The 56,899-nt window shown below is 61.7% G+C and carries 51 protein-coding genes and 1 pseudogene (2 of these 52 only partly in view); 20 read left to right on the top strand and 32 right to left on the bottom strand.

What is annotated here, in order from left to right; genetic code table 11:
• On the bottom strand, positions 1-525 hold the beginning of the coding sequence (locus tag AC07V9_RS08300) for an RHS repeat domain-containing protein (protein WP_495015245.1). 2,277 nt of this gene lie to the left of the window's left edge; only the first 525 of its 2,802 coding nucleotides appear in the window; its start codon is at positions 523-525; its stop codon lies off the left edge, out of view.
• A gap of 163 nt (positions 526-688) precedes the next feature.
• Complete coding sequence (locus tag AC07V9_RS08295) at positions 689-913, bottom strand: hypothetical protein (protein ID WP_495015244.1); 225 nt, start codon at positions 911-913, stop codon at positions 689-691.
• A gap of 216 nt (positions 914-1,129) precedes the next feature.
• Between AC07V9_RS08295 and AC07V9_RS08290 the strand changes: the two genes are divergently transcribed.
• A complete protein-coding gene (locus tag AC07V9_RS08290) occupies positions 1,130-1,738 on the top strand; it encodes a TetR/AcrR family transcriptional regulator (RefSeq protein ID WP_495015243.1) in 609 nt (202 codons plus the stop codon).
• Positions 1,739-1,747: 9 nt separating this feature from the next.
• Here AC07V9_RS08290 and AC07V9_RS08285 read toward each other — a convergent pair whose 3' ends face one another.
• On the bottom strand, positions 1,748-2,137 hold the full coding sequence (locus tag AC07V9_RS08285) for a response regulator (RefSeq protein WP_495015242.1): 390 nt from the start codon (positions 2,135-2,137) through the stop codon (positions 1,748-1,750).
• Between the two features lie 622 nt (positions 2,138-2,759).
• Here AC07V9_RS08285 and AC07V9_RS08280 point away from each other — a divergent pair.
• The gene (locus tag AC07V9_RS08280) at positions 2,760-4,391 is read left to right on the top strand and encodes a methyl-accepting chemotaxis protein (RefSeq protein WP_495015241.1); all 1,632 of its coding nucleotides are present in this window, start codon (positions 2,760-2,762) and stop codon (positions 4,389-4,391) included.
• 24 nt (positions 4,392-4,415) lie between these two features.
• Here AC07V9_RS08280 and AC07V9_RS08275 read toward each other — a convergent pair whose 3' ends face one another.
• The 3 genes from AC07V9_RS08275 to AC07V9_RS08265 form a co-directional block, all read right to left on the bottom strand.
• A complete protein-coding gene (locus tag AC07V9_RS08275; protein WP_495015240.1) occupies positions 4,416-4,802 on the bottom strand; it encodes a lysozyme inhibitor LprI family protein in 387 nt (128 codons plus the stop codon).
• A gap of 89 nt (positions 4,803-4,891) precedes the next feature.
• Positions 4,892-5,494 (bottom strand): glutathione S-transferase family protein, encoded by a 603-nt coding sequence (locus AC07V9_RS08270; protein ID WP_495015239.1) that lies wholly within the window; start codon positions 5,492-5,494, stop codon positions 4,892-4,894.
• A 47-nt stretch (positions 5,495-5,541) separates the two neighbouring features.
• Positions 5,542-6,708: an aminotransferase-like domain-containing protein gene (locus AC07V9_RS08265; RefSeq protein ID WP_495015238.1), complete on the bottom strand. Its 1,167-nt coding sequence runs from the start codon at positions 6,706-6,708 to the stop codon at positions 5,542-5,544.
• A gap of 81 nt (positions 6,709-6,789) precedes the next feature.
• On the opposite strand from AC07V9_RS08265, the gene AC07V9_RS08260 reads away from it, so the two are divergent.
• Entirely contained in the window at positions 6,790-7,233 is a 444-nt protein-coding gene (locus tag AC07V9_RS08260; protein WP_495015237.1) for a MarR family transcriptional regulator, read from the top strand.
• Positions 7,234-7,637: 404 nt separating this feature from the next.
• On the top strand, positions 7,638-8,825 hold the full coding sequence (locus AC07V9_RS08255) for a benzoate/H(+) symporter BenE family transporter (protein WP_495015236.1): 1,188 nt from the start codon (positions 7,638-7,640) through the stop codon (positions 8,823-8,825).
• Between the two features lie 40 nt (positions 8,826-8,865).
• On the opposite strand, the gene AC07V9_RS08250 is transcribed toward AC07V9_RS08255, so the two are convergent.
• From AC07V9_RS08250 to AC07V9_RS08235, 4 genes and pseudogenes are all read right to left on the bottom strand, one after another.
• Positions 8,866-9,729 (bottom strand): methyl-accepting chemotaxis protein, encoded by an 864-nt coding sequence (locus AC07V9_RS08250; protein ID WP_495015442.1) that lies wholly within the window; start codon positions 9,727-9,729, stop codon positions 8,866-8,868.
• Positions 9,727-10,161: pseudogene (locus AC07V9_RS08245) on the bottom strand (HAMP domain-containing protein); the annotation flags it as partial. The gene AC07V9_RS08250 and the pseudogene AC07V9_RS08245, both read right to left, overlap by 3 nt.
• A 986-nt stretch (positions 10,162-11,147) precedes the next feature.
• A complete protein-coding gene (locus AC07V9_RS08240; protein WP_495015235.1) occupies positions 11,148-12,077 on the bottom strand; it encodes a S66 peptidase family protein in 930 nt (309 codons plus the stop codon).
• 139 nt (positions 12,078-12,216) lie between these two features.
• Complete coding sequence (locus AC07V9_RS08235) at positions 12,217-13,689, bottom strand: mechanosensitive ion channel family protein (protein ID WP_495015234.1); 1,473 nt, start codon at positions 13,687-13,689, stop codon at positions 12,217-12,219.
• Between the two features lie 177 nt (positions 13,690-13,866).
• On the opposite strand from AC07V9_RS08235, the gene AC07V9_RS08230 reads away from it, so the two are divergent.
• Complete coding sequence (locus tag AC07V9_RS08230; RefSeq protein WP_495015233.1) at positions 13,867-14,442, top strand: TetR/AcrR family transcriptional regulator; 576 nt, start codon at positions 13,867-13,869, stop codon at positions 14,440-14,442.
• 384 nt (positions 14,443-14,826) lie between these two features.
• Here AC07V9_RS08230 and AC07V9_RS08225 read toward each other — a convergent pair whose 3' ends face one another.
• Positions 14,827-15,588 carry an SDR family oxidoreductase gene (locus AC07V9_RS08225; protein ID WP_495015232.1) on the bottom strand — a complete coding sequence of 254 codons (762 nt, stop codon included), beginning with the start codon at positions 15,586-15,588 and terminating at the stop codon, positions 14,827-14,829.
• A 241-nt stretch (positions 15,589-15,829) separates the two neighbouring features.
• Here AC07V9_RS08225 and AC07V9_RS08220 point away from each other — a divergent pair, with 241 nt between their 5' ends.
• From AC07V9_RS08220 to AC07V9_RS08210, 3 genes are all read left to right on the top strand, one after another.
• Positions 15,830-16,834: an NADP-dependent oxidoreductase gene (locus AC07V9_RS08220; protein WP_495015231.1), complete on the top strand. Its 1,005-nt coding sequence runs from the start codon at positions 15,830-15,832 to the stop codon at positions 16,832-16,834.
• Positions 16,835-17,033: 199 nt separating this feature from the next.
• Complete coding sequence (gene pssA / locus AC07V9_RS08215; RefSeq protein ID WP_495015230.1) at positions 17,034-18,377, top strand: CDP-diacylglycerol--serine O-phosphatidyltransferase; 1,344 nt, start codon at positions 17,034-17,036, stop codon at positions 18,375-18,377.
• Positions 18,374-19,027 carry a TetR family transcriptional regulator gene (locus AC07V9_RS08210; RefSeq protein WP_495015441.1) on the top strand — a complete coding sequence of 218 codons (654 nt, stop codon included), beginning with the start codon at positions 18,374-18,376 and terminating at the stop codon, positions 19,025-19,027. The genes pssA and AC07V9_RS08210 overlap by 4 nt, the downstream gene beginning before the upstream one ends.
• Before the next feature lie 133 nt (positions 19,028-19,160).
• Here AC07V9_RS08210 and AC07V9_RS08205 read toward each other — a convergent pair whose 3' ends face one another.
• From AC07V9_RS08205 to AC07V9_RS08190, 4 genes are all read right to left on the bottom strand, one after another.
• Positions 19,161-22,742 (bottom strand): molybdopterin cofactor-binding domain-containing protein, encoded by a 3,582-nt coding sequence (locus AC07V9_RS08205; protein WP_495015229.1) that lies wholly within the window; start codon positions 22,740-22,742, stop codon positions 19,161-19,163.
• Between the two features lie 13 nt (positions 22,743-22,755).
• Entirely contained in the window at positions 22,756-23,244 is a 489-nt protein-coding gene (locus tag AC07V9_RS08200; RefSeq protein ID WP_495015228.1) for a (2Fe-2S)-binding protein, read from the bottom strand.
• A gap of 262 nt (positions 23,245-23,506) precedes the next feature.
• Positions 23,507-23,965 carry a MarR family winged helix-turn-helix transcriptional regulator gene (locus AC07V9_RS08195; protein ID WP_495015227.1) on the bottom strand — a complete coding sequence of 153 codons (459 nt, stop codon included), beginning with the start codon at positions 23,963-23,965 and terminating at the stop codon, positions 23,507-23,509.
• A 212-nt stretch (positions 23,966-24,177) separates the two neighbouring features.
• Positions 24,178-25,227, bottom strand: coding sequence for a 2,5-dihydroxypyridine 5,6-dioxygenase (locus AC07V9_RS08190; protein ID WP_495015226.1), 1,050 nt, complete (start codon positions 25,225-25,227; stop codon positions 24,178-24,180).
• A gap of 355 nt (positions 25,228-25,582) precedes the next feature.
• Here AC07V9_RS08190 and AC07V9_RS08185 point away from each other — a divergent pair, with 355 nt between their 5' ends.
• The 4 genes from AC07V9_RS08185 (at position 25,583) to AC07V9_RS08170 (ending at position 30,064) form a co-directional block, all read left to right on the top strand.
• Entirely contained in the window at positions 25,583-26,731 is a 1,149-nt protein-coding gene (locus AC07V9_RS08185; RefSeq protein WP_495015225.1) for an FAD-dependent monooxygenase, read from the top strand.
• Positions 26,728-27,546 carry an alpha/beta fold hydrolase gene (locus AC07V9_RS08180; RefSeq protein ID WP_495015224.1) on the top strand — a complete coding sequence of 273 codons (819 nt, stop codon included), beginning with the start codon at positions 26,728-26,730 and terminating at the stop codon, positions 27,544-27,546. The genes AC07V9_RS08185 and AC07V9_RS08180 overlap by 4 nt, the downstream gene beginning before the upstream one ends.
• A gap of 169 nt (positions 27,547-27,715) precedes the next feature.
• Positions 27,716-28,348, top strand: a complete 633-nt coding sequence (locus tag AC07V9_RS08175) for an N-carbamoylsarcosine amidohydrolase (RefSeq protein ID WP_495015223.1) — start codon at positions 27,716-27,718, stop codon at positions 28,346-28,348.
• A 402-nt stretch (positions 28,349-28,750) separates the two neighbouring features.
• Positions 28,751-30,064: an MFS transporter gene (locus AC07V9_RS08170; RefSeq protein ID WP_495015222.1), complete on the top strand. Its 1,314-nt coding sequence runs from the start codon at positions 28,751-28,753 to the stop codon at positions 30,062-30,064.
• Positions 30,065-30,107: 43 nt separating this feature from the next.
• Here the strand turns inward: AC07V9_RS08170 and AC07V9_RS08165 are convergent, their stop codons facing one another.
• On the bottom strand, positions 30,108-30,242 hold the full coding sequence (locus AC07V9_RS08165; protein WP_495015221.1) for a hypothetical protein: 135 nt from the start codon (positions 30,240-30,242) through the stop codon (positions 30,108-30,110).
• Here AC07V9_RS08165 and AC07V9_RS08160 point away from each other — a divergent pair.
• Entirely contained in the window at positions 30,241-31,317 is a 1,077-nt protein-coding gene (locus AC07V9_RS08160; protein WP_495015220.1) for a nucleoside hydrolase, read from the top strand. The genes AC07V9_RS08165 and AC07V9_RS08160 overlap by 2 nt on opposite strands.
• 119 nt (positions 31,318-31,436) lie before the next feature.
• Here the strand turns inward: AC07V9_RS08160 and AC07V9_RS08155 are convergent, their stop codons facing one another.
• A complete protein-coding gene (locus tag AC07V9_RS08155; protein WP_495015219.1) occupies positions 31,437-32,399 on the bottom strand; it encodes an aldo/keto reductase in 963 nt (320 codons plus the stop codon).
• A 147-nt stretch (positions 32,400-32,546) separates the two neighbouring features.
• On the opposite strand from AC07V9_RS08155, the gene AC07V9_RS08150 reads away from it, so the two are divergent.
• The 3 genes from AC07V9_RS08150 (at position 32,547) to AC07V9_RS08140 (ending at position 34,630) form a co-directional block, all read left to right on the top strand.
• Entirely contained in the window at positions 32,547-32,882 is a 336-nt protein-coding gene (locus tag AC07V9_RS08150) for a hypothetical protein (RefSeq protein ID WP_495015218.1), read from the top strand.
• A 248-nt stretch (positions 32,883-33,130) separates the two neighbouring features.
• Positions 33,131-33,703, top strand: a complete 573-nt coding sequence (locus tag AC07V9_RS08145; RefSeq protein ID WP_495015217.1) for a TetR/AcrR family transcriptional regulator — start codon at positions 33,131-33,133, stop codon at positions 33,701-33,703.
• A gap of 63 nt (positions 33,704-33,766) precedes the next feature.
• Complete coding sequence (locus tag AC07V9_RS08140; protein ID WP_495015216.1) at positions 33,767-34,630, top strand: SDR family NAD(P)-dependent oxidoreductase; 864 nt, start codon at positions 33,767-33,769, stop codon at positions 34,628-34,630.
• 102 nt (positions 34,631-34,732) lie between these two features.
• Here AC07V9_RS08140 and AC07V9_RS08135 read toward each other — a convergent pair whose 3' ends face one another.
• Positions 34,733-35,074, bottom strand: a complete 342-nt coding sequence (locus tag AC07V9_RS08135; RefSeq protein WP_495015215.1) for a carboxymuconolactone decarboxylase family protein — start codon at positions 35,072-35,074, stop codon at positions 34,733-34,735.
• 113 nt (positions 35,075-35,187) lie between these two features.
• Between AC07V9_RS08135 and AC07V9_RS08130 the strand changes: the two genes are divergently transcribed.
• Positions 35,188-36,165: an AraC family transcriptional regulator gene (locus AC07V9_RS08130; RefSeq protein ID WP_495015214.1), complete on the top strand. Its 978-nt coding sequence runs from the start codon at positions 35,188-35,190 to the stop codon at positions 36,163-36,165.
• Here AC07V9_RS08130 and ligD read toward each other — a convergent pair.
• Both ligD and ku read right to left on the bottom strand, forming a co-directional pair.
• Positions 36,119-38,752: a DNA ligase D gene (gene ligD, locus AC07V9_RS08125; RefSeq protein WP_495015213.1), complete on the bottom strand. Its 2,634-nt coding sequence runs from the start codon at positions 38,750-38,752 to the stop codon at positions 36,119-36,121. The two genes, AC07V9_RS08130 and ligD, sit on opposite strands and share 47 nt — an antisense overlap.
• A 59-nt stretch (positions 38,753-38,811) precedes the next feature.
• The gene (gene ku / locus AC07V9_RS08120; RefSeq protein ID WP_495015212.1) at positions 38,812-39,732 is read right to left on the bottom strand and encodes a non-homologous end joining protein Ku; all 921 of its coding nucleotides are present in this window, start codon (positions 39,730-39,732) and stop codon (positions 38,812-38,814) included.
• A gap of 231 nt (positions 39,733-39,963) precedes the next feature.
• Here ku and AC07V9_RS08115 point away from each other — a divergent pair, with 231 nt between their 5' ends.
• Together AC07V9_RS08115 and AC07V9_RS08110 are read left to right on the top strand one after the other, a co-directional pair.
• Positions 39,964-41,160, top strand: coding sequence for an MFS transporter (locus AC07V9_RS08115; protein WP_495015211.1), 1,197 nt, complete (start codon positions 39,964-39,966; stop codon positions 41,158-41,160).
• A 172-nt stretch (positions 41,161-41,332) separates the two neighbouring features.
• On the top strand, positions 41,333-42,055 hold the full coding sequence (locus AC07V9_RS08110) for an SDR family oxidoreductase (protein ID WP_495015210.1): 723 nt from the start codon (positions 41,333-41,335) through the stop codon (positions 42,053-42,055).
• 142 nt (positions 42,056-42,197) lie between these two features.
• Here the strand turns inward: AC07V9_RS08110 and metC are convergent, their stop codons facing one another.
• From metC to AC07V9_RS08060, 10 genes are all read right to left on the bottom strand, one after another.
• Positions 42,198-44,939: a cystathionine beta-lyase gene (gene metC / locus AC07V9_RS08105; RefSeq protein WP_495015209.1), complete on the bottom strand. Its 2,742-nt coding sequence runs from the start codon at positions 44,937-44,939 to the stop codon at positions 42,198-42,200.
• 148 nt (positions 44,940-45,087) lie between these two features.
• On the bottom strand, positions 45,088-45,756 hold the full coding sequence (locus AC07V9_RS08100; RefSeq protein ID WP_495015208.1) for a glutathione S-transferase family protein: 669 nt from the start codon (positions 45,754-45,756) through the stop codon (positions 45,088-45,090).
• Entirely contained in the window at positions 45,753-46,349 is a 597-nt protein-coding gene (locus tag AC07V9_RS08095; protein ID WP_495015207.1) for a cysteine dioxygenase family protein, read from the bottom strand. Before AC07V9_RS08095 ends, AC07V9_RS08100 begins: the two co-directional genes overlap by 4 nt.
• A 179-nt stretch (positions 46,350-46,528) precedes the next feature.
• A complete protein-coding gene (locus AC07V9_RS08090) occupies positions 46,529-47,368 on the bottom strand; it encodes an amino acid ABC transporter ATP-binding protein (protein ID WP_495015206.1) in 840 nt (279 codons plus the stop codon).
• Entirely contained in the window at positions 47,355-48,143 is a 789-nt protein-coding gene (locus tag AC07V9_RS08085; protein WP_495015205.1) for an amino acid ABC transporter permease, read from the bottom strand. The genes AC07V9_RS08090 and AC07V9_RS08085 overlap by 14 nt, the downstream gene beginning before the upstream one ends.
• The gene (locus tag AC07V9_RS08080; protein WP_495015204.1) at positions 48,133-48,867 is read right to left on the bottom strand and encodes an amino acid ABC transporter permease; all 735 of its coding nucleotides are present in this window, start codon (positions 48,865-48,867) and stop codon (positions 48,133-48,135) included. Before AC07V9_RS08080 ends, AC07V9_RS08085 begins: the two co-directional genes overlap by 11 nt.
• Positions 48,864-50,081: an aminotransferase class I/II-fold pyridoxal phosphate-dependent enzyme gene (locus tag AC07V9_RS08075; RefSeq protein WP_495015203.1), complete on the bottom strand. Its 1,218-nt coding sequence runs from the start codon at positions 50,079-50,081 to the stop codon at positions 48,864-48,866. The genes AC07V9_RS08080 and AC07V9_RS08075 overlap by 4 nt, the downstream gene beginning before the upstream one ends.
• On the bottom strand, positions 50,078-51,514 hold the full coding sequence (locus AC07V9_RS08070; RefSeq protein WP_495015202.1) for an FAD-binding oxidoreductase: 1,437 nt from the start codon (positions 51,512-51,514) through the stop codon (positions 50,078-50,080). Before AC07V9_RS08070 ends, AC07V9_RS08075 begins: the two co-directional genes overlap by 4 nt.
• Positions 51,515-51,526: 12 nt before the next feature.
• A complete protein-coding gene (locus AC07V9_RS08065) occupies positions 51,527-52,321 on the bottom strand; it encodes a transporter substrate-binding domain-containing protein (RefSeq protein WP_495015440.1) in 795 nt (264 codons plus the stop codon).
• Positions 52,322-52,401: 80 nt separating this feature from the next.
• A complete protein-coding gene (locus AC07V9_RS08060; RefSeq protein ID WP_495015201.1) occupies positions 52,402-53,244 on the bottom strand; it encodes a transporter substrate-binding domain-containing protein in 843 nt (280 codons plus the stop codon).
• Between the two features lie 385 nt (positions 53,245-53,629).
• Here AC07V9_RS08060 and AC07V9_RS08055 point away from each other — a divergent pair, with 385 nt between their 5' ends.
• Positions 53,630-54,490 (top strand): LysR substrate-binding domain-containing protein, encoded by an 861-nt coding sequence (locus AC07V9_RS08055; protein WP_495015200.1) that lies wholly within the window; start codon positions 53,630-53,632, stop codon positions 54,488-54,490.
• A 147-nt stretch (positions 54,491-54,637) separates the two neighbouring features.
• Here the strand turns inward: AC07V9_RS08055 and AC07V9_RS08050 are convergent, their stop codons facing one another.
• The gene (locus AC07V9_RS08050; protein WP_495015199.1) at positions 54,638-55,360 is read right to left on the bottom strand and encodes an alpha/beta hydrolase; all 723 of its coding nucleotides are present in this window, start codon (positions 55,358-55,360) and stop codon (positions 54,638-54,640) included.
• 253 nt (positions 55,361-55,613) lie between these two features.
• Positions 55,614-56,899, bottom strand: the 3' portion of a protein-coding gene (locus tag AC07V9_RS08045) for an LLM class flavin-dependent oxidoreductase (protein ID WP_495015198.1). It continues 40 nt past the right edge of the window; 1,286 of the gene's 1,326 nt are visible here — the last part of the coding sequence; its start codon lies beyond the right edge, outside the window — the gene reads right to left on this strand; it ends in the stop codon at positions 55,614-55,616.

Raw genomic sequence — 56,899 nt, 5'->3', positions numbered from 1 at the left:
CGCTTGATGCAACACAGCGCCCGTCAGAGCGTACGCCGAAAACCACACAGAGCCCGCCGAATCGTCACGTCGCAGCAACGTGCCGCACTGGTTCTGCGCTGCCCATTGGGTGCTGGCGTCGCCATAGATGAACCGGTCAGACACCCGAGCGGGTTCGCCATCGAGCGTTTCGGCGATCGCCACAGGCCGCATCAATCCGTCGTATTCAACCGTCGTCAGCGTGCCCCGGCTGTCGCGGCTTTCCAGCGGTTGCCCCGCTTCGCCCAACAGCGTCAGCCGCCATCGCGCATCGACGTTGTCGGTCAACAACGGCTGGCCAGAGAGGCTGAAAACCGTACACGTCGAGGGTCGATCGAGGCGAGGGTCGGTGGTGGCGAAGAGGCGCCCCGCCGGGTCAAACCCTTGCCGGGTGATCCGCGGTTCGAGGATCGATTGCGCAGCTGCCCGGTAAAATTCGATGTGGCGAACGGGCAAACCGCGCGGGTCAGCCACGACGAGAATGGGGGTATGGGAGCAGAGATTCATGTACCGACGTCCGTGTCCAAGCCTTGATCAAAGGCTAGACACAAACGCGGCGTCACAGGCGTGCAGGTGACGTGCGGTCAGGCTGCGTGGTGTCGAACCGGCATTACGCGACGCTGAGCGGCACGTATGACTGACACCGCCTACACCCCCTATGGGAGCGAATTCATTCGCGATGTTCCCACGGCAACGGCTTGCCTGCCCTCACCTTGGCATTGAGGGTGCGCAGCAGGTCAAGGGGATCGGTGTCTTTCATCGCATGACTCTGTTCATCGACCCAATTCATGACCTGCTGACGATCAAGACCGGGCCTTGTGTGCAGGATTTCCACCAGCTGACGTTCGCAGTGCTGGGCATAGGCGACCACGCTGGAAAACAAAGGGCTGTTCATAACCGACACCTCGCCACCGAATACCCTAAAGGCCTTGAACAGGCGCCAGAATGTGTGTGCCTCGATACCACCGGCACACAATACCACCGGCCTGCACCTGGCTACAGTGGCCTTGGCCGCGGGCGGGCGCAAGACAGGCAAGGCGGCAATCTTGAGCCTGTTGCGAGCCCGGTGCTAACATTCGCCACCGCCGAACAGGCAAGGACATCCCGCTTTATGAGCAGCATCCGCGAGCGCAACAAAGAACTGATCCTGCGCGCAGCCAGTGAAGAATTCGCCGACAAGGGCTTCGCCGCCAGCAAGACCAGCGACATCGCCGCCAAGGCCGGTGTGCCCAAGCCCAACGTCTACTACTACTTCAAATCCAAGGAAAACCTCTACCGCGAGGTGCTGGAAAGCATCATCGAGCCGATCATGCAGGCTTCGACGCCGTTCAATCGCGAAGGGGTTCCGGCTGAGGTGTTGAGCGGCTACATCCGCTCCAAGATCCGCATTTCCCGCGACCTGCCCGCCGCCTCCAAGGTGTTCGCCAGCGAAATCATGCACGGCGCGCCGCACCTGACGCCAGAGCAGGTCGAGCAGCTCAACGGCCAGGCGCGGCATAACATCGAGTGTATTCAGGGCTGGATCGACGACGGCCTGATCGCACCGCTCGACCCTCATCATCTGATGTTCAGCATCTGGGCCGCGACTCAGACCTACGCTGACTTCGACTGGCAGATATCCACCGTTACCGGCAAGCCGAAACTGGACGACGCCGATTACGAAGCTGCCGCCCAGACCATCATCCGCCTGGTACTCAAGGGGTGCGAACCCGACCGCTGAGGGTCGGGATCAGTTGCTCGCGGTCTGCAACGCCTTGTCCACGCCGTCAAGCAACTGACCGAAGCTCCAGGGTTTGCGGATGAACGTCACAGCGTGCTGAACGCCGGAGCTTTCCGGCGTTTCGTGGCCGGACATGATCAGGATCGGAATCTGCGGCCATTTGTTGCCCGAGAGGTTGGCCAGATCCGCCCCGTTCAGGGTTCCGGGCATCAGAATATCGGTGAGCAGCAACGACACGCGGTCGGCGTGATCGTCCAGAAACCTGGCAGCCTCGTCGGCGCTCTCCAGGGCATGGGTGGTAAAACCCTCGTCGGCCAGAATTTCACACACGAAATCCCGAATGATCGACTCGTCCTCGACCACCAGAATGAGTCGTTGTTGTTGCTCTTTCGCTGCCATTTGCGCTGCACCCACCATAATTCTTTTCCCATTGCCTTCCCGGCCGGCCCTGTCCTGGACTCGGGTTGTTGTCGGTACTGTGAACGGCGCCAGCGCTGGAAATTCCATCAATCAGGGAGTTTTGCTTCAAACGGGTGTTCCAGAGGTCGCGAACGGGTACGTGGGGGTGCGATACGGGGGCTTTGCGCGGGCATAAAAAAACCCGCCGAAGCGGGTTTGTGCAAGACCGTCCAACTTCCTGTCGGCCGCCAATACCTTGGCAACGGTCGATCGTCCCTGATCCTGCAGCTTTCCGTCGCTGCAGTTGATGGATCCAATGTACTGCGCAAATGGGATCCAACATAGAGCCAAGTTCTCCTTTTCGTGTAAGCCTTTGACTACAGCGTTAATAATGTGACGCCACTTTTTAGACGGTTAGTTAATGGTCTACGACAATTCGGCCGTGTACGACGACTGGCTGGAGAAATACCCGTACCACGCTCAGGTTTGCCCGCGCCGCGCCGAGATGCTTTATGACAAGGATTCTTTAGACCGAGGGCGTTTGCGGTGCGATCCGGTGTCAGGCGAGCCGATCATCGAAACGGTTCGCGCCATAACAAGATCAATGAACGGAGTGACGGTCATGAATATGCGCAATCTCTCGATCAGCCGGCGTCTGTGGCTGATCCTCATCGTCGCTGTGTTGATGTTGTTCACGCTGGCGGTGGCCATGCTCAAGCAGATCCACGACGACCTCTACGACGCCAAAGCGCAGAAGACCATGCACGTGGTGCAGACCGCCAGCGGCCTGCTCGACTACTACCATGGGCTGGAAACCGCAGGCACCCTGACCCGCGAACAGGCCCAGCAACAGGCCATGGATGCCATCCGTGGCCTGCGCTATAACCAGACCGACTATTTCTGGATCAACGACCTGCGCCCTGTGATGATCATGCACCCGGCCAACCCCAAACTCGTGGGCCAGGACCTGTCAGGGGTGAAAGACCCCGACGGCTTCCAGGTCTTCAACGAGATGGTCACCCTGGCCAAAGCCAAGGGCGCCGGGATGGTCAACTACCGCTGGCCGAAACCTGGGGCAAGCGATGCGGTGCAGAAGACTTCCTACATCTCCCTGTTCACCCCCTGGGGCTGGATCATTGGCTCGGGGGTCTACGTCGATGACGTGCAGGCCGAGTTCCGCCAGCAGGTGATCAAGGCGCTGTCGATCAGCGCCGGGATCATTCTGGTCATGGGCCTGCTGCTGACCCTCATCGGCCGCAGCATCGCCGGGCCGCTGAAGACCACCGTCGAGGCCATGGCCAATATCGCCAGCGGCGAAAGCGACCTGACCCGCAGCCTGGAAACCCAAGGCAAGGATGAGATCACCCAACTGGCCACGCATTTCAACGCCTTCACCGACAAGCTGCGCCGGGTCATCACCGAGCTGCAATTGTCGGCGGTGGGTCTGGGCCAGGCCTCCAGTGAAATGGGCAGCAACGCCGTGCAGGCTCAGGAGCGTAGCCAGCAGCAATCGCTGCAGATGGAACAAGTGGCCACGGCAGTCAACGAGGTGACCTATGGCGTGCAGGACGTAGCCAAGAATGCCGAGCACGCGGCCAGCGAGATGCGCAACGCCGAGTCCCAGGCCCAGCAGGGCCAAGCGAACATCGACAGCAGCCTGAAGCAGATCGGCCACCTGTCCGGCACCATCGATCAGGCCGTGGAAGTGATTCGCACGCTGTCCAGCGAAAGCACGCAGATTGGCGGGGTGCTGGAGGTCATCAGCTCTATCGCCGAGCAGACCAACCTGCTGGCCCTGAACGCGGCGATTGAGGCGGCGCGGGCCGGCGATCAAGGCCGTGGCTTTGCCGTGGTGGCCGACGAAGTGCGCCTGCTGGCGCAACGCACGCAGAAATCCACCGCCGAGATTCAGGCGATGATCGAACGTCTGCAATCACACTCGGACGCCGCCGTGAAGGTCATCGGCGACAGCAGCCGTTCTTCGCAACTGACCATCGAACAGGCCAATCTGGCGGGCCAGAGCCTGACCTCGATCAGCCAGGCGCTGCGCAACCTCAACGGCCTGAATGCCTCGATTGCCAGCGCCACCCTACAGCAATCCCATGTGGTCGAGGACATCAACCAGAACGTCACCCAGGCCGCTCAGTTGTCCCAGAGCACGGCCGTCGCCGCCGAGCAATCCAGTGCGGCGAGCGCGCAACTCAAGGGTTTGAGCGAGCAATTGAACGGGCTGCTGCGCCAGTTCAGGGTCTGACCCCTTGCCTCTCAGGAGCCCGCCTCAGCGCGGGCATCCTTCCTGACGACACGCTGTGAACGTCTTTAACTGCTCGGCCCGCACTTTGGTGTGCTCGGCCAGGCACTGGGTCTGGGACAAGGGCCACAGGCTGCCGCCATCCTCGCGCTTGCCAACCTGATACAGGCAATCGGCATCGCGATAGGCGATCCACTTCTTCTGAGCGTCCTGCAGTTGTTTTTTACGGGCGGGGGTTGTCAGGTACGCCATCTGCGCCTTGTACTGCTTGTTAAGCTCGGCATCCAGCGCCGCGTACTCCTTGCCCGCGCATTGATTCATTGAGGCCTGGGTGGCATCGCAATCCTCGGCCTGTGCCGAGCAGCCAATGCCCAAAGCCATGAACATGCCCACCGCGATCATTGCGTAACGCATCGAAATCTCCCTGCTTGATGATTGACGGTTCTCAGACAGTAAAAAACCGGCCACTGCTGCCAGAGCCGGTTCTTTTTAACAGGTGCCCATCAATCCAGCATGCCGACATAACCTGGCTGCTGACGCACGCGCTCAAGCCAGGCCTGAATGGCCGGGAATTGATCCAGATCGAAGCCGCCCTGATGGGCCACGTGGGTGTAGGCGTACAGCGTGATGTCGGCGATGGAGAACTGCTCGCCGACCATGAACGGCGTGCGTTGCAGCTGCTGCTCCATGACTTTCAACACCCGGTAACCGCGTTTGTGCAGCGCGCGGTACTCTTCCAGGCGTTCATCCGGCAGGTTCAGGTAGAACTGGATAAAGCGCGCCACCGCGATGACCGGCTCGTGGCTGTATTGCTCGAAGAACTGCCATTGCAGCATTTGCGTACGCAGGCGCGGCTCGCTGAGCAGGTAAGGCGTGCCTTCGGCAAGGAAGTTGAGAATCGCGTTGGATTCCCACAAGTAGGTGCCATCGTCGAGCTCGAGCACCGGAATCTTGCCGTTGGGGTTCTTCGCCAGAAACGCTTCGGTTTCGGTCTCGCCCTTGAGAATGTCCACCGGGACCCATTCGTACTCTGCGCCCAGCAGGTTGAGCATCAGTTTGATTTTGTAGCAGTTGCCCGAGTTGTAATCGCCGTAAACCTTGTACATCTGCTTGCTCTCCCCTGGATGGTACGGTGATGCGTATGCGTACTGTATCAGGCCGCGCGCGCGGCTTGCGCCTGTCTGATGACGGCGGCCAGTCGTTGCAGCCCGTCGTCCAGTCGCGCCGGATCGATATGACTGAAGTTGAGCCTCAAATAACCGGGGTTGGCGTCCGGATCCGTGAAGAACGGCTCACCGGGCATGAACGCGACGTTCTGTGCCAGTGCGGTGTCGAGCAGCGTACGTGTGTCGAGTTTCTCCTTGAGTGTCAGCCAGAAAAACAGACCGCCCTGAGGGCTGTTCCACTGGGCCAGATCACTGAAGTGACGCTGCAACGCGGCTTCGAAATGATCGCGGCGGGTGCTGTAGAAATCCCGCAGCTCGACCAGATGCTTTTCGTACGGCTCGCTGCCGATCCACTGCAGGGCTTGCCACTGCCCCACACGATTGGTGTGCAGGTCGGCGGCCTGCTTGAGTTTGAGCAGGTGCGGGAACAGGTCTTTGGAAGCGATCAGGTAACCCACGCGAAGGCCAGGCATCAGGGTTTTCGACACGGTGCCGGTGTAGATCCAGCTGGCCTTTTTAAGACGGCTGACGATGGGGCGAGCGCTGCCGCCGTCGAAGGTGAGGTCGCGATAGGGTTCGTCTTCAATCAGGGTCACGCCGAATTCGTCGAGCAACGCTGCCACCGCATCCCGCGCCGACTCGCTGTAGCGCACGGCGGACGGGTTCTGGAACGTTGGGATCAGGTAGGCGAACGACGGGCTGTGCTGCTCCAGACGCTGACGCAGCACGGCGAGATCTGGCCCCTCGGCGAGCAGCGGCACGGTCAGGCAATCGGCGCCAAACAGTTGAAAAATCTGCAGCGCCGCCAGGTAAGTCGGACCTTCCAGCAGGATCTCGGTGCCCTTGTCGATGTACAGCTTGGCTGCAAGATCCAGGGTCTGCTGCGAGCCGCTGACGATCATCACCTGACTCGCCTCGCACGCGATGCCCAGCGCACGGGCCTGGGCCGCGAGCGCTTCGCGCAACTGCGGCTCGCCTTCGCTCATGCCGTACTGGCCGATGCTGCGCGGCATGTCCGCCCACTGGCTGTGGGGCAGCATGGTTTCTGCAGGCAGGCCGCCGGCGAAGGACATCATTTCCGGGCGCTGGGCGGCGGCGAGGATTTCGCGAATCAGGGAACTCTTCAAACGGGTCACGCGTTCAGAAAAAGCCATGAGATCACCACTGGCGGATACAATTGGAAATACGTCAAACTGGTTGACCGAAATTAAGACGCCAGACCTGGATACGTCAATATGCTTGACCTTAAAAATTCATCGACCCAGCAAATTGCCATGGAAGCGTTTTTCTTTGGCTACCAGGCCTTCACCGCCAAAGCCGACGAAATGCTCGATCGACGAGGCTTGAGCCGCGTGCACCAACGCATCGTGTTTTTCATCGCCCGCTATCCGGGTCTGAGCGTGAAGCAGTTGCTCAATGTGCTTGGTGTGAGCAAACAGGCGCTGAACACGCCGCTGCGTCAGTTGATCGAGATGGAACTGGTCCTCAGCGTCGCCCCCGAGGACGACAAGCGCAAACGCTTGCTGCAGCTGACGGCCGAGGGTGCGAAGTTCGAGCAATCCCTGCGCCGCGAGCAGGTGAAGCTGCTGCAGCGGGTCTTTGCCGAGGCGGGACGCGAAGCAGTGGATGGGTGGCTTGCGGTGAATCAGGCGTTGGGCAATACCTTGAATCGCGGCTGAAAATGCTCCTTTGGCGTAAAGCACACACATCCCTGTGGAAACTCTGTGATGACGGTAATCTTCTGTGGGATCGAATTCATTCGCGAGACGTCGGTACATTCACTAGCAAGGCATCGTGTGAAATGACGCATCGCGAATGAATTCGCTCCCACAGAGGTTCCTTCCCGACCGACACATCGCGTTTGCAGATGCAGCGTCTAAACGTCAGCTTTCGTGAGCAAGCTCACTCCCACACTGGTATGTGACTGCTGCACATTCGAGCGACTGATTTCAGGTTTGCAGGAGAACAAGACCCCACCGGAAACTGTGCCGATTAATGTGCGAGTGGCTGTATCGCAACGAACTGTGACGACTGCGTATAGGCTTGTTGATCTGTTCACATTGCCGTTCCAAGGACCGACCGCATGACTGACGCGACCCACACGCCGCTGCGCCCGCTGACCGACTCTTCACCCTCGGCCGTCGTGGCGGGCTTCATTGCGATGATGACCGGCGTCACCAGTTCGCTGGTGCTGATTTTTCAGGCCGGACAAGCCGCCGGGCTGACCTCGGGGCAGATTTCCTCGTGGATCTGGGCGCTGTTCATGGGCATGGCGATATGCAGCATCGGCCTGTCGCTGCGTTACCGGTCGCCGATCACGGTGGCCTGGTCGACACCCGGTGCGGCGCTGCTGATCGCAAGCCTGGGCCATGTGGCCTACCCCGAAGCCATTGGCGCCTTCATCACCAGCGGCTTGCTGGTGTTCATCTGCGGTATCACCGGCAGTTTTGAGAAACTGGTCAAGCGCCTGCCCACTTCACTGGCGGCAGCGTTGCTGGCGGGGATTCTGTTCAAGATCGGCAGCGAGATTTTCGTCGCCGCGCAACACCGCACCGGGCTGGTGCTGGGAATGTTCTTCACCTACCTGATCGTCAAACGCTTCTCTCCGCGCTACGCCGTGCTGGTCACGCTGCTGGTGGGCGTGGCGCTGTCGGCGATGCTCGGCATGCTCAACTTCAGCGGCTTCAACCTTGAAGTGGCGGTGCCGGTCTGGACCACGCCTTCGTTCTCCCTGGGCGCGACCATCAGCATCGGCATCCCGTTGTTCGTCGTGGCCATGACGTCGCAAAACATGCCCGGCATTGCGGTGTTGCGTGCCGATGACTATCAGGTGCCTGCCTCGCCGCTGATCACCGCCACCGGCCTGATCTCGATGCTCACCGCCCCGTTCGGCGCCCACGGCATCACCATGGCCGCTATCAGCGCGGCCATCTGCACCGGCCCCCATGCCCACGAAGACCGCAACAAACGCTACACGGCGGCGATCTGGTGCGGGCTGTTCTACGCCATCGCTGGCGTGTTCGGTGCGACCCTGGCGGCGTTGTTTGCGGCATTTCCGAAAGAGTTGGTGCTGTCGATTGCGGCGCTGGCGCTGTTTGGCTCGATCATCAACGGCCTGACCGTGGCAATGAGCGAACCCAGGGAGCGCGAAGCGGCGCTGATCACCTTCATGGTCACGGCGTCGGGGCTGACGCTGTTTTCCATCGGCTCGGCCTTCTGGGGGATTGTCGCGGGGGTGTTGACGTTGGTGATTCTTAACTACCGCAAATAACGGGCCGCACCGACTGTATCAGCGTCTGTCGACGATCCTGTTATAGCCTGAAATGCCCCACCATCCCCTTCAATTCCATCCCCAGCGATGCCAGTTGAATGCTCGACGCGGCATTGCCCTGCATCGCCAGCGCTGACTGATCGGCACTGGCACGGATGCTGGTGACACTGCGGTTGATCTCTTCGGCCACCGAGCTTTGCTCTTCCGCCGCGGCAGCAATCTGCTGGTTCATCTGCTGAATGAGCGACACGGCGGCGGCAATGCTGCCCAGCGCGCTTTCGGTCTGCAAGGCATCGGCCACCGCCAGCTTCACCAGCTCGCCGCTGCTTTGGATCTGCGCCACCGAGGCTTGGGCGCCGCTTTGCAGGCTGCTCACCAGACGTTCGATTTCTTCTGTGGACTGCTGCGTGCGTTTGGCCAGTGCGCGTACCTCATCGGCCACCACCGCAAAGCCCCTGCCCTGCTCGCCCGCTCGCGCTGCTTCGATGGCCGCGTTGAGGGCCAACAGGTTGGTCTGCTCGGCGACGCTCTTGATCACGCCCAGCACCTTGCCGATGTTCTGGATTTCCGCGCTGAGGCTCTCAATGCTGTCGCTCGCCGAGTTGGCCGAGGTCGCCAGTTGCTCGATGCGCTGCATGCTCTGGCGCACCACCGCCTGGCCGCTGTCGACCTTGGTGTCAGCAGTCTGCGCGGCCAGCGCCGCTTCTTCGGCGTTGCGCGCCACGTCGTGCACGGTGGCGGTCATCTGATTCATGGCCGTGGCCACTTGCTCGGTTTCTTCCTTTTGGGTGCTGACTTCCAGATTGGTCTGCTCGGTGACCGCCGAGAGCGAGTGCGCCGAGGTCGCCAATTGTTCGATCCCCGCTTGTAAACCGCTGACGATACCACTCAAGCCGGCGCCCATTTGCTGCATCGCCTGCATCAACTGGCCAATTTCATCCTTGCGTGTCACCTGCACGTTGCCGCTCAGGTCACCTGCCGCGATGCGCTGGGCGATGGCGATCACACTGCGCAGCGGCGCGACGATGATGCGGGTAATGACGAACGACGCGATCAGGCCGACGAACAGGGCCAGAATCGACGAGCCGATGATCTTCAGCGAGTTCGCTTGCAGCTCCCCGAGCACCGACTGATCTTCGGCGTCATAGGCCTGATTGACCTGCTGCACGACCGTCCTGGCATTGTTGGCCAATTGCTGGGAGACCTTGGCTTCGTCGGCCAGCAGGCCGGTGTACTCATTGAGTTTGTCGTTGAAATTGGTGATGTGGCCGCCGACTTCGGTCAGCACCGTGAGGTAGCCTGGGTCCTTGATCACGCTTTTCAGCTGGTCGGCCATTTCCTGGGCCTGCACAGCCTGCTCGATCTTGCCGGTCTTGGCCTCTTCGCCGGAGCCAGACTTGCGGCTCTTGTCCAGACGCACCCGCGCCTCGTCCATGGCCTGCATCATCAATTTGGAAATCTGGCTGATCTGGCCCGACTGCTCGATGAATTCCGAGCCCTGCTGGCCTTGGGAATCCTTGAGGTTGTAGGCGCCGTCGTCCGCCAGCCCGGCCTGCAGCACGTCGAGGTTGTTGGCGACGCTGGACACCGACCAACTGGCCATCTCCAGCGCCAAGTCCTTGCTCTGGCTGATGCTGACGAATTCGTCGAAGGATTTGCGATAGGCCGCCAGCGCCTGCTGCACGTCGCCCATCACCCGCTGATTGACTGCGGAGCTGGCCTTGAGCTGTTCGGCCTGCGCGTTCAGGGCGTCGAGACCGGCGTGCAGTTCATCGACGACCTTGGGGTCGCTGTGCAGCGCGTAATCCTGCTCAAGCAGACGCACGCGGTTGAGGCCCGAATTGAGTGCGGTCATTTCCTTGAGGCTGTCGAAATGCACGCTGATCGAGCGCAGCGACCAGACGCCGATGGCGGCAACCAGGGCCGTCAGCAGCAGGACGAGGACGAATCCGATACCCAGTTTCTTTGCCATTCCGAGATTGGCAAAACGCGATTGCACGGCCGAAATCATACGATCTTCCCCAATCACAGCTAAAAAGGCGCACACAACGAGGCCATGTTGATCAAGGCCATTCAATTTTCGTGCAGATTCGCAACGGCTCAGCGGCAAAACAAGAGTTTGACGTCGGAATAATGGCAAATAGCTACGCCAAGGTCGCTTCCAGAATGGTTATCGGCATATCCCAAATGTTCAACAGGGCCGCCGGTGCCGCTCGGCCCCGAAAACAGCGGGAATGCGACAGAAGGTAACGCGCCATGACAGAGCGAAACCGGGCGTTTTGGTGACACCTGTGCGCCGGTAACGCTCGTGTTCAAGGCCAATCAGCGAGTAGCTGGGGCGACGGTCAGCGTACCAGCGTCGGCGTCCAGCGTCGCCTGGCTGCCCAAGGCAACGGCCAGATTGCGGTCGCCATGGCCAATGGAGAGCCCGCCCAGCACAGGAATGCCTAAAGAGCCCAAGCGCTCGCTCAACACATCGGGCGGTCGGATGGCATTGTTGCCATGACCCGGCTCGCTGAACTGGCCAACGGCGATGCCGGCCAGCGACTTCAGCAGGCCGCAGTTGCCCAGGTGAGTGAGCAGGCGATCAACGCGATAGGCGAGCTCGCCGACGTCTTCGATCAGCAGGATCGCGCCGTTGAGATCAGGCATGAAGGGCGTGCCGACACAGGTGCTGAGCATGCTGAGGTTGCCGCCCAGCAGCGTCCCACGTGCAACACCAGAGGTGCGCACGCTGAACGTTGGCTCGTCGCGGTCTGCCTGAACGACAGACGCTTCACTGCTCATCAGCGCCTGCTTGAGGGTACTGGCAAAAAGACCGCCGCGCTCCAGCTGCGCCGCGACAGGGCCATGCACGGTGACCAGCCCGGTGTGATGCCACAACGCAGCATGCAGAGCCGTGATGTCGGAAAAGCCCACGACCAGCTTCGGGTCCCGGCGTACCGCGTCGTAGTCCAGTTGCGGGATGATCCGCTGCACGCCATAACCACCACGATTGCACAGCACCGCACGAATCTGCGGGTCGGCCAGGGCGTCGTTGAGGTCGGCGGCGCGATGCTCGTCGCTGCCCGCCAGATAGTGATCGGCCTCCAGCGCATGGGGGTACACCTTGGGCCGCAGCCCCCAGGAGGTGAGTTCGCGTACCGCCGCCTGCACCCTCGACTCAGCCACGGGGCCGGCGGGTGACACCAGGGCGACAGCGTCACCGGCGCGAAGGACTGTGGGGTTGAGGATCGGGCGGGACACTGGCATTTCAACAACTCGGCTGGCGTTCGAATGAATCGGCAATGTAGAGCACTCCCTGCGTCGAATCCAGAGGCGACTGCCCTCGCCATGAGTGGGATGTCCCGGATAGCGGATCACGAATCAGCCGGGACGTTTGTGCGAAAAATCAGCTCATCTTGTCATTCGGCCCCGGCCCGCGATTCACCTGAAAGCGCGTGACGCTCTTACGCAGCCAGCCCATGAAGCCGCTGGGGTCGCTGATCACCGGCTTGGTTTCCAGCATTGCCGCGTGGGCCTTGCTGCGGAATTTCGCCAGCCCCGCCAAGGCGCCGATCAATTCACTGTGCTCTTGCAGCCAAAACTCAAGGTCGGCCTTGTCGATGCGATAGATCATGCAGTCGGTGTAGGCGCAAAAGCGTCCCACCGTGGCCGTCCCGTCGACGAAACCGGTTTCGCCGAACAACTCGCCAGGACCCATGCGCCCCACTTCCATCCAGCCGTCCGGGCGCTGGATCGACACCGACATGACCCCGGACTCAATGATATAGAGGGCATTGGGGACAATCCCTTCGGCCAGCACCACATCCTTGGCCCCGTAGGCCCCCAAATGCATGTGCTGCTCAAGCTGCGCGCGGTCCTCGTCGCTGAGCATGCGCAGCGCGCCAACGGTATTGAGTACCGCCGATTGCCGCGTGCTGGCGCGAGACTGATCAAGCCGCGTCTCAGTGGACGCCAGCTGACGATGAATGAGGTCGTACAGCTGATTGCGCACGGCGGAACGGCGGTCGCGGGACTTCACGTACCCGGTCACTTCATATTCAACGCTGCGCAGGCCGGACTTCACCACCACCGCCGAGGCCTTGGGCTGGCTGAGCAGTTCGCGGCAACCCAGCAGCGCCTTGTCCAGGGAGTCGAGCACCAGGCTGGGGCGCAATCGGGTGGGCAATTCGATGCTCAGGGTCACGGAATGAAAATGGTCGGGGCGGCTGAAATTGACGATTCGGGTCTTGGCCGCCATGGCGTTGGGGATCACCGCCATGCTGCCTTCGGAGGTCAGCAGATGGGTGGAGCGCCAGTCGATTTCGATGACCTTGCCTTCGATGTCGTCAACGCGAATCCAGTCATCGACCCGAAACGGCTTGGTGGCGTTGAGCACGATCCCGGAAAACACGTCGCCCAGGGTGCTCTGCACCGCCAGACCGAGAATGATCGCCACGGCACCGGAAGTCGCCAGCAGGCCTTTGACCGGTAAATCGAGCACATACCCCGCTGCTGCGACAGTTGCGACGAGAAAGATAATCGCGCCCATCACGTCCTGCAGCAGATGGCCCTTGCCACCGATGCGCGGTTCCATGACCACCACCGCCAGCACAGTGAGGGTGCGCGCGCCGAACAGCCACCAGGCAATGGTCAGGATCGTCGCCAATACGTGGCGCGGCCCGGAAAGCGTGTCGGGTACCGGATACAACGGGCTCATGCCGCCATCGAGCAGTGCCATGCTGAACAGCACGAACAGCACCAGCCGACAAGCCAGCCTGCGCCGCAGCAGCCGGGGGTGCAGCCACTGCCAGAGCACCAGATCGATGACCAGCAAGACCGACGCACTAACGAGTGGATACGCGAACCACAAATGATCCATCGAAGCTCCCTGAAGGTGGACAGCCCATGGAGCTTAGCTGATCCCCAATAAGGCGCACGGCAGCGGTTTTCACACCCGAGCCCAGTAGATGGCTAGCTTGCGGGAGGCGTTCTTGGCGGGAAATCTGGCGTATGATCACTCGCCAAATAGCGTTGAAAACGGTCACCGGAGAATCTCATGTCGCGCTCACAGGCGGAAAAAGCCGTTATCCATGAACACATCGTCAACCTGGCCGCCGAGCGTTTTCGCGAGGTCGGGCTGAACGGCATTGGCGTGTCCGACCTGATGAAGGAAGCCGGGCGGACCGGCGGCGGGTTCTACAAGCATTTCGAATCCAGGGAAAAACTGGTCGAAGAGGCGCTGCAATGTGCGTTCAACAAACGCGCACTGAAGCTGGAAAAGTATCTGGAACCGGACTCCACCCTGACCCTGACCGATCTGGTGGAAAGCTACCTTTCCGAGCGGCATCTGAACGATCCGGGTTCAGGCTGCGCGTTGGCTGCTGTGATGAACGACGTGGCCCGCAGCAGCGAGCCGGTTCGCGACCTATACACCCGCGAATTGCAGAACGAGCTGTCGGTCATCGCCGCACTGACCAGCAGCAAACAACCGGCCAAGAAACGCGCTCAGGCGTTACTGGCGATGTGTACGCTGGTCGGCGCGATCGGGTTGTCGCGGGCGGTGACCGATGAGGAGCTGGTGGCGGAGTTGCTCAATACCGGCAAAACCCTGCTCAAGGCTTTGGACGCTTAAAACGCTGGTACACCGATATTTAGCTGACACACCGCTTTCGCGGCCGTCGTGACCTCCGGCTGCTCCTACGGGAATAAAGCGTGAATCACGTGAACTGTGCCCCTGTGGGAGCTGCTGGAGCTGTGCGACAGTGGCGAAGAGGGAGTGTCAGGCAACTGATGTATAGCTGGCACACCGCTTTCGCGGCCGTCGTAACCTCCGACTGCTCCTACAGGGATAGGCGTGAATCACGTGAACTGTGCCTCTGTGGGAGCTGCTGGAGCTGTGCGACAGTGGCGAAGAGGGAGTGTCAGGCAACTGATGTATAGCTGGCACACCGCTTTTCGCGGCCGTCGTAACCTCCGACGTCTCCTACAGGGGTACGGCGTGAATCGGTGTGGTGTGTCAGAACGCTGTGACCCCGCCATCCACCGCCAGCGAATGCCCGGTGGTGAATGCGGCGCCATCGCTGCACAGGTACAGCACGGCGGCGGCGATTTCCTCGACCTTGCCGATGCGTCCCACCGGGTGCATGGTCGCGGCGAATTCGGCCTTGCGCGGATCGGCCTCGTGGGCGCGGCGAAACATATCGGTGTCGATCACCGCAGGGCACACGGCGTTGACCCGGATCTGCTTCTTCGCGTACTCGATGGCCGCTGATTTGGTCAGGCCGATCACCGCGTGTTTCGACGCCGCGTAGATGCTCATCTTCGGCGCTGCACCCAATCCTGCCACCGACGCGGTGTTGACGATGGCGCCGCCGCCCTGGGCCAGCATCACCGGCAGCTGATACTTCATGCACAGCCAGACGCCCTTGACGTTGACGCCCATGATCGCGTCGAACTCTGCCTCGCTGCCCTCGGCCAGTCGGCCTTTTTCGATCTCGATGCCAGCGTTGTTGAAGGCATAGTCGACCCGGCCGAACGCGTCGACGGCCCGGATCATCATCTGCTGGACTTCGGCTTCTTTGGTGACGTCGCAACGCAGAAACAGTGCCTCACCGCCTGCCTGACGAATCAACTCGGCGGTGCCTTCCCCGCCGTCGCTGTCCAGATCCACGGCCACCACCTTCAAACCCTGCTCGGCAAACGCCAGTGCGGTCGCGCGGCCGATGCCTGCTGCGGCGCCGGTGACCAGCGCCACCTGCCCGGAAAAAGTCATGCTCATGGATGTGCCCTGTTGTGATGAGAGAAGCAGGTGATCTGCATGAGGTCCAGTCTAGCGACGGGCGCTGCGCTTGCATCAGCACTATCAAAGCCCCGGTTACGGGCTTATGCATTGCAGTGATGGCGGCAGTCCCAAACCATTAATCGCATGGATCGCCGCGCATTCGCTGCACGGGCTTTACTTGCGATCAGGCCAGTGGCGGTCTATCACTGGCGTTTCCCCTTTCGATCAGGAAGCTGCCATGACCGCGCTGAACAACCGCCAATTTCTCCTGGCCCGCCGCCCTAAAGGCTCTGCGACCCGAGAGGACTTCACCTTTCAGACCGTGCCCGTAGCCGATGTGGCGCCAGGCCAGGTGCTGGTGAAAAGCGAATACCTGTCGCTGGACCCGGCAATGCGCGGCTGGATGAACGAGGGCAAGTCCTACATCGCGCCGGTCGGGCTGGGCGATGTGATGCGCGCATTGGGTGTAGGCAAGGTGATCGAATCGCAGAACCCGACATTCGCGGTCGGCGATTACGTGCAAGGCGTGCTCGGGGTTCAGGATTATTTCGTCGGCGAGCCCAAGGGCTTTCACAAGGTCGACCCCAAGTTGCTGCCTCTGCCCGTTTACCTCGCCGCGCTGGGCATGACCGGGATGTCGGCTTATTTCGCCTTGCTGGAAGTCGGTCAACCGAAAGCCGGTGACACCGTGGTGATCTCCGGCGCCGCCGGTGCAGTGGGCAGCGTCGCCGGGCAAATCGCCAAAATCAAGGGCTGCCGGGTAATCGGCATCGCCGGTGGCAAGGACAAATGCCAGACCCTGATCGACGAATTCGGCTTCGACGGCGCCATCGACTACAAGAGCGAAGACATTCACGCCGGCCTGAAACGCGAATGCCCCAATGGCGTGAACGTGTATTTTGACAATGTCGGCGGCGACATTCTCGACGCCGTGCTCACCCGTCTGGCGCTCAAGGCGCGGGTGGTGATCTGCGGCGCGATCAGCCAGTACAACAATAAGGAAGCGGTGAAGGGCCCGGCCAATTACCTGTCGCTGCTGGTCAACCGCGCGCGCATGGAAGGCTTTGTGGTCATGGACCACGCCGAGCACTTCGCCAAGGCCGGCATGGAAATGGCCGGCTGGCTTGCCCAAGGCAAGCTCAAGAGCAAGGAGCACGTGGTCGACGGGCTGGAGACGTTCCCGGAAACCTTGCAGATGCTGTTCAAGGGCGAGAACAACGGCAAGCTGGTGCTGAAGGTTTAGACGCTGCGCATGGCAGCACAATTGACCGGCGGCGGTGACCTTGAAATCGCTACCGCCGGTACGCCGGGCTGCTTCGCTGCCCTGCCTCCCATTCCCTGAAATTTCGCTGAACAAGTCATCGATCTCGCTGCCGAAAGCACCACAAGGCGCACTCTGGTGTAAGCTCGTGCGCTGTTGATTTCGACCCCTCGAGAGGCTTATGCGGGCTCCCTTCCGACGTTCTACCCTTGCGGCGCTGCGCGGTTTCGAATCGTCCAGCGCGGCGATCACCATTTTGCCGAGCGCTGCCGACTATCGGCGCACGTTGCTGGAGAAGATCGCCTCGGCGACCCGGCGCATCTATATCGTGGCGCTGTACCTGCAGCAGGATGAAGCCGGTCAGGAGATCCTCGATGCGCTGTATGCCGCCAAGGCCGCGAACCCGGCGCTGGACGTCGTCGTGCTGGTCGACTGGTTTCGCGCTCAGCGCGGGTTGATCGGCGCGGGCAAGCAGGCCGGAAACTCGGCGTGGTATCAGGCGCAAAACCTGGAGCACGATCAGGAAGTGCCGATTTACGGCGTGCCGGTGCAGACCCGCGAGCTGTTCGGTGTGCTTCACCTCAAGGGCAGCGTGATCGATGACTGGGTGATCTACACCGGCGCCAGCATCAACAACGTGTACCTGCACAAACTCGGCAAATACCGCCTCGATCGCTACCAATTGCTGCAAAACAAGGACCTGGCCGACTCGTTCCAGCGCCTGGTGCAAAAGGACATCCTGCCGTCCGACGCCGTGCACCGCCTCGACCTGCCGTCACCGCCCTCCTCGCGCAGCATTCGCGGGGAAATCCGCCAGTTCCGCCAACGCCTCAAGCGCGCCAGCTATGACGTCAATGAAGGCATTCGCGAGAACGGTGAACTGCGCGTCATTCCGCTGCTGGGCATCGGCAACAAGAACCCGCTGAGCAAAGTGCTGTGCGACCTGATCGCTGAGACACGGCATCAGCTGACCCTGTGCACGCCGTATTTCAACATGCCGCTGGTGGTCAAACGCGAGATCAACCGTGCGCTCAAGCGTGGGGTCAAAGTCGACATCATCATCGGCGACAAGACCGCCAACGACTTTTTCATCCCGCCCCAGGAGCCGTTCAAGGTCATCTCCGCGCTGCCGTACCTGTACGAGATCAGCCTGCGCCGCTTCATGCAAAAGCATCAGACGGCGGTCGAGCGGCACAACCTGAACATTCACCTGTGGAAGGACGGCGACAACACCTTTCACCTCAAGGGCCTGTGGTCGGACGAGCGCTACACCCTGCTCACCGGCAACAACCTCAACCCCCGCGCCTTCCAGCTCGACCTGGAAAACGCCGTGCTCATCGACGATCCCAAGGGCGCCTGGCTCAAACCCCGTGCCGAAGAGCTCGACCTGCTGATGCGCAACACCCATCGCGTGGGCAAGTTCGACGAGCTGGACACCCTCAGCGAGTACCCAACCGGCGTGCGTACTTTTCTACGCCGGGTCAGCCGGGTGCGTGTCGAACGCCTGCTCTACCGGATTCTCTGATGAGCAAGAACACCGGCGTGCGCGCGCTACAGGCCGAAGAAACCCGCGCGCGCATTCTCAAGGCGGCGATCACGGTGTTCACCCGCGATGGCTACTCGGGCGGGCGGATCGAGAAGATTTCGGCAGAAGCCGAGTCCAACGACCGGATGATCTATTACTACTTCGGCAGCAAGGAAAAGCTGTTCGTCAAGGTGCTTGAACACACCTACGAACGCTTCAACCAGGCCGAAAGCACCCTTGAACTCGACCCGTCGACGCCGGTGCAAACCCTGCGTCAACTGGTGGCGTTCGTCTGGGATTACTACGTGCAGCACCCTGAATTCGTCGCCATCCTCAGCATCGAAAACCTGCACAAGGGCAAGCACGCCAAGCAGTCCAGCGAGCTGCGCAGGTTGTCGGGTGAAGCGGTGGGCGTGCTCAGGCCGATCATCGAATCAGGCCAGCAGCAGGGGCTGTTTCGAGAGGATGTCGACCTCAAGCATGTGTACCTGATGATCGCGTCGCTCTGTTACTTCTATAACTCCAACCTGCACACCCTGACCTCATTCCTGGGGCAGGACATGGCCGGTCAGGGGCAGCGGCAGGACTGGCTGGCGTTTATTCAGGATCTGGTGGTGCGTGGGGTGAGGGTGTTGCCGATTCAGCAGTAAACACAAATCCACTGTAGGAGCTTGCGGAGGTTACGACGGTGGCGAAGGCGATGTGTCAGACAGGACGCTTTCGCCACTGTCGTAACCTCCAGAAGCTTACAGGTACAGTGTTGGTTCTCTGGAATACCTGCGGTCAGTGAGTGCCGGGATTGGCCTTCAGATACGCGACCTTCTCCTGCAACCCCGCCCACTGCGGCTCATTCGGCGCGAACCGGTTGCGCAAGTACGCGGCCAGGTCGCTGATCTGCGTGTCGCTCAAACTGTCCTTGAACCCCGGCATGTAGCCCAGATCCCGCGTTGCCGGGTTGGAAATCCCCTGTTGAATCACCTTGATCAGGTTATCCGGCAGCGCGCTGTGCACGTTGGTATTGCTCGCCAGTGAAGGGCTGACACCAAACAGTTTCGGCCCAAGACCGTCGGCGTGACAGCCCTGACACGACCCCTCGAACACCCGCTGACCGTTGCTCAACGCCTGCGCCGTGACACTCGGTTGCGGGACAGCAACGGGTGTGGAGGGTGAAGCAGTCGATGGCGCCGCATCGGCCGAGCCGTTCAGCGAAGCCAGGTACACCGCCATTGCCCGCACGTCCGACTTCGGCAGTTTCGACAGCTCCGAGACCACCGGCCCCATCGGCCCCGCCGCCACGCCGTGGGCATCGGAATAGCCCGTGCTCAGGTAGTTGAACAGCTGGTCTTCGGTCCACGGCGTCGGCGACTTCGACAGGCTGTTGAGGGCTGGCGCCTCCCAGCCGTCGACCATGCCGCCCGCGAGAAACGACGCCCCGCCTTTCTCCGCGCCCATCACATTGCGCGGCGAATGACAGGCCGCGCAGTGCCCGAGCCCGTTGACCAGATACTGCCCGCGATTCCACTGGGCACTCTGCTCAGGCTTGGCCTGCACCTCGCCCTTGCGCAGAAACAACGCGTTCCAGCCCGCCATCAACGGCCGCATGTTGAACGGGAACTGCATGTCGTTGGCTGGCTGCACCTGTTTGACCGGGGTTTGCGACATCAGGTACGCATACAGCGCCTGCATGTCGGCATCGTCGATGTTGCGAAAGGCCGTGTAGGGAAACGCCGGGTACAGGTGTTTGCCATCGCGACGGATGCCGTCACGCATCGCCCGTTCGAACGCAGGATAGGACCAGTTACCGATGCCGGTCTCCGGGTCTGGCGTGATGTTGCTGCTGTATAAGGTGCCGAATGGGGTTTGCATGGCCAGGCCGCCCGCGTTCTGTACCCCGCCAGGCGCGGTGTGGCAGACCGCGCAATCCCCTGCCGATGCCAGCAGTCGCCCACGTTCAAGGGTTGCTGCCGACCAGGTGCCGGCACTGGGCGGCGCGATCGGCGCGATTTCGGCGCGCCAGGGCAACGCCGTTGCGGCCATGCCCAACACCGCACCAAAGGCGGCGAACAGCGTACCAAACAGCCATTTCGAGCGCTTGGCCTTGGGCGACTCGGGCGGGGTGCTGTTGGCATCGTCGCCTGCGGTTTTCAACGCCGCCAACACACGTTCGGCGGTGATCGGCAGCTCGCGGAAACGAATACCGGTGGCGTCATAAATCGCGTTGGCAATCGCCGCTGCGCTAGGCACCGAGGCTGATTCTCCCGCGCCCATGGGCGGTTCGGCCTGGCGCGGCATCATCATCACGTCGACCTTGGGCACCTCGGGAAAGGTCAGGATCGGATACCCGCCCCACTCCTTGCTGGCGATGGTCGACTCCTCGAACGTCACCCGCTCCTTGAGCACGCGGCTGGTGGACTGAATCACGTTGCCGTGGATCTGATGTTGCACGCCAGCCGGGTTGACCATCATCCCGGCGTCATGGCCGATCACCACCCGCGTCACCGAAACATCGCCGGTGTGCTTGTCCACCGCCACGTCCGCGACCCAGGCCGCCCACGCCGCGCCAAAGCCTGGGAATTTGCTGTGGATGTAACGGGCATAGGCAAACCCGCGCCCTCGCAGCACGCCGTCTTCTTCGGGGGTCTGCATCGGCCGGGTGCGTGGCGACCAGTCGGCGCGCGCAGCGGTGGCGCGCACCAGTTCCGAGGCGCGCTCGTCGTGCAGATAACGCAGGCGGTATTCCACTGGATCAACGCCCGCGGCGAAGGCCAGTTCGTCGATGTAGGACTCGTGGGCAAACGTGTTGGGCAAGGCCGACACACCGCGCATCCACGACGCGCGGACAATCGGCGCCATGTCGTTGATGGTCACGCGCATGTGCTCGAAATCGTAGGGCGGGATCGACGTGCGGTCGCCCATTTCGAACATCACTGCCACCGGATCGACCCGCCCGGTGAGCAGCAGCGCCAGGGTCGGCGAGTTGTTGGAGGGGTAGCTGGTGGTGAAGTCGTAACCGGCCACGCCGCCTTCGGCAGTCAGGCCGCCGTCGACTTCCATCAGTTGCGCGGTACCTTTTGGTTCCCACGCGTGCTCCTGCTCACGGGTCAGTTGCACGCGCACCGGCAGGCCGACCGCGCGGGACAGCAACACCGCGTCGGCGCACACGTCATCGGCGCAGTTGCGCCCATAGCACCCCGCCGCTTCCATGCGGATGATCTCGATTTGCTCTTCAGGGTACTCCAGCAACCAGGCGATATCGGCGCGCAGCATGTGGGGATTTTGCGTGCCGGACCAGATGCGAATGCCGTCGTCTCTGTAGTCTGCCAGCCCACAGGAAGGTCCGATGGAGCCGTGAATCTGGTAGGGCCACAGATAGGTGCGGGTCATCCGTTCGCTGGCGGTGTTCAGCGCTTCGTCGACGTTGCCCTTGTCCAGCACCACGCGCTGCACCTTGGGGTTGTCACGAATGGCTTGCTCGACATCGCTCATGTCCGGCAATTGATGCTGCCACGGCTTCCAGGTGACTTTCAGCGCGTTCGCCGCCTTGGCTGCCTGCTCCTCGCGCATCGCCACCACGCCGACGAAATCGCGAATCACCACCACGCGGACGATGCCGGGAATGTGGGCGATGGAGGATTCGTCCACTTCCAGCAGGCTGGTGCCGACGAACTCGCCTGTGTCATAGCCCGCATAGGGCGGGCGAACGACCCGCCCGTGGAGCATGTCGGGCAGGCGCATGTCGTGAACGTAGGTCAATTCCCCGGTGGCCTTGCCCGGAATGTCGACCCGTTGTGCGACCGTGCCCACCAGCTTGTAATCTTCGAGACGCTTGAGCGGTGCGTCGCCGGAAATACGCAGCTCGATGTGCTGGTCGACGATTAACTCGCCGAAGGTCGCAGTGCGCCCGTCCGGCGCCTTGATCACGCCGTTTTCGATGATCAGCGACTCTGCGTCGACCGCCCAGCGTTCAGCGGCTTCCTTTAATAGATAGCGTCGGGCTTCGGCCGCAGCGTTGCGCAGGGGAATCGCGGAAATCTGCAAGGTCGCGCTGGCGATGGTCGCGCCCTGATTCGGCGCCCGCTCCGTATCGCCCAGGACCATGGTCACCTGATCCATGCGCAGGTCGAGTTCTTCGGCGACGATCTGCGCAAGAGAGGTGCGAATGCCGGTGCCGAGATCGACATGACCGTTGAAGGCGTAGACGCGGTTGTCCTCATCGATGGCGATGAACAGCCCCAGTTCCTTGGGCTTGACCGTCGGCGTGCCGCCTTTGGCGACGGGACCGGACGGCGGCAGGATGTCATCGACGACGAGCAGGACGCCGTTTTTGGCCAGGAAGGAATCGCGGGTGGGCGTGGTCTGGGTCATGAGGGCATCCGGTTCAAAGCGGGTGACGGGCGGCCCGCATGACCGCGCGCAAGATTTCAATGTGAGTGCCGCAACGGCAGAGGTTGGCTGACAGCTCATTGCGGATTTCGGCCTCGCTGGGGTGCGGGTTGCGGTCGAGCAAGGCCTTGGCGGTCATGATCATGCCGTTCATGCAGTAGCCGCATTGCGCAGCCTGCTCGGCGATGAACGCCTGTTGCACCGGGTGCGGGCACTCGCGCGAGCCAATGCCCTCCAGCGTAGTGATCTCCCGCCCCTCGGCGCCGGCCAGCGGAAACACGCACGAACGCGCCGCCACCCCGTCGATGATCACCGTGCACGCGCCGCACTCCCCCAAGCCACAGCCGTATTTCGGGCCGTTGAGCTGCAGGTCGTTGCGCAGAATCAGTAACAGCGGGGTGTCCGCCATGGCCGTGACGGACGAGGCCTGACCGTTGACCTGAAGGGTCACGGTCTTCTCCCCCGCCACCTGCTGCTCGCTCATATCGCGTTCCCCATCTGTTACCCACCGTCTCGGACTTTTGGTGAAGTGGTTACTTCATGAAAAGAGAGCAGGAAGCGTGCCAGTGGGGAAATGGCTGTAAGACGGCGAAGTTTGTCGTGCAGGAATGGAGGTCAAACTGTGGGAGGGAATTCATTCGCGAGGGACCAGTACATCCGATAGAGATATACCGCCTGGCTAATTTTTCGCGAATGAATTCGCTCCCACAGGAGGGACACAGCGCAGGGACGTTTGAACGCGGAAATTATTCTTCCGGCTCATCAATCAGTTTGCGCAGCAAAAACAACACCGCTACGCGTTCGGCGGGGTTGAGCTTGCTCAGGGTGATCTCGCTGATCTGCGCCGCGCGAGGCACGGTTTCCTGCACCAATTGGAGGCCGCTGTCGGTGAGGCTGCAGATGACCTTGCGCCGGTCCTGCGGGTCCGGGTCCAGGCTGATCAGGTCGCGGGCCTTGAGCCGGTCGACGATGCCGCGAATGGTGGCCTGATCCACCGCAGTGGCCTTGACCAGTTCGGTCTGCGAGCTGGGGCCGTGATCGCGCAAGGCGCAGAGGGTGACGAACTGCACCGCGGTGAGCTGCGAATCGCCAACGTTCTGCTGAAAAATCGCCAGATGCCGCTGGTAGGCCTTGCGCAGCAAATGGCCGACCTGCTCGGAAAAGGTGTAAGACTGATCGTTGTTGTTGGGGTTGTCAGTGGACACGGATGACTCGTTCGGCGGGCTTGGGGAAGTGGTGGGTACATTAACGGTTGCAGCAGGTTAAGGGGAGTCTCAAGCCCCACCCGGATCAAAACTGTGGGAGCGAATTCATTCGCGAGAGGCCAGTACATTCAATAGAGATGTATTGCCTGGCAAATTTTTCGCGAATGAATTCGCTCCCACAGAATAAACGCTGGATCTTGAGCCGATATCCGTCAGGCCTTCGAGGCCTCCGGAGCCACCACATCCCCGCCCAGCACCACCGCCAGGTCATCCAGATAGATATCGCAATGGCGCAGCGGAATGTCCAGATGGCACGGCGTTTTGCGCTTGCCGCCCACTTCGGTATTCGGCCCGGTGGAGAACAGGAAATTGCCGTAGAACGCCCGGGCGTCCATGCACATGCCGTCGTTCTTGTCGTGCAGGCCCATCGCCGTCCACTGCGCACGCGGTTGCAGGCCCCAGCCGATGTGGGAGATGCCGTACACCTCAGGGTCGTTGAAATACTTCATGTAATCGCGCAGGTATTCGGCCTCGAAACCGCCGTGAATATGGGTGATGAAGCCCTTTTCGATCTCCAGAGTGATCTGCTCGCGGGAGTAGGTCTTGAACGGCAGCACGATGTCGCCGACGTCGATGACCAGCGTGCCCTCGGCGGTTTCTTCGTTGGGCCAGGAGAACAGAAAGCCGCTTGGCCAGTGGTCCCAACGCCCAGGCTCATCGGCGAAACCGTACTCGGTGACTGAAGGATACTGCCCCAGCTGCGCACGGAAATCGCTGCCTGCGCGGGACTTCACGTGGATTGAACGCGCGCCTTTGAGCACCTGTTCGGCCGCCAGCACACGTTCTTTGTCGGCCAGGGTCGGCAGCATCCGCGCCAGCACTTCCGGGGGCTCGACCGCCAGCAGAATGCGCGTGCCGGTCTTGAGGATCTGCTCCTGCTCCGGAGAGTGCAGCAGCATCATCGTATCGACGATCAGGTCCGCCGCTTCCAACGCTCTTTGCGCGGCAAGATTGCCGGTCAGCGCGGTATCGCCGCAGTAAGCGGTCATGTCATTGCCCATGGCCTTGGGGTGATTGAACGACGGCAATTCCACCGCATACACCTTGGCCCCCAGGCGCTGCGCGGCGTCCATCGCGGCGCGAACCGTGCGCGCATCGGAGTAATGGCTCTTGAGCACGGCAACGCTCTGGGTCGTGTCGACTTTCGACAGTTTCAGTACGTGTTCGAACATCTGGGTCAATTCGCAATCGCTAACCGGCATCTCTCGTCTCCTCGTCATCCGGGCGGGTTCATCAACCCAACCCACATGCACCACTGAAAGGCATCGCGCTTCAGACTAGTGCATTTTTTACAGCGTATACACTAATTAAAAGCGATAAGACATCAATTGAAGGTGGTCTGCAATAGGCACGCCAGTTTGTTACCCGTGGACACACACCACGTAAATTTGGGGTTACAAAGGGTGACATGCCTGTTTACGACGTCGGACGGTCTTTTTTGAAATACCTATTCACATTTCAAAAAATGAGCGTATACACTCTAAAAACGCAAAACGGCGTCGACTTGATTCGCCAGCCGTTCATCCAGAACTCTCGAAACACGAAGGAAAGCGCGCCATGTCCATTACGCAAAAAATCGCCATCGTCGGAGCCGGTCTGGGTGGCGCAGCCGCCGCCACGCTGCTGCAGAAAGCAGGCTTCCAGGTCGATGTCTACGAGCAAGCGCCGGAGTTTTCGCGCATCGGTGCCGGGATCCACATGGGTCCGAACATCATGAAAATCTTTCGCCGCATGGGCATCGAGCAGCCACTAAGCGACATGGGCTCGCACCCGGACTTCTGGTTCAGCCGCGACGGCGCCACCGGTGACTATCTGTCGCGCATCGCCCTGGGCGAGTTCTCCCGCAAGGAATATGGCGCGGCCTACATCACGGTGCATCGCGGCGACCTGCACGCGCTACAAATGTCGACCCTGGCGCCAGGCAGCGTGCACTTCAGCAAGTGCCTGACCACCCTGGAAGAACGCGACAACGGCGTGCGCCTGAACTTTGCCGACGGCACCCACGCCGATGCCGACATCGTGATCGGTGCCGACGGCATCAACTCCAAGATCCGCGAAGAGCTGCTGGGCTTCGAGAAACCGCTGTACAGCGGCTGGGTCGCTCACCGCGCACTGATTCGCAGCGACGTGCTGACCAAGTACAACCTGGATTTCGAAAACTGCGTCAAATGGTGGAGCGAGGATCGTCACATGATGGTCTACCACACCACCGGCAAGCGCGATGAGTACTACTACGTCACCGGCGTGCCGCACCCGGCGTGGGATTTTGACGGTAACTTCGTCGCAAGCAGCCAGGCCGAGATGTATGAAGCCTTCGCCGGTTACCACCCCACCGTGCAGGCGCTGATCGAATCCACCGAGAGCGTGACCAAGTGGCCGCTGCTCAACCGCAACCCGCTGCCGCTGTGGAGTCGTGGTCGTCTGGTGTTGCTGGGCGATGCCTGCCACCCGATGAAACCGCACATGGCTCAAGGCGCCGGCATGGCCATCGAAGACGCCGCGATGCTGACCCGCTGTCTGCAGGAAACCGGCATCAGCGACTACCGCACTGCCTTTGAACTCTACGAAGCCAACCGCAAGGAGCGCGCCTCTCGCGTGCAGGCCGTGTCCAACGCCAATACCTGGCTGCGCACCCAGGAAGATCCGGCCTGGGTTTATGGCTACGACCTCTACGCCCAACCGCTGAAATCGGGGGTGGCTGCGTGAGCACCTTCATTCAGGGCGGCAACGTGGCAGCCAACGGCATCCGTCAGCATTACCTGCGCTACGGCGGCACCCAACACGCCGGCAAACCGGCGCTGATCCTGATTCCAGGCATCACGAGCCCGGCGATCACCTGGGGGTTCGTCGCCGAGCGTTTGGGCCTGTCCTTCGACACCTACGTGCTGGATGCCCGTGGTCGCGGCCTGTCGTCTACCGGGCCCGATCTGGATTACAGCGTCGACACCTGCGCCGACGACATCAGCGCCTTTGCTGCGGCAATGGGTATCGAGAGTTATCACTTGGTGGGGCATTCCATGGGCGCGCGTTTCGCCGCGCGGACCTCGGTGCGCAACGCCCGCGGCCTGAAAAGCCTGGTGCTGATCGACCCGCCGGTGTCCGGCCCGGGTCGTCGCGAGTACCCGTCGAAACTGCCGTGGTATGTGGATTCGATTCGCCAGGCGCAGACCGGCATGAGCACCGACGACATGCGCGCGTTCTGCCCGACCTGGACCGAGGCGCAACTGCAGCTGCGCGCCGAATGGCTGCACACCTGCTTCGAGCCGGCCATCGTGCGCGCCCTCAACGATTTCCATGAGGTGGATTTCCATCAGGACCTGCCGAAACTTCCGGTCCCTGCCCTGCTCATCGTCGCAGGACGCGGTGGGGTGATTCAGACAGAAGACGAAGCCGAGATCCGACAGTTGCAGCCGAACATTCTGATAGCCCGGGTCGAGAATGCCGGGCACATGATTCCCTGGGACAACCTGCCGGGATTCTTTGCGGCGTTTGGGGATTTTCTGGGTGCGCCATTGAGCTAACGCCAGACGCAGATGACCTGTAGGAGCGCGCTTGCCCGCGATGGCGTCGTGTCAGTCGACATAGATGCGCCGCGCAGACCTCAATCGCGGGCAAGCGCGCTCCTACGGGTCGTTCGCCAGATTTCAGATCGAACGCCTGGTTCAAGCCGTGCCTTAAAAGGAGAACGCAATGACTGAACACCAAAGCGCCGACGCCAACTACCAGGGCGTGTGGGGCAACCGCATCGGTTTCGGGCAGAAACCGGCGCTGTTGATGATCGATTTCATGCAGGGCTACACCCAACCCGGCGCGCCGCTGTTCGCACCGGGGGTGGTCAGTGCCGTGGCCGAGAGCGTCGAGTTGCTGGCCTGTGCGCGGCAGCAGGGAATCCCGGTGGTGCACACCAACATCCGCTACCACCCGACGCATTTCGCCGACGGCGGTATCTGGGTGAAAAAGGCGCCGGTGATGAAGGACATGGTCGAGGGCAACCCCCTGGCGGCGTTCTGTGAACAAGTGCTGCCGCTGCCCGAGGAAGTGGTGATCAGCAAGCAGTACGCCAGTTCGTTCTTCGGCACCTCGCTGGCATCGATGCTGCACGCTCAAGGGATCGACACGGTGGTGCTGGCCGGTTGCTCGACCAGCGGCTGCATCCGGGCCACAGCCGTGGATGCGGTGCAGCACGGGTTTCGGACCATCGTGGTGCGCGAATGCGTCGGCGACCGCCACCCCGATCCCCATGAAGCGAACCTGTTCGACATCGACAGTAAATATGGCGATGTGGTGAGTAAGCAGGAGGCCATCAGCCACTTCAACAAATGACGTCAAGCTCGGCCCTAACCTGTGGGAGCGAATTTATTTGCGAAAAGGGTTCAGACGCAGGAGATGTGTCGGTCACGCCACCGTCTCGCGAATGAATTCGCTCCCGCAGGGGTCAGGCGATCAACAGACTGATCGCAGTACGCGTCACCGGCCGAAACGGATGTTCAGTCGGCAGAACCAGGCCAAAGAGCGCTGGTCGCGCAGCTTCGAATGCGCACACAACTGGACGGCGGACACCGCCCAGTCTTCTGACACTGCCTTTGGAAGTCGCCATCCGGTGCTTGCCAAAGTACTTGATGTGCGGCAAACAAAAACCACAACAGGCCGTATGAGAACGCAGCAAACGCAGGCAAGATCAGCCGCAGCCGCGCTCACCGGTCGAAGAACCGCCAGGAGACACCCATGCCCTCTGCGAATGTAGAAACCGCCGCGACAGACGCCGCGGACCCGATCAAAGCGCTGTACCACAAGATCACCTGCAAGCTCATTCCATTCCTGTGTTTCTGCTACCTGGCTGCCTATCTGGACCGCATCAACATCGGCTTCGCCAAGCTGCAGATGCTCGATCAGCTGCACTTCAGCGAAACCGCGTTCGGCCTGGGCGCCGGGCTGTTTTTCGTCGGTTACATCCTGTTCGAGGTGCCCAGCAACCTGGTGCTGGAAAAGGTCGGGGCGAAGATCTGGATCGCGCGGATCATGATCACCTGGGGCCTGCTCTCGATCTGCACCCTCTTCGTCAGCACGCCGATGCAGTTCTACGTGCTGCGCTTCTTCCTCGGGGCGGCCGAAGCAGGGTTCCTGCCTGGGGTGCTGTTTTACCTGACCACATGGTTCCCCACCTACCGTCGCGGGCGCATCATCGCGCTGTTCATGATCGGCCTGCCGCTGTCCAGCGTCATCGGCGGCCCGCTGTCGGGCTGGATCATGGGCCACTTCGATCTGGCGGCAGGCCTGCGCGGCTGGCAGTGGCTGTTCCTCATCGAGGGCATTCCCAGTGTCCTGCTCGGCGTGCTGACCTTCTGGGCCCTGCCGAACGCGCCGAAAGACGCCAAGTGGCTGAACAGCACCGAACAGACGTTGCTCGAAGGGGAGCTGCGTCTGGACGACGCCGAGGGCAAGGACAGCAAGCACAGCTTCCGCGACGGGTTCTTCAACCTGAAAGTGTGGATGCTCGGCGGTATCGACTTTTCGATCCTGCTCAGCGCCTACGCCATGGGCTTCTGGATGCCGACCTTCATCAAGAATGCCGGGGTCACCGACACCTTTCATATCGGCGTGCTGACTGCACTGCCCAGCGTCGCCGCGCTGATCGGCATGCTGATGATCGGCGCCAGTTCCGACCGCCGCCGCGAACGCCGCTGGCACATCATCGTGCCGTTCTGGATCGGCGCCGTGGCCATGGCCACCAGCCCGTTCTTCACCCATAACGTGGTCGTGACCGTGGTGCTGTTCGCCATCGCTTCGGCCGCGATCATCGGCGCCGTGCCAGTGTTCTTCAGCCTGCCCGCAACCTTTCTCAAGGGTCGCGCGGCGGCCACCGGGTTTGCGTTGGCGTGCTCGCTGGCCAACATCGCGGGGCTGGTGAGCAACTCGATGATGGGCATCGCCATTGACGTCACCGGCAGCAGCGCGGGGGCGCTGTGGTTCTTCGCCGGATGCCTGGTGTTAAGCAGTTTGTTGGTGGTGGCGTTGCCGGCGAAGTTGGTGAATCGGTAAACAAAGCCAAGACTCGACACGGTCTGGCTTCTGGCCGCAGGCCTTAGGCGTCAGGCTTGCCGACGATCTGCCGCTGCGTGGCAGATCGCTTGCAAGCAAAGCTCTTACGGCCTTCGGCCAGAATCGACTGCAGACTGCGACCTTCATCCAATAACAACCATGGAACGAACCCTCCCATGCAGGCATTCCTCAAACGCTGCGCCCTGGCCCTCACCCTGGGCCTGTCCGCCACCTCGCTGTCGGCAGCAGAAAAGGTCATCTTCGACACCGATTTCAACGTCCTCAACGACGACGGCCAGGCATTCATCATGCTGGCGCAACTGCACGCACAAAAACGCATCGACCTCTTGGGCATGACCCTGGTCAGCGGCAACGCCTGGGTCGATCAGGAACAGGTCGACGCGCTTAAGGCCGTCGAACGCATGGGCGTGGAAAAAGAGATTGGCGTGTATTCCGGCGCGGCGTATCCGTTGCTGCATGACTTCGCCACCTACGAGCAGGAAAAGGCCCTGTTCGGCGCGGGCTGGCCGGGGGCGTTCAAAAACCCGCGTCCGACCTCATCTTCGCAGTTGGTTGCTCCGCCCGACGGCCTTGCGACCCACACAAAGCTGCGCAGTGAATCCGCTGCGCAGTTCATCGTCGACAGCGTGAAAAAGAACCCCCATGAGGTGACGATTCTCGCCGTTGGTCCGCTGACCAACATCGCCCTGGCGATCCGCAGCGCACCGGAAATCGTGCCGCTGATCAAGCGCATCGTGTACATGGGCGGCGCCATCGAGATCCCTGGCAATACGACTCCCGCTGCGGAATTCAACTGGTGGTTCGACCCGGAAGCCGCAAAAATCGTCCTGCGTTCGTCCATCGAACACGTGATTTTCCCGAACGATGTGTGCGAAAAAGTCATCTTCGACGCCTCGGTGTACAAGCGCATCGTCGCGCAAAAGGGTGTGATTCCAGACTTGTACAAAGTGGTGCTCGGCCCCGAGTTCGACAAGGACCCCAATCATCACAGCTTCACCTGGGACAGCCTGCCCGCGCTGTATCTGGTGCACCCGGAGCTGGTGACCGAATCGAAGGATGTGTGGGTCGATGTCGACGCCCACTTCGGCCCGGATTACGGCCGCTCCATGGGCTACAAGAAAGGCGCGCCGGTGGGCACGCAAAAGGCCAAGGTGGTGTATGCGGTGGATCAGAAGAAGTTCTGGGATGAGTACGTGAATCTGGTGACGCTGCCTGCGCCGGTGAAGCGTTGATCTGATGCGTTGAAACACCTCTGCAGTCCGGCCGGGAGGCGCTCCGTTTGCCGGCGGTAGCGTCCTCGAAACCGCTACCGCCGGCAAGCCGTGCCGCTACACAGACGAACGGCGCAGGCTCACCCCACCAGCGCAATCAACTGCTGGCGCTGCGCGTCGGTCATCAAACGCCCTCGCGCGGCGGCGGCGTTTTCCTTCATGTATTTGGGATTTCCCGTCCCCGGAATGGCGCAGGTCACCGCTGGATGGGAAATGAGAAACTTCAGCGCCAGTTGCGCCCAACTGCTGGCCTGCACCTCCCCCGCCCAGCCCGGCAACGGTTTGTCGCGCAGACGCCCGAGCAAACCACCCCCGCCAAACGGCCGGTTACAGATCACCGCCACCCCACGCTCGCGACACAGCGGCAGCAGGCGTGACTCCACCGCGCGGTCATCCAGCGCATAGTTGATCTGCAGGAAGTCCAGCTTCTCGGCCTTGAGCACCGCCTCCACCTCGTCGTAGGCCGAGGGCGTGTAATGGGTGACGCCGATGTAGCGGATGCGCCCCTGCTCCTTCCACTGACGCAGCGTCGGCAAATGGGTTTTCCAGTCCAGCAGGTTGTGGATCTGCATCAGGTCGATGCGGTCGGTCTGCAGCAGGCGGAAGGACTCCTCCATCTGCGCGATGCCCTCCTTCGCGCCACGGGTCCAGACCTTGGTGGCCAGAAACGCGGGCGAACGCGGCTGGTGAATCGACAGCAACTCCCCGGTGGTCCGCTCGGCACGGCCGTACATGGGTGAGCTGTCGATCACCGTGCCGCCCGCTTGAAGCAGCTCGTCGAGCACGTGGGGCAGCCGCTTGTACTCATCGCTGCCGGGGGCCACATCGAAACCGCGATAGGTGCCCACGCCGATCATCGGCAAGGCCTCGCCACTGGAAGGAATGTTTCGCGTGAGCATCGTGCGGTCTCCTGAGGGGTCGAGCGTTGCCAGTATAAAAGGCGAGCCTGAGCCCGCCGCTGCGGAGTCGAACGCCAGTGCCGCTGAAACCCCGGCCGCCAGGGTCAGCAGGCGCCTGCGGGTGAAGAGTGTCGGATCACTCATCGCGGATCTCCCGAACGGACAATGATGGATCGACCGCCCATGATCGGTATCGGTTCAACGGCTATTTCGTCCGCCAAGGCAATATCACGGGAACACCTGTCCTCGCCCATGCGTCACACCCTATGCACTGACCATGGAGACAACGAAATGAAGACCGTGATCACCCTGCAAGAACTCGCCGAAGCGGACCTGCGGCCGTACAAGGAAATCTGGCTCACGTCAGCACAAGCGCTGGCCGAAACTGGCCATAACGAAGACGAGCTGTGCCTGTGGCGCTCGGATGAAGCCTTCACCCACGACATGCTGAGCGAAGGCACCCATGACCAGAATCTGGTGGGTGTCTGGTTGGTGGTGGACAACATTGACGATCCGGTTGAAGTGCTGGACGTGGAAAACGACGTGCGACAGCGGCTGCAGACGTTAGAGCTCGGAGGTGAGTTTTATCCGGCGGAGGTGGGTGACGGGCATGCGTTTACGCGTTGAGTGTTCGCCACCACGAGACGTTGCGCATGACTGCAATCCCTGTGGGAGCGAATTCATTCGCGATGCGTAGGTCTATCCGACACATCGCTGGCAACCGAACCTTTTTTCGCGAATGAATTCGCTCCCACAGAAGAATTGTGGGGTTCCTGCCACCGGCGCCATCCGTCAGAGTAACTGGAAGACTATTGCGGGAAGTTCTGCGCCGACGTATAAATGAGCACCTACTCACTCATTACCAGATGTTTCCCATGGCCCGTCCGAAAAGCGAAGACAAACGCAACGCCCTGGTCGATTCTGCCCTGCGCGTATTCGCCGAACAGGGCCTGGGGGCGCCGACCTCGAAGATCGCCAAGGGCGCGGGGGTGGCGGAGGGCACGCTGTTCAATTACTTCGAGACCAAGGACGACCTGCTCAACCAAGTTTATCTGGAACTCAAGGCTCAGTTGCGCGACGTGATGATCCCCGGGTATCCAAAAGATAAAGACGTCAAATCCCGCCTGCAACACGCCTGGCACACCTACGTCGGCTGGGGCGCGGCAAACGCTGACAAACGCAAGGCCATGGCGCTGCTGATGATGTCCGATCGCATCACCGATGCGACCCGCGTCGCTGGCAGCGAAGCCTTCAACGACATCAGCGCCCTGCTCCATGAAGGCTCGTCCTGCAACGCCTTTCGCGATCAACCCCCGGCTTTCGCCGCCGCGATCATGCGCTCGCTGGCCGACACCACCATGGACTTCATGAGTAATGAGCCCGAGCACGCCGAGCGTTACTGCGAAGCGGGCTTTGTGGCGTTCTGGAATGCAATTGCAAGGGACTGATTTTTTTGACAAATAAATGAGTGATTACTTACTCACAACTTTACTCGCTACAGGAGAAACACCATGTCCAAAGTCTGGTTGATTACCGGAAGCGCCGCCGGCCTGGGTCGCAACATAGCCGAAGCTGTCCTGGCCTCGGGCGACCGCTTGCTCGCCGCCGCGCGCAACATCCAGCGTCTTGATGATCTGGTGGAGCGTTACCCGTCGCAGATCCTGCCCTTCGAACTGGATGTCACTGACTCTGCTGCTGCGAAGGCCGCCGTGCAGGCTGCGGTGGATAAATTCGGGCGTCTGGATGTGCTGGTCAATAACGCCGGTTTCGGGCACATGCTGCCCTTCGAACAAACCGAAGAAGCCGCCTTTCGCCTCGAGTTCGAGACTAACTTCTTCGGCGTGGTGAACCTGTGCCGCGCCGCCGTGCCGGTCATGCGTGAGCAGGGTTCGGGGCACATCATTCAGATTTCTTCGGTCGGTGGTCGCCTCGCCACACCGGGCATGACGGCCTACCAGTCGGCGAAATGGGCCGTGGGCGGTTTCTCGGATGTGCTCGCCACGGAAGTCAAACCACTGGGCCTGCACGTGACCACGCTGGAGCCGGGCGGTATGCGCACCCACTGGGCCGTACGCGCGCGGGGCCACGACACGCCGGTGATGCCCGCTTACGAGGCCAGCGTCGGAATGATGTTGGGGGTGCTGCGCAAAATCGCGGGCAACGAAAACAGCGATCCGGAGCGGGTGGCGCAGGTCGTGCTCAAGGTCGCGGCCCATCCACAGCCGCCGCTTCGACTGTTGCTGGGCAGCGACGCGCTGAAATATTTGACGCCCGTCGAAGCCGACCGCGCCGACACCGCCGGACGCTGGAAAGCCGTCAGCACCTCGGTGGATTTCAGCGCCACGGGGCCCGTGCCTGCGTTGCCGAACACCTGAAAAAATCTTACCCCTGTCGCAACACGGCTTGCCGGCAGCGGCGTCGATAAGATCGCATCTGTAGGCAAGCCGTGCTGTTACGGGCGGTTGACGATCGCTTTGTTACTTCTTCAACGCGTCATACGCCTCAAGCGCGTGCAGCGAGTAGATATAAGCCGCGCCAGCATTCAACGAAATGGCGGTGGCCAGGGCGGCCGCCACTTCTTCGCGGGTCGCACCGGCAGCGATGGCCGCTTCCGAGTGCGCGCCGATACAGCCGTCACAGCGGGTGGTGATCGCCACGGCGATGGAAATCAACTCGCGGGTCTTGGCGTCGAGCACATTGTTTTCGGCGGCGGCTTCGCCAAGGGTCATGTAGGCCTTGACCATTTTCGGATTGGATTTGGACAGCGAACCAAAGGATTTCTTGATGGTGGTAACGAGGTCGGGCCAGTTGCTGAACATGGTGGTATCTCCTGTGGGCGGCGACTAGACTGCGCCGGGAACACAAACAGTTTCCGCCAAGGGCGCTCGGGCGACTTGCTCGTTTGGCTCATTTCTTTGTCTGAAAATCGCATATGAACGCCATCGACACGCTCATCACTCTAGCCGAGGTTCGCGGCAGCCTTGACCTGCGCTGCCAGTTTCAGGGCGACTGGGCGCTGAACCATGACCAGATGGCCGACGGCATTGCGCCTTACCACATCGTGCTGGCTGGCGAGTGTCACGTGGAGCTGCCTGATGGCCGCCGCTTGACGCTGCGGGCCGGGGATATCCTCGTGCTGCCCAGCGGCATCGCCCACTTGTTGCTCAGTCGGGGCGAACGCGTTCCTCCCTCAAGCCCGAAAACGCAGACCGGCGGGCTGCTGACTGTGCAACGTTTTGGTGAAGGCGCAGAGCTGGACCTGCTGTGCGGGCAGTTTGTCTATCAGCGTGGGGCGATGGTGTTCTCGGCGATGCCCGACGCTCTGGTGATATCCACCCAGTCCCTCAGCCCCGAAGATCCCCTTCCCGCGCTGGTGGGACTGCTGCGCAGCGAAGTGGACGCCAATCAGCCAGGCGGCCAGTTCATGGTCAATGCCTTGACGTCGGCACTGTTCACCCTGGTGCTGCGCGCGCACCTGCAACAGTCGCCACAACACGAAGGCAGCCTGGCACTGCTCGGCGACCGACGCTTGGGCCGCGCCTGGCAAGCCATGCTGCAAAACCCGGCTCACCCATGGACCATCGAAGCGCTGGCGGAGCTGGCGAGCATGTCCCGCGCCACCTTCATGCGCGCCTTCGGCAAACTCAGCGGCAGCTCGCCCTGGACCCTGCTGACCGAAGTGCGCATGCAAATGGCCCACGGTCTGCTGACCCGGTCGCAAAGCGGTCTCAGCGACATCGCGGCCGAGGTCGGTTATCAGTCCCAGGCAGCGTTCAGCAAGGTGTTCAAGGAAACCTACGGCATGGCGCCGGGGCTGATGCGGCGCCAGCTTGAGGCCGACGCAAAGGTCAGACGCACATCCTTCAACCCGGCGCCTTCACTCCCAAGCGTTTCCACATCGGCTGAGTAATGCGCTGAGTGTTCTTGTACCCCGCCCACGGGTCGGCCTTGAGTTTGCGCAGGCGTTTGAGCAGGTTGCCGATGTTCCACTGGTTGGACGCCTTCAGGCTGGTCAGCTCCTCGCGGGTGACCGGCACGGACACTGGTAAACCGGGCCGGGCGCGGGCTGAGTAGGCGGCGACGGTGCTGGCGCCGCGGGTGTTACGCAGGTAATCGATGAAGATCTTGCCGACGCGGTTTTTCGGGCCGGACGTGGCTGTGAAACGCTCTGGCAGTTGTTGTGAAACGAACTGCGCCAGTGCCTTGGCGAAGGCCTTTACGGTCTCCCAATCCGCCTTGCGTGCCAGTGGCACGATGATGTGCATGCCCTTGCCGCCGCTGGTCTTGAGGTACGCGTCCAGCCCCAGTTCATCGAGCACCGAAAGCGTCAGCTGCGTGGCTTCGATCATGCTGCGCCAGGGCAAGGCCGGGTCCGGGTCGAGGTCGAGCACGAAATGATCCGGCAGCTCGATCTTGTCGTAGGTCGAGCCCCAGGTGTGCAACTCGATGGTGCCCATCTGCGCCGCGCCGACCAGCGCTTGCACGCTGTCGATTTCCATCAGCCGCGCGTGGCCGGGGTCGAGCTTGGGGTCCAGCTGCTTGATGTTGGGGATCGCCAGCCGGTCGGAATGCTTCTGGAAAAACTGCTCGCCCTCGACCCCCTCCGGGCAGCGCAACAGCGCCACAGGGCGATGATCCAGATGCGGCAGAATCCAGTCGGAAATCGATTCGTAAAAATGCGCCAGATCGATCTTGTGCAACCCGCTCTGCTTGTCGATCACTCGCTCTGGGTGGCTGATCAACACGCCCGCCACCTCGACCTTGTCCTTGACTGCGCGCTTGCTTGCCGGTCTGGCCTTCTCGCTCGGCGCGTCGGCTGTGGGCGCCTTGGCTTTGCTCGCCTTGGGCTTGAAAGGGGCTTTGATGTCTTTCGGCGTCCTGGGGTATTCGTGGACGACCTCGCTGGCGGGTTTGTCGCTGCGCAGCGCAACGAAGGCCGAGTGGCGAATAATGCCCTCGCGAGTCCACTCGCCGAATTCCACTTCGCCCACCAGCGTCGGCTTGATCCAGTGCACACCGCGAGCCTGGGCGCTGGTGAGTTTCTTGGCCAGCGGCGAGGCACCCTGCTCCAATGCTTTCATCTGCTGGAACATTTCATCGAGCATTTTCTGCTTGAAGCCCGTGCCCACACGGCCTGCGTACACCAGCCCGGCGCCCTCCTCGTTCACCGCCAGCAGCAAGGCGCCGAAGCCGCTACGCGAGCCTTGAGGTTTGGTGAAGCCGACGATGACGAACTCCTGGCGCTGTTTGCATTTGAGCTTGATCCAGTCCGGGCTGCGGCGGGACTGATACGCACTGCCGGCGCGCTTGCCGATCACGCCTTCAAGTGACAACGAGCAGGCGCTTTCGATGATGTCGCGATGGCTGGCGGAAAAGGCGTCGGAGAAACGCAGCAAACCCTTCTTTTGCTTACCCAATAGCTTTTTCAGCGCTGCGCGACGCTCTTCAACGGGCTTTTCGCGGATGTCCTCGCCATTGAGAAACGGCACGTCGAACAGGTAGTAAACGATGTCCTTGCTGCGGCCGATGTCGAAGGCATTCTGCAGCGCCTGAAAATCCGGCAACCCGGCGTCATTGAGTACCACTACCTCACCGTCGAGCCAGCCGTCACCCAGGTTGAGCTCGCTGATGGCCTTGGCCTGCAGGGGCAGACGCTCGGTCCAGTCATGGCCGTTGCGGGTGATCATGCGCACTTCGCCATCAAGAATGCGGGTCATGATCCGGTAGCCGTCGAACTTGATCTCGTACAGCCAGTCACCTTCGGGCGGCGCGTCCATCAGAATCGCCAGTTGCGGCGAAAGCTTTTCCGGAACGCCGGATTTCTTCGCCGCAACCTTCTTCGCGGTCTTGCTCGCCGGCTTGCGCTCGGCCACAGGGGCGGAGGCAGCGGCCTTGCGTTTTGGCGCCTTGGCTTGCGCTCGCCCCTCGCCCACCGTCGCGCCGCTGACCACGCTTTGTGGCTGGTCGGCGGCGATGTCGTACTCATCCGCCGAGCGCACGGCCTCGTCTTTTTCCTTGATCAGCAGCCACTGCTCCTTGTCGCCGCTGCCCGGCAAATGGGTCCGGACCAAGGCCCAGTCGCCGGTGAGTTTTTCGCCGATCAGGGTGAATTTGAGCTTGCCCGCCTTGTAAGTGGCGCGCGGGTCGCCATGGGGCTGCCAGATACCTCGGTCCCAGACGATCACATCGCCCGCACCGTATTGCCCCTCAGGAATGCTGCCCTCGAAACTGCCGTAACTAAGCGGGTGATCTTCGACATGCACCGCCAGGCGTTTGTTTTTCGGGTCCAGGCTCGGGCCTTTGGGTACAGCCCAACTCTTCAGGGTCCCGTCCAGTTCCAGGCGAAAGTCGTAATGCAAATTGCGCGCATCGTGCTTATGAATGACGAACGTCAGCGCCTTGCCTTTGCTGCCACGAGCCCGACCGGCTGTTTCGGGGGGCTCGGAAGTGATGTCGAAGTTGCGCTTGCGGGTGTACTCACTCACAGGTTTTGCCATGATCGATTCAACCTCTGCGCCTTGTTTCCAAGGGTCGGCTCAAAACAAGACGCCGTTTCTCAGGACGCCTTGGTCGTCTTTTTCCTTGCAGGGGCTCGCCGTTTGGCCGGGGCTACATCATCAGCGGCTGCGGTTTTGCTCTTGCCGGCAGGTTTGTTTTTGGCTGGGGCTTTGGCTGAATCGCCTCGGCTCCCCAGACTGCGTTTGAGCAATTCAGTCAGATCGATGACATCAGCGGATTTGCGCTCGGTCTCTCCGGCGTCGGTTTCCACATCTTCGATTTTGCCTTCCCGGGCCTTGGTCTCGACCAGCGCCATGATCTGGTCCTGGAACGTATCGCGATACTCTTCGGCGTCAGGCGACCAGTCGGTGCTCATGTCCTTGACCAGGCGCTTGGCCATGTCCAGCTCGCTCTTGCTGAGCTTCACATCGGTGGCTTCCTTGGGCAGGTCCAGCGTGTCGAGCCCGCGCACTTCGGCGGGCCAGCGCAGCAACACGAGGATGATCGCCGACTCCAGCGGCATCACAGCGGCCAGATGCTGGCTGGTGCGGATGACCACATGGGCCAGCGCGACTTTGCCGGTGTCCACCAGCGTCTGTCGTAGAAGAGCGTAGACCTTCTCGCCGCGCTTGTCGGGTGCAAGGAAGTACGGCGTGTCGATGTTTTGCAGCGGAATCTGCGCGCTGTCGACAAAACCGAAGATATCAATGGTCTGGGTCGACCTAGGGTGCGCGGCGCGGATTTCGTCCTCGCTGATTACCACATAGCGGCCCTTCTCGTACTGCACGCCCTTGACGATGTTTTCCTTGGTCATCTCCTTGCCAGTGACCTTATTGATGCGTTTGTAACCGACCGGGTCCATGCTGCGTTTGTCCAGCCAGTCAAAATCGACGCCCTGCTGCGACGTCGCCGACACTAACGCCACCGGGATGTGTACCAGCCCGAAGCTGATCGCGCCTTTCCATATTGCCCGAGCCATCGTGTTTATTCTCAAGGGGTGTGTAGAGCAGTGACCGGGGCGGATGAGGAAAAGTTTCGGCCGGGCGATAGGTGTGCATAGGCAGTGCAGCCATTCTTTTCATGCATAAAACATATCGATCCGATAGGCCTTCTTAACGCAACGAAAAAGCGTTAGCCTCTCGCGGTTCCCTTTCGGCGCCCTGCCAGAGCCTTCAGTCGCAGGCGCCATGCCCAGCCGAGAATCCGCCCCATGACTTCCATGCCTCATTCGCCCCGCGGTGCAACCATGACCAAAGGGCTGGCGATGCTGTTTGCGTTCTGCTGCGGCGCGATCGTCGCCAACATTTACTACGCACAACCGATCATCGGTTTGATCGCTCCGGACATCGGGCTGTCGAGCACGCTGGCCAGTTTCATCGTCTCGCTCACGCAAATCGGCTATGCCGTGGGCCTGTTTTTCCTGGTGCCGCTGGGCGATCTGCTGGAAAACCGCAAGCTGATGATGGTCACTACGGCGGTGGCGATCCTGAGCCTGCTCAGCGCAGCCTTCGCCCAGACACCGAACCTGTTTCTGCTGGCCTCGCTGCTGGTGGGGTTCAGCTCGGTGGCGGTGCAGATTCTGATTCCCTTGGCCGCACACCTGGCGCCGGAAGAAACCCGTGGTCGGGTGGTGGGCAGCATCATGGGCGGCCTGCTGCTGGGGATTCTTCTGGCGCGGCCGGCTTCCAGCCTGATCGCCGACCACTTTGGCTGGCGCGCGGTGTTCGGCACCGCCGCAGTGATGATGCTGCTGATCAGCGTGGTACTGGCGACCACCATTCCCAAACACCAACCGGCCCACAGCGCCAGTTACGGGCAACTGCTCAAGTCACTGTGGACGCTTTTGCTCAAGCAGCCCGTGCTGCGTCAGCGAGCGTTTTATCAGGCGTGCATGTTCGCGACCTTCAGCCTGTTCTGGACCGCCGTGCCGCTGGAACTGGCGCGCAATCATGGCCTGTCGCAGAGCCAGATCGCCCTGTTCGCGCTGGTCGGCGCCATTGGTGCCATCGCCGCACCCATTGCCGGACGCCTGGCCGACGCCGGGCACAGCCGTGTCGCCAGCCTGTGCGCGATGCTCTTTGCAGCCTTGAGTTTCCTGCCCAGCCTCATTCAGCCCGCCTACGCTGTGATTGGCATGGCGGTGACCGGTGTGGTGCTGGATTTTTGCGTGCAAATGAACATGGTCGTCGGCCAGCGCGCGGTCTATGCCCTCGACGCCAAAAGCCGCAGCCGCCTGAACGCGCTGTACATGACCAGTATTTTCCTCGGCGGCGCCACCGGTTCGGTGATCGCCAGTGCCCTGTACGACCACGGCGGCTGGGCCTGGATCGTGATCGCAGGCAGCGCGTTTCCGTTGTTGGCGCTGATGGTGTTTTTCACACATTCGGCGAAGGCGAAATCTGCCTGACCCTTTGACAACGCGACGAACACGATACCTGTGGGAGCGAATTCATTCGCGAGACGTAGGTACAACCGCCAGATAGGGGTCGGATGTACTGGCCAATCGCGAATGAATTCGCTCCCACGGAGAACCCCTATTCGACTCAAGCCCCCCTTTTCAACCTTCAAGGAGTGATGTCATGACTCAACGCACCTTTCTCATTACCGGTGCCAGCAAAGGCATTGGCCGCGCCCTGGCCGACCACCTCGCGGCGGCAGGCCACCAGGTGGTCGGCATCGCCCGCAACGCTGACGACCCGACCTTTCCCGGCGTGCTGAAAGCCCTGGACCTGAGCGACAAAGACCAGACCCGCTGCGGCCTCGCCGAACTGGCGCAGCATTACCGCTTCGACGGTCTGGTGAATAACGTCGGGCTGGTGCGCCCGCAGCCACTGGGGCAGATTGAGCTGGACGACTTCGATGCCGTCATGAGCGTCAACCTGCACTCCGCCCTGCTCGCCACCCAGGCCCTGCTGCCCCACATGCGCGATCGGGGTTGGGGCCGCATCGTCAACATTTCGAGCCTCACCGTGCTCGGCATCACCCAACGCACCGCCTACGCCGCCGCCAAGGCCGCGCTGATCAGCTTCACCCGCTCCTGGGCGCTGGAACTGGCGCAGACGGGCATCACCGTCAACGCTATCGCCCCCGGCCCGACCGAAACCGAACTGTTCCGCCAGAACAACCCGGTGGGCAGCGAAGGCGAAAAACGCTACCTGTCCGGGGTGCCGATGGGGCGTTTCGGCCAACCAGAAGAAATCGCCTCGGCGATCGCGTTTCTGCTGTCGCAGCAGAGCGGGTTCATCACCGGGCAGACGCTGTTTGTCGATGGCGGGGCTTCGGTGGGTAAGGCGGGGTTTTGAGCCGATAACCGCCTGACATCCGTGATTCGGCTCCATACGCGGACGCCCCTGTGGGAGCGAACTCATTCGCGAGGGGCCAGTTCTACCGACGCATATCTACCGGCTGGCCCATTTTTCGCGGATGAATTCGCTCCCACGGGGATCACCGAATCGCCGCAAACCCTCGTTCCAGATCCTCGATCAGCGCGCTGACATCTTCCAGCCCGACGTGCAATCGCAGCAGCGGGTTCAGGGTTTTGTCGGCGGTGTTGGTGCGGTCGCGGACGTTGGCGGCGATGATCAGGCTTTCGAATCCGCCCCATGAGGCGCCGAGGCCGAACAGGTGCAGGGCGTCGATGAAGTCTTCCAGATGCTTGGGATTGTTGTCGGCCAGCTCGAACGTCAGCAGGCCGTTGCTGCCGCTGAAGTCGCGTTTCCACAAGGCGTGGTTCGGATGATCGGCCAAGGCCGGGTGAAACACGCGCTTGACCTGAGGGTGCTGTTGCAGCCAATGCGCGACCTGCAAAGCCTGGCGCTGGTGCACATCCAGGCGGGTTGCCAGCGTGCGGGCGCCGCGCAGGACGAGGTAGGCGTCATCGGGGCTCACGGTACTGCCAAAAGTGTCGGTCATCACCGCCAGTGGCTGCCAGACCGCTTGAGTGGTGCAGACGCTGCCCATGACCACGTCGCTGTGACCGGCCAGGTACTTGGTCAGGGCCATGATGGAAATGTCCGCGCCCAGCGCCAGCGGGCGGTACTGGTAACCCGAGCCATAGGTGTTGTCCACCGCCAGCAGAATCCCACGAGCCTTGCACAGCGCGGCGATGGCGGGCAGATCGGCGAGCTCGTACAACAATGAACCGGGCACTTCGGCGTAGACCATTTTGGTGTTGGCCTGAAGTTTGTCTTCCAGCCCGCTGCCATCGGCGTTGAAGTAGCTGTACTGGATGCCGAACGGGGTGAGGAATTCCTCGGCCACCTGACGCACCGGCGAATACACCGCGTCGGTGATCAACACATGATCGCCAGGGCGCAGATAGGCTAGAAACGTCTGCGCCACCGCCGCGAGGCCCGTGCTGAACAGGCGCGTGCGATAGCCGCCTTCAAGCTCGGTGACCAGATCCTCCAGCTCGAACGCCGTCGGATTGCCCCGCGCGCCGTAGCTCAGCACGCGCTCGGTGTCGCGACGCTTGCGGGCGTCGCGCATCTCGCCGAGGCTGTCGAACAGCACCGTGCTCATGCGCGACACCGAAGGATTGACCCACCGCACACCGCTGCCCTTTTCGCTGCGTGCGGCATGAACCAGACGCGTACGCACCCGGCTGTCGCTGGAGTTTGCGGCGAGGGGTTTGAGGCTGGCGATTTCCTGCTCCGTCATCTGCCCGAGCAAACCGATTTCCCAAGCGAGGTACTGGCGCGCGGCGTCCTTGTTACCCGAATGCCGATCGTGGGTGAAGAACAGGAAATCGATGCACTGATCATTCGGCGGATTGGAGGCGTCTTCGCTGAGCGCAAAACCTGCCGCCTGCCAGTTTTTGAAGTCCAGCCAGCGGGCGTGCTGACGTTGCGATTCAGGCAATTCGAGGGCAGCAATGGCAGCCACGTTCGCATCCTCTGCAACGAGTACGACCGGTTTGGACTGAGCCGCCAGATCCTGCGCCAGCCGCGTGCGAATCGACCACGCAGCACCGGCAATGTGCGCTTTGCGATAGGCCATGCTGCCGCGCAGATCGATCAGTGCAACGGTGTCATCACGCAGCGCGTCCTGCAGAGCGGCGGCGCTGATTTCCGGCAATACCGTGGCAGGCGATGCAGCATTGACCGGCAACGCCAGACCACTCTGCAACCCCCCTTCCAGCACGTAGGCCTCATGCCCCAGCTGACGCAACCAACTGGCAACGATCGGCGCACGCACGCCGTCGTTATCGAGCAACACCAGCCGCGCGCCACGCACGCCGACGTACAGGTCAGTGGACTGGATCAACTGCCCGCCCGGCGTGTGTTGCGCCCCCGGCAGGCTGCCCAACGCAAACTCTTCAGGGGTGCGCACGTCGCATACGAAGAGGCTGCGTGAAGCCTCCTCGGACCAGGCAAGCACCTGCTCGGCCTTGACCGTCTGCACATTCGCACGCTGAGCCAGACGCTGCGCGGCATCACGCTGATGCGACAGCGAAGCGCCAGAAGACACCTCGGGATAACGGCGCGTGCTGCCATGCTCCAGCGGCAGATCGGCGAGGTACCAACCCTGGGTGCCGTTTTCCAGCGCATAGACCGGGTTTTTCACGCCAAGGTCGATCAGGGTTTGCGCGCCGATGATGCTGCGGGTGCGACCGGCGCAATTGACCACGATGGGCGTTGTGTCATCCGCCACCAGTTCTTTCAGGCGATAGCCCAGCTCGCCGTTGGGGCAGCAGATGGAACCGGGAATGGTCATCTTGCGGTATTCGTCGAATGGACGACCGTCCAGCAGCACCAGAGGCTCGCCCCTGGCCTGCCAGGCGGCCAGTTCGGTGGCGCTGATGTGCGGGGTGTGGCTCGCTTCTTCGACCCGTTCGCCAAAGGCCTTGGACGGCACATGCACCCCGGCGAACAATTGCAAACCCGCCGCCTGCCAACCGTCGGCGCCGCCCTCAAGCACGTGCACGCGACTGTAGCCCAAGGTCTCCAGACGCTGCGCGGCCTTGAGCGAGATGTCGCTGCCGGTCTGGTCGTAGATCACCAGGCGCACGCCTGGATTGGGCGCCAGACGACGGGCTTCGAGTTCAAGACGGCTGTAGGGCAGGTTCACCCCGTGAAACAGATGCGCTTCGCCGTACTGGCCGTGCTCGCGTACGTCGAACAGGGCGATTTCCTGCCCGTCGAACAGCCAGGTTTGCAGGTGGTGCGAGGTGACTTTTTGGCTCATGGGGGCTCTCGTGAATCAACGAATACTATCGACCGTTTTTGTGTAGGAGCGCGCTTGCCCGCGAAGGGGGGGTATCTGTGCCGAACGTGTTGCATGACACCACGCTATCGCGGGCAAGCGCGCTCCTACAGAGACGGGGGGGTTGGAACTACTGCAACACCAACGACCTCTCGCCCGCCGCCACTTCCCTGCCCTTCTGATACGCGCGCTGCACCGCCGGTCGGGGCTTGATGCGTTCGCGCCAGGCGTGGATGTTCGGGTAGTTCGCCAGGTCCTGGCCCTGACGCAGCGGCTGAATCCACGGGAAGATCGCCATGTCGGCAATCGAGTAATCGCCCGCGACGTACGCCACCTCGCCCAGGCGTTTTTCCAGCACGCCGTACAGCCGCGCGGCCTCGGCACCGAGCAGGTCGAGGGCAAAGGGAATCGGCTCTGGCGCCTTTTCCCTGAACACCTGCCATTGGCTCAGGTATGGCGTGACATGCCCTACCTGCCAGAACAACCACTCCTGCACGCGCTGGCGTTCTGCCGTGCCTTCTGGGGGCAGAAAACGCCCGGCCTTGTTCGCCAGATAATTGAGGATAGCCCCGGATTCGAAGAGGCTCAGTGGCTCAGCATCACGTGGGCTGTTCGCAAAAGCCGCGTGGTCGACAATCGCCGGAATCCGTCCGTTGGCGCTGATCGCCTGGAACCAGTCCTGCTTCTGTTCGCCGTTGCGAATGTTGATTGGCAACAAGCGGTACTCCTGCTCAAGCTCTTCAAGCAAAATGCCGATTTTCAGGCCGTTGCCGGTGGGCCAGTAGTAGAGATCGATCATGCGTAGGCCTTGATCGACGGGGCCATTTGCGAGGCGTTGTAGTTGAGGACCTTGCCTTCGGTGTTGACGCCATAACGCCCGTTCAGCGATTCCAGCGGACGGCCATACAGATGGAAATGCAGAGTCGGGGTTTGACCATCGACCTTGATGCCGTGCAGGTCTTCGCCGAGGAAGCTGATCGAGGTGCCAGGTTGCACCACGACTTCCTTTTCCAGCTCCAGCTTGGCGAAGGTCGGGTCACTGCCATCGTCGGTACGGGCCCAGACATAGTTGATCTCCTGACCCTGCACCGCCACGATCACCGCCCAGGTTTCGTGGTTGTGCGGCAGCGTGCTTTTGCCCGGCAGCAAGGAGTTCATGTACAGCGTTGGGGTCTCGCCGTCGTCGTTCAGGCGATAACGAAACGCAGTGTCGCCCTCCCCAGGAACCGGCGCCGGGAAGGTGTCAAAATTGAACAGATCGCGACGCTCGGCCAGGCGTTCCAGCAGGCTGACGATCTCCTTGAGCGCCTCACGATCGACACCGCGCTGGTGGATGACGCGGATTTTCTCAAGGAAGTCTTCAATCACGGGGCTGCGGGTTTCGATGCTCATCAGGTGCTCCTTTTATTAGTTTCAATGCGTGAAATGCGTACCGCTTTTTGTAGGAGCGCGCTTGCCCGCGATGGGGACATACCTGTCGCCTACGATGTTGGAGGAGCTGACGCCATCGCGGGCAAGCGCGCTCCTACAGGGGCATGCGGTGATCATAGGTTTGTATTCCAACCCGCCGACTACACCGACAGGCTGTAGCGGCTGATATTGCTCAATAGAAACGGGGCGCCGTGGGCCACCGGACGACGTCCGGCATCGCCCAGGGCGTGGCGCAAAAAGCTTTGGGTCCGCTCGCTGGTGGGGCGCTGGAAAATCTGTTCGGCGCTGCCGTGTTCGACGATCAGGCCGTTCTCGGTGAAATACACCACGTCGCTGATGTCCTCGGCGAAGCGCATTTCATGGGTCACCAGCACGCAGGTCATGCCCTCTTCGGTCAGCTCGCGAATCACTGTCAGCACCTCGCCCACGGTTTCCGGGTCCAGCGCGGAGGTCACTTCATCGAACAGGATCAGCTCGGGACGCATCGCCAGCGCACGAGCAATCGCCACGCGCTGCTGCTGGCCGCCGGACAACTGCCCCGGATACGCATCGGCCTTGTGCTCCATGCGCACCTTGGCGAGCAAGGCGCGGGCTTCTTTTTCGGCGTCCACCGCGTTGCGCCCCAGCACCTTGCGCGGCGCGATGACGAGGTTTTCCAGCACCGACAGATGCGGGAACAGGTTGTACTGCTGGAACACGAACCCCACGCGCTTGCGCAGTTCGATGCGCTGCGTCTCGTTGGCCAACTGGTGCACCTGGGTGTCGCCCACGCGAATGGTGCCGCGCTGGGGCTGCAACAGGCCGGTGATGCAACGCAGGATGGTCGATTTGCCCGAGCCCGACGGGCCGATGATCGACACCGCCTGCCCGCGCTGCACGTCCAGATCGATGCCCTTGAGCACGCGGTTGTTGCCGAACGACAGGTGAATATCGCGCAGGCTGATCAAAGGTTGCTCGGCGCGCGTTTCAGGAGAAGGCATAACGTCGCTCCAGGTATTGAGTGAGTCGGGAAATCGGGTAGCAATAGGCAAAAAACAGCGCCAGCACGCTGAAGTAGATCAGCACCGTGAAGCCCGTGCGGTTGACCGTGTTGCTGGCGATCTGCGCGGTGTCGATCAGGTCATGCACGCCCACCAGCGAGGCCAGCGCGGTGCCCATGGTGATCACCGCGTAAAGGTTCATCCACGGCGGCAGCATGCGCTTGAAGCACTGCGGCAGGATGATCGAACGGAAGATCTGCCCACGGGTGAAGGCCAGCGAACGCGAGGCTTCCCACTGGGTGCTGGGGATCGAACCGATGGCCCCGCGAAAGATCTCCGCGACATTGGCACTGGCAGGCAACGCCAGGCCAATGGTGACTTTCACCCAGTCGGGAAAGGCAATCCAGGACTTGCCGATGTGCAGCTCGAACGGGAACACGTAGGTGGTGAAATAGATCAGCACCAGCCACGGCGCGTTGCGAAACACCTGCACCCAGATCCGCGCAGGCAGTCGGGTGATCCACAACGGCGACACGCCCAGCGCGCCGATCATCAGGCCCAGTACCGAGCCGATGGCAATAGCCAGCAGGCTGATCAGAATGTTCTGCCCGAAGCCCACCGCCAATGCAGGCGACCACTCGTACAGCGCGGCGAACACCGGGCTCTGGGGTGCGCCGAAGATCAGCACCGCCAGCAACGCAGCGGCCAGGATCAGCTTGCCCGGATGACGACGGGGCCAGGACAGCGGCAGGCTCGCGGACGATTCAATGGCCATAACCAGGCATCCTCAATTTGGCTTCCATGGCACGGCCCACACAGTTGACGATGAAGCTGAGCAGGCCGAAAAAGGTCAGCAGCAGAATCATCAGTTCCAACACGTTGTCGCTTTGGGTCCAGATCATGATCGAGGCGTAGGTGATATCGCCCACCGCAATGGCCGAGGCCACGGCGGTCATCTTCACCAGATCGATCAGGTTGTTGATCAGCGACGGCAAGGCAAAGCGCAAAGCCAGCGGCAGTTGCACGTTCCACAGCAACTGGCGGCTGCTGAAGGCCAGGGAACTCGCCGCTTCCAGCGTCACGGCAGGCACCGCTTCGATCCCGGCACGCAGGGCTTCGGCGTGAAACGCGCCTTTGTGCAGGGAGATCACGATCACCACCCAGGCGAACGGCGTCAGCGGGTTGGCCGCGCCCACAGCCTGGGTCAGCAACATGTTCAACACCAGAAACGCGCAATAAAGCTGCACCAGCGTCGGTGTGTTGCGAGTGACTTCGACGAACACCCGCGCAGGCGTGGCCAGATACGACTTGCCGCTGGTCAGCATGGCCGCCAGACCGACACCGGCCAGCAGGCTGCCAACGATGGTGAACAGGCACAGCAGCACGGTGGTCAGCGCGCCATTGACCATCGAGCCGCGCTGATAAGCGTCCAGCAGAAAGCTGTAGTTCAGGCCGAACTTCGCTGTCCACTGCACAAAGAGCTCCAGCCAATGACTCATGCCAAGGCCTCGACACGCAGCTGTGCACAGGCATCGGCAATGCGCCGCCCGGCCTCGATCACGCTTGTCGTGGCTGTGGCGATGGACAGACGAAACCACGGCGACAAGCCATACGCACTGCCCGCCACGCCTGCGACGCCCTGCTCCAGCAGGTAATCCACTACGTCGCCGTCGTCATTCAGACGCTGACCATCGGGACGAATGCGCCCCAGAAGCTCCGCGCAACGGACAAAAACAAAGAAACCGCCTTCGGGCCTGAGCACATCCAGCCCGTCTACCTCGCTCAATGCCGCGACCAAGAGATCACGACGTTGCTGATAGGCCTGCACCTGCTCCGGCAGAAACGCCAGCCCGCCTTCGAATGCAGCCAGTGCAGCGGCCTGCCCGACGGACGATGCGCCGGAGGTGGACTGGGACTGGATCACGGCCATTGCGCTGGTCAGCTCCTTGGGGCCAGCACCAAAGCCGATGCGCCAGCCGGTCATGGCGTAGGTCTTGGAGACCCCGCCCACCAACAACGCGCGGGCTTGCAGATCGGGCGCGACATTAAGCAGGCTCAGCGCCGGACTGCCGTCGAAACGAATGTGTTCGTACAGCTCATCCAGCAACACCAGCACCTGAGGATGACGCCGCAGCACATCGGCCAGCGCCAGCAGTTCTGCCTCGTTGTACACCGCGCCGCTGGGGTTGCCGGGGCCGTTGAGGATCAGCCAGCGGGTGCGCCCATTGATGCTTTGTTCGAGCTGCTGCGGGGTGAGTTTGCAGCCCTGTTCAAGGCCGCATTCGATGAACACCGGCTCGCCACCGTTGACCCGCACGATGTCCGGAAACGACGGCCAGTACGGCACCGGCACCAGCACTTCATCGCCGTCGTCGAGGGTTGAAGCGAAGGCATTGAAGATGATCTGTTTGGCACCGTTGCCGACCACGATCGACGGCAGCGCATAGTCCAGACGGTTCTCGCGCTTGAGTTTGCGCTGGATCGCCTCACGCAGTTTCTTCACGCCGGGGGTTGGCGTGTACTTGGTGGCGCCACCGTCGATGGCCGTGTACGCGGCCTGTTTGATGTGCTCGGGGGTGTCGAAATCCGGCTCGCCGGTGGTGAGGTCCAGAATGTCGTGGCCGGCATCGCGCAGCTCAGTGGCACGGGATTTCGCCGCGGCGTTGGCAGACAGGGAAACGCGCTGCACGCGTCGGGACAGACGAATGCTCATGAAGGGGTACTCCCGCTGTCGATAGAGGTCAGAACCTTGCCCGGATTGAGCAGGTTGAGAGGATCGAGGGCCTGCTTGATGCGACGCATCAGGTTCAGTTCGACGCTGCTTTTGTAACGCGGCAGCATGGCCCGCTTGCGTTGGCCGATGCCATGTTCAGCGCTGATCGAGCCGCCGAAGGCATGGGCGCTGTCGTGCACCAGCTCGCTGAGTTCGGCATAGCGGGCCATGTGCGCCTCCACCGTGGAGCTCAGCGGATGGGCGACGTTGTAATGCAGGTTGCCGTCGCCCAGATGGCCAAACGTGAAATTGCGTACACCAGGGAAGTGCTGCTGCAGCAAGGCGTCGGTGTGTTCGACAAATTCAACGATTCGGGAAATCGGGATCGAGATGTCGTGCTTCATGTTGCGACCGGCGCGACGTTGCGCATCGCTCATGTTTTCGCGCAGCAGCCACAGTGCCTCGCTCTGGGCCAGGCTCTCGGCAATCAGTGCATCGGCCAGAAGACCCTCTTCGAAAGCGCTGCCGAGCACCTCTTCAAACGCTTGCCGCGCGTGGGCTTCACTGTGGTTATCCGACAGCTCAAGCAAGGCAAACCAGGGCTGTGACGCACCGACAAAGGCTTGCGGGCCGTCAGGAAACTGCTCGCGCAACAGCTCAAGGCAGGCGGCCGTCAGCAGCTCGAATGCGGTAAGGCTTGCGCCGAAACCGGCACGGGCGTGGGACAAAAAGCTCACCGCCTGAGCCAGCGAATCGAACGCCAGAAAGGCTGTGCTCTGCGCCTTGGGCAACGGGAACAGCTTCAACGTCGCCGCCGTGATGATGCCCAGCGTCCCCTCGCTGCCGATGTACACATCGCGCAGGTCGTAACCTGTATTGTCCTTGCGCAGCCCGCGCAGGCCGTTCCAGATTTCCCCTTCGGCGGTGACCACTTCCAGGCCCAGGGTCAACTCGCGGGTGTTGCCGTAGCGCAGCACCGCCGTGCCGCCCGCGTTGGTGCCCAGGTTGCCGCCAATGGTGCAGCTGCCTTGCGCGCCCAGGCTCAGCGGGAACAGACGCCCGGCCTTGCGCGCCACGTCCTGGACGTTTTGCAGAATGCAACCAGCCTCGACGGTCAGGGTGTCGTTGTCAGTGTCGACGTCACGCACCCGGTTGAGCCGGTCCAGAAGCAGCAGCACCGAACGGCCCGTAGCGTCGGGGGTCGCAGCGCCCATCAGCCCGGTGTTGCCGCCCTGCACCACGATCGGCGTCGTGTGAGCGACACAGGCGCGCACCACGGCGGCCACTTCCTCAGTGTTGGCCGGGCGCACCACCGCCAGCGCCTTGCCGACGTAGGTGCCCTGTTTGTCGGTCAGTTGCGGCGTCGAATCGCTGCCTGGCTGCACATAATCGGCGCCGAGCAACTGCTGCAACGTCTGGAACAGATCGCTCATCCTCACCCTTCCTTATTGAGCCGCCAGCGGCGCGGCATTGCGGAACTGCTCATGCAAGTCACGCAGGGCCTGAGACGGCGCCATGCCGGTGCGCTGACCGACGTCGATCAGCCAGCCGCTACGGTGCCAGTCGCGAATGATCGCGTCGAGTTTCGCCTGGGTATCGTGTTCGCCCTTGCGCACCCAGATCACCGATTTCGACGGGATCAGGTCCTTGGCCAGCGGAATGTTGTAGTCGGCCCATTCCGGGTCATCCAACAGCGCGTGCATGGTGGGGCTGACGTGAACCGCCGCGACGCAACCGTTGCCGCGCAGGGACAACAGCGACTCGGACTGGCTGCGGAACGCCTTGATCTCGGCGCCGTAGGTTTCCTGCAACGGCTTGATGAAATTGCTGCCCTGGGACACGCAAACCGGCTTGCCCTTGAGGTCTTCCCACTTGTTGATGCCAGCGCCCTTGCGAATCAGCGCGGCGCCGCCGACTTCTTCATAGGGCGTGGGCACGTAGTCGAGAATCTCGGCGCGCTCGTCGGTGTACTGCATGTTGGCGATCAGGATGTCGACCTTGCCCTGTTGCAGAAACTGCACGCGGTTGGGGGCCAGCACTGAAACGGTCTCGACCTCGACGCCGAGTTTCTGCGCGATGCCCTTGGCCAGTTCGACGTTGTAGCCCAGATGCTCGCCGGTTTTCGGGTCGATGGTGCCGAACGGCGGGCCGCTGAGGATCACGCCGATGCTGATCTTGTGACGCTGCTGGATCTTGTCCAGCGTCGCGTCGGCGTGGGCCAGGGTGGCCGCCAGCGCCATGCCGACCGAGAGGCCGAGTGCGGTCAGGGTCTTGCCGAAAGTACGCGTGCTCATAACCAATGCCTTGAAAGGAAAACGACTCAGGCGCCTGTGGCCTGGAACTTGTCATGCAGCTCGACCAGCGCAGGGGATGCCGGGGTGATGTGGTGGCGTTTCTCGCCCTCGATCAGCCATCCGGTGCGGTGCCAGTCTTTGACGATGGCGTCGAGTTTTGCCTGGGTGTCGGTCTCCCCCGGGCGGGTCCAGATCACCGACGGCGCCGGGTTGAGTTCAGGGGTAATGGCGCGGTAATCCTTCCACTCGGCGCTGTCGGCGATCAGTGGGTTGATCAGCGTGGCGTCGTGCACGGCGGCGACGCAGTTGTTACCGCGCAGGGCCAGCAGGGATTCAGAGGAGCTTTTGAAGGCCTTGAGTTCAGCGCCGTATTCGGTCAGCGGCTTGACGTAGCTGCTGCCCTGCGAGGTGCAGACCGGCTGGCCCTTAAGGTCTTCCCAGCGGGTGATCTTGCTGTCTTTGAGCACTGCCGCCGTGCCACCGACGCGATAAAACGGCGTTGGCACGAAGCCCAGTTGCTGGCCGCGCTCGGCGGTCCATTCCATGTTGGCGATCAGCAGGTCGACCTTGCCCTGTTGCAGGAACTGCACGCGGTTGGCAGGAAGCACCGGCACCAGCTCGACTTCAGCGCCGAGACGACGGCCAAGGTCTTCAGCCATGTCGACGTTCAGGCCCTTGGGCTTCTGGTTGCTCGGGTCGATGGAACCGAACGGCCCACCCGACAGCAACACGCCGACCACCAGGCGATGGCGCTGCTCGATCTTGTCCAGAGTGGCATCGGCCTGCGCGGCGAAACTGGCGCCAAGGGCGGCAATCGCCCCGACGAACAAGGGCAGCAAACGGGTGATGGGCGAGCGCGTGTACGGCATGGATTTCCCCTCGAAATGGTCATCGGCTCGGCGCTTGTGACGACGGGACGTCAGCGCCTTGTAATGACCCCCATCCTAGGGAGGGTGATGGAGCAACGGAAATGCAAATATCAAATATGGTTATAACTTTCAGGTTTTGGTGGTTAAGCCAAAACGGAATAAGCCCATTTTCATTGGTATTCCCAAGACTTTTTCAAAGCAGGGCTTTTTAAACTCATAAAAATCCGTAATGTGTTGCGCATTCCGATTGATATAACACAGGCCCTTTTGGGAGCCGGCTTGCTGGCGAAGACGTCATGTCAATCTCATCACCGTTGAATGACACACCGCCTTCGCCAGCAAGCCGGCTCCCACAAGGGATCGTACTTCGACCCGAATACCGAGAATGCCCATGTCCGACACCCTCGATCTCGAACTGCTGCGCACCTTCGTCGCCGTCGTCGATCACCATAGCTTTGCTGAGGCCGGTGCGCGGTTGTCGCGCACACAGTCGTCTGTCACCCAACACATGCAGCGGCTTGAACAGCAGATCGGCGTCAGCCTGTTTCAGAAGCAGGGTCGGCAGAAGCAGCTCACCGAGCCGGGCCGCCAGTTGCTGCGCCATGCCCGGCAGATGCTGTCGCTCAACGACGACGCGCTCAATTCATTGCGTGAAAGCAGCCTCAGCGGCGTGCTGCGCATTGGCTCACCCCACGACATCGCTGACACCATCCTGCCGCCGATCCTCAGCCACATCGCCCGCTCGGCGCCGAAATTGCGGCTGGAAATCGACGTGGGGCGCAGCCCGTTCCTGATGGACGACCTGCATCGCGGCAAGGTCGACATGGTGATTTCCACCCGCGAAGACACGGGCCTTGAAGGCTTTGCGCTGCGCACATCGCCCGTGTGGTGGATCTGCTCGGCGCAATACCAGCATGTGCCGGGCGAGCCGATTCCGCTGATTCTGGTGGATGAGCCGAGCATCTATCGGCGCTACGCCATCGAGGCGCTGGAGCGGGCAAACATTGCCTGGCGTCAGGCGTACCTAGCCTCGAACCTGATCGGCATCAAAGCCGCGACCCGCGCCGGATTGGGCGTGACGGCGCGGAGCATGGAAATGCTCGGCCCGGACATGCGTGTGCTGGGAGAGGCTGACGGCCTGCCGAGAATGCCCGACGTGACCTATCACCTGTGGATCCGCCCCAACACCGTGAACCCGCTGGCGCGTCGGGCGTATGAATTGATTCGGGGGAGTCAGGGGTTGTAGCGACGGAATGACGAAATACGCTCCTTACTCTGTGGGAGCGAATTCATTCGCGAGATGTCGGTGCAGTCGACAGAGATGCATTGATGTAACGGCCAATCGCGAATGAATTCGCTCCCACAGGGGGTGCGCGCAACGTCAGGAAAAGTGTTATTTCAACTGTGCCTCAACCCACCGCTTCAAATCCCCCACCTCAGCCGAGGTAATGGTATGCCCTGCCCCCGCATACGCATGAAACTCCGGGCTGATCAGCAGAGTATTCTCCAGCACCGTCTGCGCCTCGGTCGCGCCGGAATAGGGCACGCGGCTGTCGGCCGAGCCGTGGCCAATAAACACCTTCAGCGACTTCAGGCGGTCATCCGGCTTGAGCCGTGAATTCAGCGCGGCGAGGATCTTGCCGCTCAATGGCGCGATACCGCGCACCAGTTCCGGGTATTGCAGGCCAATCTGATAACTCATCATCGCGCCCTGGCTGAAGCCCACCAGAATCACCTTGTCCGGCGGGGTGCCGTACTTCTCGGTGGCTTGCTCGATGAAGGTGCGAAGCAGGTCGGTGCTCTTGTCCACGTCGCTGGTCACGCCTTCGTACTCAGCCTGATCGGTGTCTTGGGTAAACCATTTGTAGCCACCCCCATCGACTTCCCCCGGCGCGCGCACCGACAGGTAGGTGAAGTCCGCAGGCAGCTCGTTCTTGATGCCGAACAGGTCGCGTTCGTCACTGCCGTAGCCGTGCAGGAAGATGATCAGGGGTTTGTTTTTCGAGTCGGCGGGGGCTGCAGCGAGGTAAGGCAGGGCCAGGTCGGTGAGCAGCGCGGGTTCGGCATGGGCGAAGCCTGTGAAGACACAGAGCAGCGCGGCGAAAAACTTCATCATTGAGGACAGGCCCTTTCAGAAAAACATCGGGCCCATCATACGCAGCATGTTCTGGATGTCAGCCCGCAATCGACCGGGGGATGCTGTCAGATGGCTGTACGGGGAGCAGATTTCCTCACACCGCATAACACCCTGTGGGAGCGAATTCCTTCGCGAGAGGCTCGTAAATCCGATGCATCTCTATCGCCGGATCTATTTTTCGCAAATGAATTCGCTCCCACAGGGAAACTGCACACCGTCGACTATCCGGCTTTCAACCCTCCAGGGCCGACAACCCCAGATGCTCGCGCAAGGTCGAACCCTCATACGCCGTGCGGTACAGCCCCTTGCGCTGCAGATGCGGGATCACGCTTTCGACGAACTCGCTGAACGACCCCGGCAGGTACGCTGGTGAAATCACGAAGCCATCGCAGCCTCCCTGAGTGAACAGCTCGGCCAGTTGATCGGCGATCTGTGCGCCAGTACCCACCAGTTGCGGCACGCGCACGCTGCTGGCGAAGATGCGGCCCAGCTCTTCGAGCGTGGTGTCCGCCCCCTGCATCAGCAGTTTTTCCGCCGCGGCCGGGTGAATCGAAGGCGCGCGGGCGATTTCTGCCAGGGTGGCAGACAGCGGAAATGGCGAGAGATCAACGTTCAGTTGCGAAGCCAGCGTGACCAGGCCCAACTCAGGCCGCGCCAGGGCGTTGTGCTTGTCGCGCTTGGCCCGGGCTTGCGCCTCGCTGCCACCAATGAACGGCATCACCGCGGTCAACACCTTGCAGCTGTCAGCGCTTCGCCCTTGCTGTACCACTTGCCCGCGCACGTCCTCGCGAAACGCGTGCATGGCCTTCAAATGCGGGTGAATGGTGAAGATCGCCTCGGCCCAACGCGCGCCAAAACGACGTCCACGCCCGGACGAACCTGCCTGAATCAGCACGGGCCGGCCTTGCGGCGTGCGCGGAATGTTCAGTGGCCCTTCGACCTTGAACCACTCGCCGTGATGCTGCACCGAGGTGATCTTGTCGGGATCGGCCAGTACGCCGTTCTCGCGATCGAGCTTCAACGCCCCCGGCGCCCAACTGCGCCAGAGCTTGAGCGCTACCTCGACGAACTCGTCAGCGCGGTCGTAACGCAGGTCGTGCTCCAGGTGTTTGTCCTTGCCAAACAGACGCCCTTCGCTGTCGTTCATCGAGGTCACGATGTTCCACGCCGCGCGCCCCTTGGACAGGTGATCGAGGGTCGCGAACTCCCGCGCGATGTGCGCGGGCTCGTAATAGGTGGTCGAACGCGTGGCGCCCAGGCCCAGCTTGCTTGTCTGCCCGACCAGATACGACAGGATCGGCAGCGGGTCCAGACGCGTGGCATCCTGCGCGCCGTAACGCAGCGCGGTGTCCCGCGAGCCGCCCATCTGATCACCGACCGCGAGGCGATCAGCGAAGAACAGGAAGTCGAACAGCCCCTCCTCCACCACGCGGGCGGTGCGCGCGTAGTACTCGGGGTCGAGGTAGTTACCAATGGTTTCAGGGTGACGCCAGGCCGCGTGACTGTGAATGACCGGCC

The organism is Pseudomonas sp. GW821-FHT02A11 (assembly GCF_059421985.1).
The sequence above is the reverse complement of the archived record's forward strand: the minus strand, read 5'-3'. Positions and strand labels throughout refer to the sequence as shown.

Bases quoted from the DNA above. Each gene is read 5' to 3' on its own strand.
- AC07V9_RS08295 (WP_495015244.1), bottom strand. From the start codon at position 913: ATGAACAGCCCTTTGTTTTCCAGCGTGGTCGCCTATGCCCAGCACTGC.
- AC07V9_RS08290 (WP_495015243.1), top strand. From the start codon at position 1,130: ATGAGCAGCATCCGCGAGCGCAACAAAGAACTGATCCTGCGCGCAGCC.
- AC07V9_RS08285 (WP_495015242.1), bottom strand. From the start codon at position 2,137: ATGGCAGCGAAAGAGCAACAACAACGACTCATTCTGGTGGTCGAGGAC.
- AC07V9_RS08280 (WP_495015241.1), top strand. From the start codon at position 2,760: ATGAATATGCGCAATCTCTCGATCAGCCGGCGTCTGTGGCTGATCCTC.
- AC07V9_RS08275 (WP_495015240.1), bottom strand. From the start codon at position 4,802: ATGCGTTACGCAATGATCGCGGTGGGCATGTTCATGGCTTTGGGCATT.
- AC07V9_RS08270 (WP_495015239.1), bottom strand. From the start codon at position 5,494: ATGTACAAGGTTTACGGCGATTACAACTCGGGCAACTGCTACAAAATC.
- AC07V9_RS08265 (WP_495015238.1), bottom strand. From the start codon at position 6,708: ATGGCTTTTTCTGAACGCGTGACCCGTTTGAAGAGTTCCCTGATTCGC.
- AC07V9_RS08260 (WP_495015237.1), top strand. From the start codon at position 6,790: ATGCTTGACCTTAAAAATTCATCGACCCAGCAAATTGCCATGGAAGCG.
- AC07V9_RS08255 (WP_495015236.1), top strand. From the start codon at position 7,638: ATGACTGACGCGACCCACACGCCGCTGCGCCCGCTGACCGACTCTTCA.
- AC07V9_RS08250 (WP_495015442.1), bottom strand. From the start codon at position 9,729: ATGGGCGCCGGCTTGAGTGGTATCGTCAGCGGTTTACAAGCGGGGATC.
- AC07V9_RS08240 (WP_495015235.1), bottom strand. From the start codon at position 12,077: ATGCCAGTGTCCCGCCCGATCCTCAACCCCACAGTCCTTCGCGCCGGT.
- AC07V9_RS08235 (WP_495015234.1), bottom strand. From the start codon at position 13,689: ATGGATCATTTGTGGTTCGCGTATCCACTCGTTAGTGCGTCGGTCTTG.
- AC07V9_RS08230 (WP_495015233.1), top strand. From the start codon at position 13,867: ATGTCGCGCTCACAGGCGGAAAAAGCCGTTATCCATGAACACATCGTC.
- AC07V9_RS08225 (WP_495015232.1), bottom strand. From the start codon at position 15,588: ATGAGCATGACTTTTTCCGGGCAGGTGGCGCTGGTCACCGGCGCCGCA.
- AC07V9_RS08220 (WP_495015231.1), top strand. From the start codon at position 15,830: ATGACCGCGCTGAACAACCGCCAATTTCTCCTGGCCCGCCGCCCTAAA.
- pssA (WP_495015230.1), top strand. From the start codon at position 17,034: ATGCGGGCTCCCTTCCGACGTTCTACCCTTGCGGCGCTGCGCGGTTTC.
- AC07V9_RS08205 (WP_495015229.1), bottom strand. From the start codon at position 22,742: ATGACCCAGACCACGCCCACCCGCGATTCCTTCCTGGCCAAAAACGGC.
- AC07V9_RS08200 (WP_495015228.1), bottom strand. From the start codon at position 23,244: ATGAGCGAGCAGCAGGTGGCGGGGGAGAAGACCGTGACCCTTCAGGTC.
- AC07V9_RS08190 (WP_495015226.1), bottom strand. From the start codon at position 25,227: ATGCCGGTTAGCGATTGCGAATTGACCCAGATGTTCGAACACGTACTG.
- AC07V9_RS08185 (WP_495015225.1), top strand. From the start codon at position 25,583: ATGTCCATTACGCAAAAAATCGCCATCGTCGGAGCCGGTCTGGGTGGC.
- AC07V9_RS08175 (WP_495015223.1), top strand. From the start codon at position 27,716: ATGACTGAACACCAAAGCGCCGACGCCAACTACCAGGGCGTGTGGGGC.
- AC07V9_RS08170 (WP_495015222.1), top strand. From the start codon at position 28,751: ATGCCCTCTGCGAATGTAGAAACCGCCGCGACAGACGCCGCGGACCCG.
- AC07V9_RS08160 (WP_495015220.1), top strand. From the start codon at position 30,241: ATGCAGGCATTCCTCAAACGCTGCGCCCTGGCCCTCACCCTGGGCCTG.
- AC07V9_RS08165 (WP_495015221.1), bottom strand. From the start codon at position 30,242: ATGGGAGGGTTCGTTCCATGGTTGTTATTGGATGAAGGTCGCAGTCTG.
- AC07V9_RS08155 (WP_495015219.1), bottom strand. From the start codon at position 32,399: ATGAGTGATCCGACACTCTTCACCCGCAGGCGCCTGCTGACCCTGGCG.
- AC07V9_RS08150 (WP_495015218.1), top strand. From the start codon at position 32,547: ATGAAGACCGTGATCACCCTGCAAGAACTCGCCGAAGCGGACCTGCGG.
- AC07V9_RS08145 (WP_495015217.1), top strand. From the start codon at position 33,131: ATGGCCCGTCCGAAAAGCGAAGACAAACGCAACGCCCTGGTCGATTCT.
- AC07V9_RS08140 (WP_495015216.1), top strand. From the start codon at position 33,767: ATGTCCAAAGTCTGGTTGATTACCGGAAGCGCCGCCGGCCTGGGTCGC.
- AC07V9_RS08135 (WP_495015215.1), bottom strand. From the start codon at position 35,074: ATGTTCAGCAACTGGCCCGACCTCGTTACCACCATCAAGAAATCCTTT.
- AC07V9_RS08130 (WP_495015214.1), top strand. From the start codon at position 35,188: ATGAACGCCATCGACACGCTCATCACTCTAGCCGAGGTTCGCGGCAGC.
- ligD (WP_495015213.1), bottom strand. From the start codon at position 38,752: ATGGCAAAACCTGTGAGTGAGTACACCCGCAAGCGCAACTTCGACATC.
- ku (WP_495015212.1), bottom strand. From the start codon at position 39,732: ATGGCTCGGGCAATATGGAAAGGCGCGATCAGCTTCGGGCTGGTACAC.
- AC07V9_RS08115 (WP_495015211.1), top strand. From the start codon at position 39,964: ATGACTTCCATGCCTCATTCGCCCCGCGGTGCAACCATGACCAAAGGG.
- AC07V9_RS08110 (WP_495015210.1), top strand. From the start codon at position 41,333: ATGACTCAACGCACCTTTCTCATTACCGGTGCCAGCAAAGGCATTGGC.
- metC (WP_495015209.1), bottom strand. From the start codon at position 44,939: ATGAGCCAAAAAGTCACCTCGCACCACCTGCAAACCTGGCTGTTCGAC.
- AC07V9_RS08100 (WP_495015208.1), bottom strand. From the start codon at position 45,756: ATGATCGATCTCTACTACTGGCCCACCGGCAACGGCCTGAAAATCGGC.
- AC07V9_RS08095 (WP_495015207.1), bottom strand. From the start codon at position 46,349: ATGAGCATCGAAACCCGCAGCCCCGTGATTGAAGACTTCCTTGAGAAA.
- AC07V9_RS08090 (WP_495015206.1), bottom strand. From the start codon at position 47,368: ATGCCTTCTCCTGAAACGCGCGCCGAGCAACCTTTGATCAGCCTGCGC.
- AC07V9_RS08085 (WP_495015205.1), bottom strand. From the start codon at position 48,143: ATGGCCATTGAATCGTCCGCGAGCCTGCCGCTGTCCTGGCCCCGTCGT.
- AC07V9_RS08080 (WP_495015204.1), bottom strand. From the start codon at position 48,867: ATGAGTCATTGGCTGGAGCTCTTTGTGCAGTGGACAGCGAAGTTCGGC.
- AC07V9_RS08075 (WP_495015203.1), bottom strand. From the start codon at position 50,081: ATGAGCATTCGTCTGTCCCGACGCGTGCAGCGCGTTTCCCTGTCTGCC.
- AC07V9_RS08070 (WP_495015202.1), bottom strand. From the start codon at position 51,514: ATGAGCGATCTGTTCCAGACGTTGCAGCAGTTGCTCGGCGCCGATTAT.
- AC07V9_RS08065 (WP_495015440.1), bottom strand. From the start codon at position 52,321: ATGGCGCTGGCGGCCACCCTGGCCCACGCCGACGCGACGCTGGACAAG.
- AC07V9_RS08060 (WP_495015201.1), bottom strand. From the start codon at position 53,244: ATGCCGTACACGCGCTCGCCCATCACCCGTTTGCTGCCCTTGTTCGTC.
- AC07V9_RS08055 (WP_495015200.1), top strand. From the start codon at position 53,630: ATGCCCATGTCCGACACCCTCGATCTCGAACTGCTGCGCACCTTCGTC.
- AC07V9_RS08050 (WP_495015199.1), bottom strand. From the start codon at position 55,360: ATGATGAAGTTTTTCGCCGCGCTGCTCTGTGTCTTCACAGGCTTCGCC.